This window comes from Cupriavidus numazuensis (assembly GCF_905397435.1).
GTDB classification, from domain to species: domain Bacteria; phylum Pseudomonadota; class Gammaproteobacteria; order Burkholderiales; family Burkholderiaceae; genus Cupriavidus; species Cupriavidus numazuensis.
The window spans coordinates 1-48,818 of record NZ_CAJPVI010000062.1 but is presented as its reverse complement, the minus strand read 5'-3'; the positions used below and the strand labels follow the sequence as shown (position 1 = coordinate 48,818).

Annotated in this window: 43 protein-coding genes and 1 pseudogene; 16 read left to right on the top strand and 28 right to left on the bottom strand. The window is 64.9% G+C overall.

Features of this window, described 5'->3' with window-relative positions; all coding sequences use genetic code 11:
• Positions 1–125 precede the first annotated feature (125 nt).
• From KHO41_RS34185 to otsB, 4 genes are read right to left on the bottom strand one after another with little or no spacing between them, the layout of a single operon-like run.
• The gene (locus tag KHO41_RS34185; protein ID WP_211957650.1) at positions 126–479 is read right to left on the bottom strand and encodes a 4a-hydroxytetrahydrobiopterin dehydratase; all 354 of its coding nucleotides are present in this window, start codon (positions 477–479) and stop codon (positions 126–128) included.
• A gap of 41 nt (positions 480–520) precedes the next feature.
• Entirely contained in the window at positions 521–1,912 is a 1,392-nt protein-coding gene (gene otsA, locus KHO41_RS34180; protein WP_211957649.1) for an alpha,alpha-trehalose-phosphate synthase (UDP-forming), read from the bottom strand.
• 40 nt (positions 1,913–1,952) lie between these two features.
• Complete coding sequence (locus KHO41_RS34175; protein ID WP_211957656.1) at positions 1,953–3,767, bottom strand: glycoside hydrolase family 15 protein; 1,815 nt, start codon at positions 3,765–3,767, stop codon at positions 1,953–1,955.
• Between the two features lie 56 nt (positions 3,768–3,823).
• The gene (gene otsB / locus KHO41_RS34170) at positions 3,824–4,621 is read right to left on the bottom strand and encodes a trehalose-phosphatase (RefSeq protein WP_211957648.1); all 798 of its coding nucleotides are present in this window, start codon (positions 4,619–4,621) and stop codon (positions 3,824–3,826) included.
• A 270-nt stretch (positions 4,622–4,891) separates the two neighbouring features.
• Between otsB and ilvA the strand changes: the two genes are divergently transcribed.
• Together ilvA and queF are read left to right on the top strand one after the other, a co-directional pair.
• On the top strand, positions 4,892–6,451 hold the full coding sequence (ilvA, locus tag KHO41_RS34165; RefSeq protein WP_211957647.1) for a threonine ammonia-lyase, biosynthetic: 1,560 nt from the start codon (positions 4,892–4,894) through the stop codon (positions 6,449–6,451).
• Complete coding sequence (queF, locus tag KHO41_RS34160; protein WP_211957646.1) at positions 6,448–7,281, top strand: NADPH-dependent 7-cyano-7-deazaguanine reductase QueF; 834 nt, start codon at positions 6,448–6,450, stop codon at positions 7,279–7,281. The genes ilvA and queF overlap by 4 nt, the downstream gene beginning before the upstream one ends.
• An 897-nt stretch (positions 7,282–8,178) precedes the next feature.
• Here the strand turns inward: queF and KHO41_RS34155 are convergent.
• The gene (locus tag KHO41_RS34155; protein ID WP_244874161.1) at positions 8,179–9,555 is read right to left on the bottom strand and encodes a carbohydrate porin; all 1,377 of its coding nucleotides are present in this window, start codon (positions 9,553–9,555) and stop codon (positions 8,179–8,181) included.
• 226 nt (positions 9,556–9,781) lie between these two features.
• On the opposite strand from KHO41_RS34155, the gene KHO41_RS34150 reads away from it, so the two are divergent.
• Genes KHO41_RS34150 through KHO41_RS34130 form a run of 5 tightly spaced genes read left to right on the top strand, consistent with a single transcriptional unit; the run spans position 9,782 to position 15,176 of the window.
• Entirely contained in the window at positions 9,782–10,486 is a 705-nt protein-coding gene (locus KHO41_RS34150) for a TetR/AcrR family transcriptional regulator (protein ID WP_211957645.1), read from the top strand.
• Positions 10,487–10,516: 30 nt separating this feature from the next.
• Positions 10,517–11,518, top strand: coding sequence for an HlyD family secretion protein (locus KHO41_RS34145; RefSeq protein ID WP_244874160.1), 1,002 nt, complete (start codon positions 10,517–10,519; stop codon positions 11,516–11,518).
• Positions 11,515–12,516 (top strand): ABC transporter ATP-binding protein, encoded by a 1,002-nt coding sequence (locus KHO41_RS34140; protein ID WP_211957644.1) that lies wholly within the window; start codon positions 11,515–11,517, stop codon positions 12,514–12,516. The genes KHO41_RS34145 and KHO41_RS34140 overlap by 4 nt, the downstream gene beginning before the upstream one ends.
• Complete coding sequence (locus KHO41_RS34135) at positions 12,513–13,661, top strand: ABC transporter permease (RefSeq protein WP_211957643.1); 1,149 nt, start codon at positions 12,513–12,515, stop codon at positions 13,659–13,661. The genes KHO41_RS34140 and KHO41_RS34135 overlap by 4 nt, the downstream gene beginning before the upstream one ends.
• A gap of 12 nt (positions 13,662–13,673) precedes the next feature.
• Positions 13,674–15,176, top strand: coding sequence for an efflux transporter outer membrane subunit (locus KHO41_RS34130; RefSeq protein ID WP_211957642.1), 1,503 nt, complete (start codon positions 13,674–13,676; stop codon positions 15,174–15,176).
• A 12-nt stretch (positions 15,177–15,188) separates the two neighbouring features.
• Here KHO41_RS34130 and KHO41_RS34125 read toward each other — a convergent pair whose 3' ends face one another.
• The 8 genes from KHO41_RS34125 to KHO41_RS34090 all read right to left on the bottom strand — a co-directional run bounded on the left by KHO41_RS34125 (position 15,189) and on the right by KHO41_RS34090 (position 24,924).
• Positions 15,189–16,400, bottom strand: coding sequence for a pyridoxal phosphate-dependent aminotransferase (locus KHO41_RS34125; protein WP_211957641.1), 1,212 nt, complete (start codon positions 16,398–16,400; stop codon positions 15,189–15,191).
• Positions 16,401–16,835: 435 nt separating this feature from the next.
• Positions 16,836–20,123 carry a pilus assembly protein gene (locus KHO41_RS34120; protein WP_211957640.1) on the bottom strand — a complete coding sequence of 1,096 codons (3,288 nt, stop codon included), beginning with the start codon at positions 20,121–20,123 and terminating at the stop codon, positions 16,836–16,838.
• 80 nt (positions 20,124–20,203) lie between these two features.
• Complete coding sequence (locus tag KHO41_RS34115; protein ID WP_211957639.1) at positions 20,204–20,749, bottom strand: pilus assembly PilX N-terminal domain-containing protein; 546 nt, start codon at positions 20,747–20,749, stop codon at positions 20,204–20,206.
• Between the two features lie 3 nt (positions 20,750–20,752).
• Positions 20,753–21,790, bottom strand: a complete 1,038-nt coding sequence (locus KHO41_RS34110) for a PilW family protein (protein WP_376989911.1) — start codon at positions 21,788–21,790, stop codon at positions 20,753–20,755.
• Positions 21,790–22,392 (bottom strand): type IV pilus modification protein PilV, encoded by a 603-nt coding sequence (gene pilV / locus KHO41_RS34105; RefSeq protein WP_211957637.1) that lies wholly within the window; start codon positions 22,390–22,392, stop codon positions 21,790–21,792. Before pilV ends, KHO41_RS34110 begins: the two co-directional genes overlap by 1 nt.
• Positions 22,389–22,865 (bottom strand): GspH/FimT family pseudopilin, encoded by a 477-nt coding sequence (locus KHO41_RS34100; RefSeq protein WP_211957636.1) that lies wholly within the window; start codon positions 22,863–22,865, stop codon positions 22,389–22,391. The genes pilV and KHO41_RS34100 overlap by 4 nt, the downstream gene beginning before the upstream one ends.
• 2 nt (positions 22,866–22,867) lie before the next feature.
• Positions 22,868–23,392 (bottom strand): type IV pilin protein, encoded by a 525-nt coding sequence (locus KHO41_RS34095; protein ID WP_280519726.1) that lies wholly within the window; start codon positions 23,390–23,392, stop codon positions 22,868–22,870.
• 206 nt (positions 23,393–23,598) lie between these two features.
• A complete protein-coding gene (locus KHO41_RS34090) occupies positions 23,599–24,924 on the bottom strand; it encodes an aspartate aminotransferase family protein (protein WP_211957635.1) in 1,326 nt (441 codons plus the stop codon).
• 303 nt (positions 24,925–25,227) lie between these two features.
• On the opposite strand from KHO41_RS34090, the gene KHO41_RS34085 reads away from it, so the two are divergent.
• Positions 25,228–26,121, top strand: a complete 894-nt coding sequence (locus KHO41_RS34085; RefSeq protein WP_211957634.1) for a MurR/RpiR family transcriptional regulator — start codon at positions 25,228–25,230, stop codon at positions 26,119–26,121.
• A 25-nt stretch (positions 26,122–26,146) separates the two neighbouring features.
• Here the strand turns inward: KHO41_RS34085 and KHO41_RS34080 are convergent, their stop codons facing one another.
• From KHO41_RS34080 to KHO41_RS34070, 3 genes are all read right to left on the bottom strand, one after another.
• Positions 26,147–27,055: a glutamate/aspartate ABC transporter substrate-binding protein gene (locus tag KHO41_RS34080; RefSeq protein ID WP_211957633.1), complete on the bottom strand. Its 909-nt coding sequence runs from the start codon at positions 27,053–27,055 to the stop codon at positions 26,147–26,149.
• Between the two features lie 1,050 nt (positions 27,056–28,105).
• Positions 28,106–28,450: a hypothetical protein gene (locus tag KHO41_RS34075; RefSeq protein WP_211957632.1), complete on the bottom strand. Its 345-nt coding sequence runs from the start codon at positions 28,448–28,450 to the stop codon at positions 28,106–28,108.
• 93 nt (positions 28,451–28,543) lie between these two features.
• Positions 28,544–29,020 (bottom strand): ion channel, encoded by a 477-nt coding sequence (locus tag KHO41_RS34070; RefSeq protein ID WP_211957631.1) that lies wholly within the window; start codon positions 29,018–29,020, stop codon positions 28,544–28,546.
• Positions 29,021–29,177: 157 nt separating this feature from the next.
• On the opposite strand from KHO41_RS34070, the gene KHO41_RS34065 reads away from it, so the two are divergent.
• Complete coding sequence (locus KHO41_RS34065; RefSeq protein ID WP_211957630.1) at positions 29,178–29,426, top strand: hypothetical protein; 249 nt, start codon at positions 29,178–29,180, stop codon at positions 29,424–29,426.
• 71 nt (positions 29,427–29,497) lie between these two features.
• Here the strand turns inward: KHO41_RS34065 and KHO41_RS34060 are convergent, their stop codons facing one another.
• The 6 genes from KHO41_RS34060 to KHO41_RS34035 form a co-directional block, all read right to left on the bottom strand.
• Complete coding sequence (locus tag KHO41_RS34060) at positions 29,498–29,824, bottom strand: RcnB family protein (protein ID WP_211957629.1); 327 nt, start codon at positions 29,822–29,824, stop codon at positions 29,498–29,500.
• Positions 29,825–29,979: 155 nt separating this feature from the next.
• Positions 29,980–30,744 carry a DUF4410 domain-containing protein gene (locus KHO41_RS34055; RefSeq protein ID WP_211957628.1) on the bottom strand — a complete coding sequence of 255 codons (765 nt, stop codon included), beginning with the start codon at positions 30,742–30,744 and terminating at the stop codon, positions 29,980–29,982.
• 177 nt (positions 30,745–30,921) lie between these two features.
• Complete coding sequence (locus KHO41_RS34050; protein WP_211957652.1) at positions 30,922–32,259, bottom strand: ATP-binding protein; 1,338 nt, start codon at positions 32,257–32,259, stop codon at positions 30,922–30,924.
• Positions 32,259–32,972 (bottom strand): response regulator, encoded by a 714-nt coding sequence (locus KHO41_RS34045; protein WP_211957627.1) that lies wholly within the window; start codon positions 32,970–32,972, stop codon positions 32,259–32,261. The genes KHO41_RS34050 and KHO41_RS34045 overlap by 1 nt, the downstream gene beginning before the upstream one ends.
• Positions 32,973–33,003: 31 nt before the next feature.
• Positions 33,004–33,306, bottom strand: coding sequence for an EF-hand domain-containing protein (locus KHO41_RS34040; RefSeq protein WP_211957626.1), 303 nt, complete (start codon positions 33,304–33,306; stop codon positions 33,004–33,006).
• Positions 33,307–33,373: 67 nt separating this feature from the next.
• On the bottom strand, positions 33,374–34,354 hold the full coding sequence (locus KHO41_RS34035) for a hypothetical protein (RefSeq protein ID WP_211957625.1): 981 nt from the start codon (positions 34,352–34,354) through the stop codon (positions 33,374–33,376).
• Positions 34,355–34,668: 314 nt separating this feature from the next.
• Here KHO41_RS34035 and KHO41_RS34030 point away from each other — a divergent pair, with 314 nt between their 5' ends.
• Positions 34,669–35,565: a sterol desaturase family protein gene (locus KHO41_RS34030; protein ID WP_211957624.1), complete on the top strand. Its 897-nt coding sequence runs from the start codon at positions 34,669–34,671 to the stop codon at positions 35,563–35,565.
• A 365-nt stretch (positions 35,566–35,930) separates the two neighbouring features.
• Here the strand turns inward: KHO41_RS34030 and KHO41_RS41815 are convergent, their stop codons facing one another.
• The 3 genes and pseudogenes from KHO41_RS41815 to KHO41_RS34020 form a co-directional block, all read right to left on the bottom strand.
• Positions 35,931–36,170, bottom strand: coding sequence for a DUF3734 domain-containing protein (locus tag KHO41_RS41815; RefSeq protein WP_342344493.1), 240 nt, complete (start codon positions 36,168–36,170; stop codon positions 35,931–35,933).
• A pseudogene (locus KHO41_RS34025) lies at positions 36,158–36,658 on the bottom strand (patatin-like phospholipase family protein); the annotation flags it as partial. The gene KHO41_RS41815 and the pseudogene KHO41_RS34025, both read right to left, overlap by 13 nt.
• A 33-nt stretch (positions 36,659–36,691) precedes the next feature.
• Entirely contained in the window at positions 36,692–38,071 is a 1,380-nt protein-coding gene (locus KHO41_RS34020) for an FAD-containing oxidoreductase (RefSeq protein ID WP_211957623.1), read from the bottom strand.
• Between the two features lie 572 nt (positions 38,072–38,643).
• On the opposite strand from KHO41_RS34020, the gene KHO41_RS34015 reads away from it, so the two are divergent.
• The 5 genes from KHO41_RS34015 to KHO41_RS33995 all read left to right on the top strand — a co-directional run bounded on the left by KHO41_RS34015 (position 38,644) and on the right by KHO41_RS33995 (position 43,554).
• Positions 38,644–40,230 carry an isocitrate lyase gene (locus KHO41_RS34015; RefSeq protein WP_211957622.1) on the top strand — a complete coding sequence of 529 codons (1,587 nt, stop codon included), beginning with the start codon at positions 38,644–38,646 and terminating at the stop codon, positions 40,228–40,230.
• A gap of 527 nt (positions 40,231–40,757) precedes the next feature.
• On the top strand, positions 40,758–41,288 hold the full coding sequence (locus KHO41_RS34010) for a GbsR/MarR family transcriptional regulator (RefSeq protein ID WP_211957621.1): 531 nt from the start codon (positions 40,758–40,760) through the stop codon (positions 41,286–41,288).
• Between the two features lie 154 nt (positions 41,289–41,442).
• Positions 41,443–41,925, top strand: a complete 483-nt coding sequence (locus KHO41_RS34005) for a DUF2269 family protein (protein ID WP_211957620.1) — start codon at positions 41,443–41,445, stop codon at positions 41,923–41,925.
• Between the two features lie 61 nt (positions 41,926–41,986).
• Positions 41,987–43,075: a saccharopine dehydrogenase family protein gene (locus KHO41_RS34000; protein ID WP_211957619.1), complete on the top strand. Its 1,089-nt coding sequence runs from the start codon at positions 41,987–41,989 to the stop codon at positions 43,073–43,075.
• A 2-nt stretch (positions 43,076–43,077) separates the two neighbouring features.
• Positions 43,078–43,554, top strand: a complete 477-nt coding sequence (locus tag KHO41_RS33995; RefSeq protein ID WP_211957618.1) for an SRPBCC family protein — start codon at positions 43,078–43,080, stop codon at positions 43,552–43,554.
• A gap of 193 nt (positions 43,555–43,747) precedes the next feature.
• Here the strand turns inward: KHO41_RS33995 and KHO41_RS33990 are convergent, their stop codons facing one another.
• The 3 genes from KHO41_RS33990 to KHO41_RS33980 all read right to left on the bottom strand — a co-directional run bounded on the left by KHO41_RS33990 (position 43,748) and on the right by KHO41_RS33980 (position 47,546).
• On the bottom strand, positions 43,748–45,055 hold the full coding sequence (locus tag KHO41_RS33990) for an MFS transporter (RefSeq protein ID WP_211957617.1): 1,308 nt from the start codon (positions 45,053–45,055) through the stop codon (positions 43,748–43,750).
• A gap of 135 nt (positions 45,056–45,190) precedes the next feature.
• Positions 45,191–46,615 (bottom strand): aldehyde dehydrogenase family protein, encoded by a 1,425-nt coding sequence (locus tag KHO41_RS33985; RefSeq protein WP_211957616.1) that lies wholly within the window; start codon positions 46,613–46,615, stop codon positions 45,191–45,193.
• A 49-nt stretch (positions 46,616–46,664) separates the two neighbouring features.
• A complete protein-coding gene (locus KHO41_RS33980) occupies positions 46,665–47,546 on the bottom strand; it encodes a TauD/TfdA dioxygenase family protein (RefSeq protein WP_211957651.1) in 882 nt (293 codons plus the stop codon).
• Between the two features lie 195 nt (positions 47,547–47,741).
• On the opposite strand from KHO41_RS33980, the gene KHO41_RS33975 reads away from it, so the two are divergent.
• Positions 47,742–48,683 carry a LysR family transcriptional regulator gene (locus tag KHO41_RS33975; protein WP_211957615.1) on the top strand — a complete coding sequence of 314 codons (942 nt, stop codon included), beginning with the start codon at positions 47,742–47,744 and terminating at the stop codon, positions 48,681–48,683.
• The last annotated feature ends 135 nt before the right edge of the window (positions 48,684–48,818 follow it).

Here is a 48,818-nt window from a genome sequence, read left to right as displayed (position 1 = left end):
CCTTTGGGGCAACCAAAACGCGTTTTTGGTTACTTTTGTCGCTCGGACAAAAGTGACTCGCCGGCTACGCCGGCGAAACAGCAGCGCCTGCCAAGAGCGATAACCCAGCCCGAACGACAAGCCCCTCACCCTTGATCCCCGATCCCCTCCGCCACCCTATCCGTCTTAGCCGCCATAACAAAGTCATTCCTATGCAAGCCTTTAATCTTCTTGGTCCGCCAGGACACCGTAGCATGCCCCCATCCAAAACTGATTTCCGGATGATGCCCCTGCTCTTCAGCCAGCCGCCCGACACCATTAACAAACTCCAGCGCCTGCGCAAAGTTGCGGAACGTGAAGCTCCGTTCAAGCCGACCGCCGTCATCAGCAAGCGTCCATCCTGGCGTCTCGACCAATAGCACCTCGGCCTCTGCCCGTTCCAGCGGAGGAATACCCCCACGGCACGGCGTGCATGTCTGCAATTCCAGCTTCTCGCTCATGGCAACACTCCTTCAGCAGCCGCAGGCAAAACCCAAAGCCCTCAGCCGCCGTCTGTTTCCGTCAGCGCCCGCAGAAACTCCTGGCTCCACCAGTGCACATCCTGCGCACGAATGCGCTCCAGCAGCTTCTCATGCCGCGCCTGCCGCTCGGCCAGCGGCATGTGCAATGCCTGCTGGATCGCCTGCGCGGTGGCCTGCGTGTCGTAGGGGTTCACCAGCAGCGCTTCCTTGAGCTGCTCGGCCGCGCCGGCAAAGCGCGACAGCACGAGCACGCCAGGGTCTTCAGGATCCTGCGCAGCGATGAATTCCTTCGCAACGAGATTCATGCCATCGCGCAGCGGCGTCACGAGCGCTACGCGGCTCGCGCGGCACAAGCCCGGCAACCGCTTGCGTGCGGTGGTGCGATGGATATAGCGCACCGGCATCCAGTCCAACTCGCCGAATTCACCATTGATGGCACCGGTCAGCCGCTCCATCTCGCTGCGCAGGTCGGCATAGGCATCGACCGATTCACGCGACGGCGCCGCGATCTGTACCAGTGTCGCGCTCATGCGGTTTTCCGGATACTCGGCCAGCAGCCGGTAGAACGCCTTGAGCCGCTGCGGCAGGCCCTTGGAGTAGTCGAGCCGATCGATGCCGAGCAGCAACCGGCGGCTCGCGTACTGGCCGCACATCATGTCGAAGGTCTCCTGCGCTTCGGCGCCCCGACCGAGTTCCCGAAACTCCTCCACATCGATGCCAATCGGGAAAGCCTCAGCACGCACGGTGCGATGGAACGCGCGGTAGCGGTGTTCGCCCATCGGCTCGGCGAACGCTTCGTTCTGCACGTAGCGCGAGAAATGCTCCAGGTCGGTGTGACTCTGGAAACCGATCAGGTCGTACGCGAACAGCGCGCGCATGAGCCAGTCGTGCTGCGGGATCGCGGCCAGGATCAGCGGCGGCGGCAGCGGGATATGCAGGAAGAAGCCGATGCGCTGTCCGCAACCGATGGCGCGCAGCTCCGCCGCCAGCGGGATCAGGTGGTAGTCGTGGATCCAGATGATGTCATCGGGCTTGAGCAGCGGCGCCAGCTTACGCGCGAACAATTGATTCACGCGACGGTAGCCGTTGAGGTAGTTCGAGTCGAAGTCGGCCAGGTCCAGCCGGTAGTGGAACGCGGGCCACAGGACGCCGTTGCTGTAGCCGAGGTAATAGGCGTCATGGTCTTCGCGGCACATGTCCACGGTGGCCAGCGTGACATTGCCCGCCTGCTGCAAGTGCAGCTCCCCTTCGCCAGGCGTGCCGCCATGGCTCGCTTCCAGCGCCTTGCCGCTCCAGCCGAACCACATTCCGCCAGTCTGGCGCAGCGCTTCGGACAAAGCCACGGCGAGGCCGCCCGCGGCAACGTTGCGCGGATCGGCAACCCGGTTAGATACCGCTACTAGTCTTGGCATAGATGGTTGATCGTGTTTGTCATGCCCCGTCCCGTTCCGCTCAGATCACGCTGTCCCACGGCGCCGACAGGCGTGTGGCGCCGTTGATCAGCCCGACCATCGAATAGGTCTGCGGGAAATTGCCCCACATCTCGCCCGTGATGGGGTGGGTGTCTTCGGACAGCAGGCCCAGCGGGTTGCGCGCGGCGAGCATGGACTCGAAGATCTCGCGCGCTTCATCGCGCCGGCCGATGCGCGCGAGCGCGTCGATGCGCCAGAAGGTGCAGATGTTGAACGCGGTCTCGGGCTTGCCGAAGTCGTCGGGGGCCTCGTAGCGGCGCATGTAGGGGCCGTCGCAAAGCGTGTCTTCGAGCGCCTTGATCGTGGAGATGAAGCGCGGGTCGCGCGGTTCGATGAAGTTCACCTCGGCCATCAGCAGCACGCTCGCATCGAGCTCGCGGCCGCCGAAGCTTTCGGCGAACGCCTGGCGCGACTCGTTCCAGGACTCGGCGAGGATGCGGTCCTTCATGCGTTGTGCATGGCCCTGCCAGTACTCGGCGCGCGACTGCAGCGCGAGCTTCTCGGCGACCTTGGCGAGGCGGTCGCAAGCGGCCCAGCTCATCAGCGCCGACGAGGTATGCACGCGGGCACGCGTGCGCAGTTCCCACATGCCCGCATCGGGGGTGCCGAACACCCTCACAGCCTGCTCGCCCACCTCTTCGAGCCGGCGGAATTCGGCCGGGCCGCCGCGATGCAGCAGCCGGTGGTCATGGAACGCCTGTGCGGCGCCCAGCACGATATTGCCGTAGACGTCGTGCTGGAAGTGCTCCTGCGCCTGGTTGCCGACGCGCACCGGACCCATGCCGCGATAGCCGGGCAGGTGGTCGAAGATGCTTTCGGGCAATTCGCGCTCGAGCCCGATGCCGTACAGCGGCTGGATATGTCCGTCCTGCGATTGCATGACCACATTCGACAGCCAGCGCAGGTAGTCTTCCATGGTGCCGACTTCGGACAGGCTATTGAGCGCGCGCACCACAAAAAACGCATCGCGCAGCCAGCAGTAGCGGTAGTCCCAGTTGCGCCCGCTGCCGGGTGCTTCGGGGATGCTCGTGGTCATGGCGGCGACGATCGCACCGGTTTCCTCGTACAGCGACATCTTGAGCGTGATGGCCGCGCGGATCACCGCGTCCTGCCATTCGGGCGGCACTGCCAGCCGGCGGCTCCACAGCCGCCAGTAGGACGTGGTCTCCTGCTCGAAGTCGCGTGCGGTTTCTTCGACGCCGTGGTTGAGCGTCTCGTCGGGGCCGAGGATGAAATTGTGGTTGCGTGTGACCAGGAACGGGGTATGCGACAGCACGTACGCAAGCGGCGCATCGGTGGTCATGCGCAGCGTCATGTTGTCGCCGATGAAGCGCACATGGCTGCTGCCGCGCGTGAGCTCCGGCACCTTGCGCCCCCAGTCGAAACGCGGCGCGACCACCACGCGCACGCGCGGCGCGCCGCGCACCGGACGGATGCGGCGCACCAGCGTAATCGGTCGGAAATAGCGGCCGAGCCGGAAGAAGCGCGGCGCGAAGTCGGTGATCTCGAGACAATTGCCGTGGATGTCCGTCACGCGCGTGCGCAGCACGGCGGTATTGGGCTCGTACCACTGGCTCGAAGACTGGAAGTCCTCGATCTCGATCGAGAAATGGCCTGCGTTTTCGCTCGGGTCGAGCAGCGCATTGAAGACCGGATCGCCGTCAAAGCGCGGCATGCACGACCACACGATGCGGCCGCGGCTGTCTACCAGCGCCGAGAACGCGCAGTTGCCGATCATGCCGAGTGACAGCGATGGCGTGGCATGAATCGCGCCGCCGTCGACCGTCTTGTGCACGCCTTCCGACGGCTGCCCGCCCAGTTCCGACGGGCTGCTTGGGTTGCTTGTGGTTGTCACAGCGAATCCCCCTCAAGATCTCGTTGTGGATCGGACACCGCCGGCCGCTCGTCCGGGGCCGGTGTGCCATCGAATGCGCGCGCGGAGCGGTGTAGCCAGCAGCGCAGTGCGGCCGGCCCGGTGACGCTGACCGTAGCCATGGTCTCGCGCTGGCCTACCAGCACGCCAACGCCGCCGAGCTTGCGCACGACCGCGAAGCCTGCTTCATCCGTCACATCGTCGCCGGCAAAGACCGGGCCGCGCCCGGCAAACGGCGGCATGTTCATGAACGCTGCGATCGCATCGCCCTTGTTGATGCCGGCGGGCTTGATCTCCACCACCATCTTGCCGGGCATGCCCTCCAGCCCGATCGCATGGCGCAGCACGTCGGTGACTGCCGCGCGCACCAGGCCTTCGAGTTCAGGCGCTTCGCGATAGTGGATGGCAACCGCCACGGACTTGCGCTCGAGGCGCAGGCCCGGATGCCGGCGCACCAGTGCTTCAAGGGGCGGAATCAACGGCTCGAGGCCAGGGGCCGGCTTCATCTCGATCTGCGCGCCGGCAGTGCGGAGTTCCGCACCGTGCACGCCGGCGGCCGGCAGCAACAGTGGCTGCAGGAAATGGTCGAGTTCAATGATCGGCCGGCCGGACACGATGGCGAGCGCGCCATCCAGGCGGTCGTACAGCCTGTGCAGCGTCCCGACCAGTTCGGGCTCCACCTGCACAAGCTCGGGCCGCGGGGCGAGATCGGCCAGCGTACCGTCGAAGTCGAGAAACAGCGCGGTATTGGGTTCGATAAGCGGTAACGGGGGCATCGCGTAAAACCGTACATGTGATTCCGGCGAGCGCCTACCGGGCGCTGTCCTACACGGCACAGGTGGTCACATTGGTGTGATCCCCCGTGCGCGGCAGTGCTCGCGGCGCCACCCCGGCCGGGGCACCGGTCGTCGTTCCAGACCTTGTGCGGCGTTCCGATCCTTTATCATTGGCGGTTTCCGCCAAAATTTCCGGCCTTTTTTGCGCCCTTTTGCCCTTCCCCGCGCCGTTCTGCGTCGCGCCGCCAGGGCCCATCGCCAACCGCAGACATGAACCGCAAGCCCGCCTCCTCCAAACCCGACTATCTCCGGAAGATCCTGACCGCCAAGGTCTATGACGTGGCGCAGGAGACCGAGCTGACCTTCGCGCACAACCTGTCGGCGCGCACCGGCAACTCGGTGTGGTTCAAGCGCGAGGACACGCAGCCGGTGTTCTCGTTCAAGCTGCGCGGCGCGTACAACAAGATGGCGTCGCTGACGCAGGACGAACTCAGGCGCGGCGTGATTGCGGCCTCGGCCGGCAACCACGCGCAGGGCGTGGCGCTGTCGGCGGCGCGCCTGCAGTGCCGCGCGATCATCGCCATGCCGGTGACCACGCCGCAGGTAAAGATCGACGCGGTGCGCGAGCGCGGCGGCAAGTGGGTGGAGATCGTGCTGCACGGCGATTCATACAGCGACGCCTACAACCACGCGGCGATCCTTGAGAAGAAGCACAAGCTGACCTTCATCCATCCGTTCGACGATCCGGAAGTCATTGCCGGCCAGGGCACCATCGCGATGGAAATCCTGCGCCAGCATCCGGGCCCGATCCATGCGATCTTCGTCGCGATCGGCGGCGGTGGCCTGATCTCCGGCATCGCGTCCTACATCAAGGCCGTGCGCCCCGAGATCAAGGTGATCGGCGTGCAAACGGTGGACTCCGATGCGATGAAGCGCTCGGTCGAAGCGGGCAAGCGCATCGAACTCAAGGACGTGGGCCTGTTCTCCGACGGCACCGCGGTCAAGCTGGTCGGCAAGGAAACGTTCCGCATCACGCGCGAGCTCGTCGACGAGATCGTGCTGGTGGACACCGACGCGATCTGCGCGGGGGTGAAGGATGTGTTCCAGGACACGCGCAGCATCCTGGAACCGGCCGGCGCGCTGGCCGTCGCCGGCCTCAAGCTGTACGCCGAGCGGGAGAAGCTCAAGGGCGAGCACCTCGTCGCGATCGCCTGCGGCGCCAATATGAACTTCGACCGCCTGCGCTTCGTCGCCGAACGCGCCGAAGTGGGCGAGGCGCGCGAAGGCGTGTTTGCCGTCACCATCCCCGAAGAGCGCGGCAGCTTCAAGCGCTTCTGCGAACTGGTAGGCACGCGCAGCGTCACCGAGTTCAACTACCGCATCGCCGACAAGAACATTGCGCACATCTTCGTCGGTGTGCAAATTGCGAGCCGCGCCGAAAACGACAAGATCGCCGCGGGCTTCCGCCGCCACGGCTTCGACACGCTGGACCTGTCCAACGACGAACTCGCCAAGCAGCACATCCGCTACATGGTGGGCGGCGTCTCGCCGCTCGCGCATGACGAACTGCTCTATCGATTCGAGTTCCCCGAGCGCCCGGGCGCGCTGATGAAGTTCCTGTCGAGCATGAGCCCGAACTGGAACATCAGCCTGTTCCACTACCGCAACCAAGGTGGCGACACGTCCAACATCCTGGTCGGCATCCAGGTGCCGAAGAACGAAAAGCGCGCGTTCCGCGCCTTCCTTTCGACGCTGGGTTACGTACACTGGGACGAGACGGAGAACCCGGTCTACAAGCTGTTCCTCTCCGACCGTGGGAATCAAGCATGAGCCTTCCTGAACACTCGCCGCTGGGCAAGCCCTCGGCCTACAAGACGGAATACGACGCGACGCTGCTGTTCCCGATCGCGCGCCAGCCCAAGCGCACGGAAATCGGCCTGCCCGCAGGCAAGCCGGTGCCGTTCTTCGGCGTGGATATCTGGAATGCGTATGAAGTGTCGTGGCTGAACATGCGCGGCAAGCCGCAGGTCGCGCTGGCCACGTTCATCATCCCGTCCGATACGCCGAACATCATCGAATCGAAGTCGTTCAAGCTGTATCTGAACTCGTTCAACCAGACCAAGATCGCCTCGCCTGAAGCGCTGCAGCAACTGCTGCACCATGATCTGTCGGAAGCGACCGGCGGCACCGTGCAGGTGCGGTTGGTGACGGAAGCCGATCTGGGCAAGCAGAAGATGGGGGAGCTCGATGGCTTGCTGCTCGATCGGCTGGACATCGAAGTCGATCGCTACGAGCCGGCGCCTGAATTGCTGAAGGCTGACCAGCAGGAATCACCGGTGGAGGAAACGCTGGTGTCGCATCTGCTGAAGTCCAATTGCCTGGTGACCGGGCAGCCTGACTGGGGCAGTGTGCAGATTCGGTATGTCGGGGCGCCGATCAATCAGGAAGGGCTGCTCAAATATCTGATCTCTTTCCGCAACCACAACGAGTTTCATGAGCAGTGTGTGGAGCGGATCTTTATGGACGTGATGAGGGAGTGTAAGCCGGTGAAGCTTGCTGTTTATGCTCGCTACACGCGGCGTGGGGGATTGGATATTAATCCGTTCCGGACTAATTTTAATACGGCTTGGCCGGATAATCTTCGCAATGCTAGGCAGTAAGGGTGGGGGTTTTGTGGTTGGGATTGGGGTGTCGTTCTTGGCAGGCGCCGCTGTTTCGCCGGCGTAGCCGGCGGGTTTTGGTTGAGACCGGGTTATCGTTCTTGGCAGGCGCCGCTGTTTCGCCGGCGTAGCCGGCGACCTACTCTTTTGTCCGAGCGACAAAAGAGTAGGCAGAAAAGCGCGTCGTTGCCGCTGGCCATCAATTCCACGGTGGCAGTGGTTCAAACGGCTTTGGACGCCTGCGATGGTGGTCAGTGGTTCGACCCTGCTACGCCATGTGAGTCAGAACCTGTGCCTGACGCGGCACGACTTTTGGACGATCCCCAAGACGGACTCGGGTACAGCGTTTCAATCAGGTCAGTGGTGGGACGCCTTCGGCTGCGCTGCGCGCGCATCCTAGTCGGGGCGCAAGCTCACCAACGTCGCTGACGCCCGAGGTCTGTATTTCTTCTCCCTCTCTCCACTTGGCGCATGCAATGCGCGGGCCTCGTTACCGAGGCGTGGTTTGCCCTGGGCCTGTGTGCTCAGACTTGAGCTCTGCGCGTAGCGCAGCCGAAGGCGATCACACGATATCGCTCGCAGCAGGGGCCACGAACGCTTGCAGGGCTCGTTCAATCATCGCCGTATTCCCACTCACGGTGGTGCCCCACGCGGCAGGCAGCGTAACTGACTCTGAAGCCCATACCCGTACAACACCCCCAGCACACTACGATAAAAATTCGCCCCTTTGGGGCAACCAAAACGCGTTTTTGGTTACTTTTGTCGCTCGGACAAAAGTGACTCGCCGGCTACGCCGGCGAAACAGCTGCGCCTGCCAAGAGCGATAACCCGCCCCCAACGAGAAGCCCCGTAGGCTACGCCAGCGAAACAGCCGCGCATGCCAAGCACCCACACCTCTCAAAACTCCGCATGAAACCGAATCCCATAAAACTTCGCCGGCCCGCGGTCAGCGTTATAACCAGGATTACGCACATACTGAAAATCCGGACTGATGCTCAGGTACTTGAACGGCTGGAAGCTGTAATAGATCTCGAACACCTGCTCCGGCGCATAGTTGAGCGCTCCATCTCCCAGGAATGCCCCCAGCCCGCCCGCGGCGAGATAGGACCGATGATTCGGCCCAAGCATGTTCACGGCAAACGCCACGCCCACCCCATCGCGCGCACGGCCCCATGAATTGCCGCTCAATACGCCCCCGAACGAAACCTGCCTCCCGATCTCGGTGAAGGCATAGGTCTCGGTCTTGTCGTCCGACATGCTGGCCCGGAAGAACACCCCCAGCGAATCATTGACCTGCTGCAACAGCGTCAGCCCCATGCCGACCTTGGCGTGTTCCTGCCGCACGTCCGCGACATCGGGCGTGACGTTGTTGGCCTGCCCGAACTGGATCGCGTCGTTGAACGCGCCCATGCGCGCCTTGTTGCGGAAGAACAGCAGGCGAGCCGTGCCGGGCCGTCCGTACACGTTGTAGCGTTTTTCGAGTTCGAGCACGTCGCCATAGTGTTCGAACATCCGCGTGTCGAGTTCGAGCCCGTTGGACTCCAGCGGCTGCAGGAAGCGACCGATGCGCGCGGACCAGTCGTCGCCGATGTATTCGAGCGCCACGCCCCACGTGTAACCGCGCGAATCCGCCGCGTAGTCCCAGGCGCCGTGGGTCAGGAACGACCAGTTCATGAACTGCGTGCGCGGGTCGGATCCGTAGTCGTTCACGTCGAAGACGTCGAGCACGCCGAAGTTGCCGGCCGTCAGCACCACGCGGCGCTTGTCCACCGTGCGGGCGAACTGGTTGAAATCGTCGTCGAGCTTTTCCGTTTCACCACCAAGGCCCCAGGGCTGGCGGACGAACGCACGTGCACGATAGAAGATGGGGTTCGTGCTCGCGCCCTTGGCTAGTTCGCCATTGCTCAGGCCAGCCATGCCGTGCAGCAGCGAGAACGGGACGCCCTGGGCAACTTCAGGGTTGAAGTGGAACTCCGCGCCATCCCACAGCCGCAAGCCGAGATCCAGCGTACTCGTGAAGGAGTAGCTCTTGGCGCGGTCCGTGCCGAGGCTGTTGGGCCCCGAATAGGCAGCGTTGAACGCGGGCTTGCGCTGCCAGACATAAGTGGCCTGACCGTGGAAACCGAACGGGCTTTCGGCTTCCGCCACGTCCGTCCCGACCGCAGGCGCCGCGTCCTGCGCCAACGCCGGCGCGCATGCTCCCAGCGACAGCATCGCAGCGAAACAGCGGGCAAGGATCTGGCGCGGCATCGGGGCCGGGAATCGGAAGCGCATGAGTGGGAAAGTCGGCTAGGCCGGCCGGAACGCCGGGCCGTGGGCGGTCGAAGCATAGCCAAGGCGATATGACATGTCTACCGCTGATTGTTGCGACGCAACAATCAGCGGTAGCGCAATGATGTGCAGCCAATTCAACGTTGTAACAGTCCTTTGAATTAATTAACTCGAAAATTAATATCAACTGACAGCCGCCTTCTGCGGCCCGAGATCCTGATTCGCTCCCATGCCATCTGACCGCCCCGCTTCTCGCAAGACCGCCAAGCCGCGCGCCGAACGTCGGGGCCCCGGGCGCCCTTCTGCTGGCAATCCCGGCCAGCGCGACCAATTGCTCGATGCCGCCACCGAACTGTTCGCGCGCCATGGCGTGGCGGCGACATCGATCCGTGCGATTGCCGAGCACGCCGGCGTGACGCCGGCGCTGGTGCACTACTACTTCCGCGACCGCGATCAATTGCTCGACGCCATCGTTGAAGAACGCCTGCAGCAACTGGTCGACGCGATCTTCGCGCCGTCCGCCACGCCTGAAGACCCGGTGGCGATGCTGGTAGGCATGGCCAGCCGCCTGATCCGCGTGGCCGCCGCGACGCCATGGTTTCCGGGCCTCTGGATCCGCGAGGTCGCGGGCGTCGATGGCCTGCTGCGCGAACGCGTGCTGAACCGCTTTGCGTTGCAGCGGGCCGGCGCGCTGAGCGCGCCGCTGGCCGCCGCGATTGCCGGCGGCAAGCTCAACCCCGGCCTGGAGCCGACGCTGGTGATGCCGTCGCTGGTGGGGCTGACGCTGCTGCCACTGGCCACCACACATATCTGGCAACGGCTGCCCGGTGCCGAGCATATCGATACCGAGGCGCTGGTCCGCCACGTCAGCACGCTGTTGACGCAAGGCCTGGCCCCCACCGCCCCTGCGCCGCGCGACGGCGCCCCCGACTGACCCAGCCTTCACGTCTTGCCCGGAATCACCATGCACGCTCGAAACTTTCTGCCCGATACCCATCCCTTCGCAGCTGCGCAACGCACCCGGCTTGTGCTGGCCCTGCTGCTTCCGCTGGCCACGCTGTCCGGCTGCGGCCAAAACACGTCCGCGGCATGGCAGGGCTACGTGGAGGGCGAATTCGTCAGCGTGGCGTCGCCGTTCGCAGGACGGCTGGACAGCCTGTCAGTGCAGCGCGGGCAGCAGGTGGGCAAGGGCACGGCGCTGTTCGTGCTCGAGTCCGACGACGAGCGCGCGGCGCGCCAGCAGGCGGCCGAGCAAGTCCGCGTCGCGGAAGCACAGCTGGCCGACATGAAGACCGGCAAGCGCCCGGTCGAAGTCGATGTCAGCCGCGCGCAACTGTCGCAGGCACAGGCCGCCGCGCAACGCAGCGCCGCGCAGTTCCGGCGCGACCGGCAACAGTACGACATCGGCGGCATCTCGCAGGCGCAGCTCGACGAGTCGCGCGCCACGGCCGACAGCGACGCGGCCCGCGTGCGCGAACTGCAGCGCGATATCGACGTGGCACGCCTACCCGGCCGCGACGCCCAGCAGGCAGCGCAGGCCGCGCAGATAGAAGCCGCGCGCGCCGCGCTGGCGCAGGCGGAATGGAAGCTCTCGCGCAAGGCGGTCGCGGCCACGCAGGCCGGGCTGGTGTACGACACGCCCTACCGCCTCGGCGAATGGGTGCCGGCCGGCAGCCCCGTCGTGCGCATGCTGCCGCCCGGCAACGTCAAGGTGCGCTTCTACGTTTCAGAAACCGTGGTCGGGTCGCTGCGCAACGGACAGTCGGTGCAAGTGCATTGCGACGGCTGCCCGGCGCCGGTGGCGGCCAAGATCACCTATGTCTCGAACGAAGCCGAATACACGCCGCCGGTGATCTACAGCAACGAGACGCGCCGCAAGCTCGTGTTCCTGATCGAGGCGCGCCCGACCGAAGCCGATGCGCCCAAGCTGCGCCCCGGCCAGCCCGTGGAAGTGAGCCAGTCATGAGCGGCACGCCTGAGCACAGCACACCTCCACACAAGAGCGGAGACCTTGCCATCGACGTGCGCGGCCTCAACAAGCGCTATGGCGACAAGCACGTGGTCAACGACCTGACCATGCAGGTGGCGCGCGGCGAAATCTTCGGCTTCCTGGGCCCGAACGGCAGCGGCAAGACCACGTCGATCCGCATGATGTGCGGCCTGCTGACGCCCGATTCCGGAGCAGGCACCTGCCTGGGCTTCGACATCCTGCGCGAGTCTGACGAGATCAAGCGCCGCGTCGGCTACATGACGCAGAAGTTCTCATACTGGGATGACCTGTCGATCCGCGAGAACCTGGACTTTGTCGCCCGCGTCTACGGCATGCCGAACCGGCGCGAAGCGGTCGACCGCGCGCTCGAAGACCTGGGGCTGGCCACGCGCTCGTCGCAGCTTGCCGGCTCGCTGTCGGGCGGCTGGAAGCAGCGGCTGGCGCTCGCGGCCTGCCTGCTGCACGAACCCCAGTTGCTGCTGCTCGACGAACCGACTGCCGGCGTCGACCCCAAGGCACGGCGCGACTTCTGGGAGCAGCTTCACCTGCTGGCCGCGCGCGGCATTTCGGTGCTGGTCAGCACGCACTATATGGACGAAGCCGAGCGCTGCCACAAGCTCGCGTATATCGCCTACGGCAAGCTGCTCGCACAGGGCACCGCCGATGAGGTGGTGGAAAGCCAGCACCTGACCACGTGGAGCGTGGAAGGCGACGACCTCACCACGCTGTCGGAGCAATTGCACGGTGCGCCCGGCGTCGAGCAGACCGTCGTGTTCGGCACCGCGCTGCACGTGACCGGGCGCGATGCCACGCTGCTCGGCGAGACACTGCGGCGACTGGCCGGCCCCGACCGGCGCGTGGAGCCAACCCAGACCAGCCTCGAAGACGTCTTCATCCACATGATGAGCCGCGCGGAGGACAACATGAGCGCGGGCGCCGGTGCCGACCGCAAGCCGCGGAAGGAGAAGCCATGAAACGCAACGGACGATTCACCTTCTCCTTCGACCGGTGGTGGGGCATCGTGCTCAAGGAGTTCCTGCAGCTGCGGCGCGACCGTGTCACGTTCGGCATGATCGTGGGCCTGCCGATCATGCAGTTGCTGTTGTTCGGCTTTGCCATCAATACCGATCCGCGCCACCTGCCGACCGCCGTGATCGCCGCGGACCAGAGCGAGTTCACGCGCTCGTTCCTGGCCAGCATGGAGAACTCGACCTACTTCAAGTTGGTCGGCACGCTGCCGAACGAAGATGCCGGGCGCGAGGCGCTGATGAAAGGCACCGTGCAGTTCGTGGTCAGCATCCCGCCCGATTTCACGCGCAAGCTGTTGCGCGGCGAACGGCCCGCGCTGCTGGTGGAAGCGGACGCGACAGATCCATCCGCGACGGGTGCCGCCATTGCCGCGCTCGCGCAGTTGCCGTTCACCGTGGCGCGCGTCGACATGAAGGGATCGCTCGCCCCGCTGGCCGGCGGCAAGGCGCCGTTCGACGTGCAGGTGCAGCGCCTTTACAACCCTGAGGGCATCACGCAGTACAACATCATTCCGGGACTGATGGGCGTGATCCTGACCATGACCATGGTCATGATGACGGGCCTGGCCATGACGCGGGAACGCGAGCGCGGCACCATGGAGAACCTGCTCGCCACGCCGGTGAAGCCGATCGAGGTCATGACCGGCAAGATCATCCCGTACATCTTCATCGGCCTGATCCAGTCCACCATCGTACTGATCGCCGCGCGCTGGGTATTCCAGGTGCCGTTCTTCGGCTCTGTCGTGATCTTGTACATGGCGGCGCTGCTGTTCATCGCGGCCAACCTGACCGTCGGCATCACGCTGTCATCGCTGGCGCAGAACCAGCTGCAGGCCATGCAGCTGACCTTCTTCTACTTCCTGCCCAATATCCTGCTGTCCGGTTTCATGTTCCCGTTCGCGGGCATGCCGGGCTGGGCGCAGGCCATTGGCAACATCCTGCCGATGACGTACTTCCACCGCATCATCCGGGGCATCCTGCTCAAGGGCAATGGGTGGACAGAGCTGTGGCCCAATGTGTGGCCGATGGCGCTGTTCATCGTGGTGGTGATGGCGGTCGCGGTGCGCTTCTACCGCCGCACGCTGGACTGAAGGAGCCAGGCCATGCATTCCCGTCTTCCATTACTAGCCTGCCTGCTGCTTTCCGCGTGCGCGGTCGGCCCCGATTTCCGCGCGCCGGCATCACCCGATGATCCCGGTTACGTCGCCGGCCCGCAGCCGCAATCCACGGTCGCGGCCGAGATGCCCGGCAATCTGCCGCACGGCCAGGCGCAAACCTTCGCCAGCGGTGCCGATGTACCCGCGCAATGGTGGGCGCTGTTCCGCAGCCCCGCGCTCGACGCGACCATCCGCGCTGCGCTCGATGGCAGCCCCACGCTCGCGCAGGCGCAGGCGAAGCTGCGCGAGGCGCAGGAAAACCTGGCCGCGCGCACCGGCGCGACACGCTGGCCGACCGTGGATGCAAATCTCAACACGACGCGCCAGCAGGTCAACTTCCAGTCGCTCGGTATCACCGCCATTCCGAGTCCCGGCCCGTTCACGCTGTATGGCGCGACCGTGCAGGTCTCGTACGTGCTCGATCTCTTCGGCGGACAGCGGCGCGAACTGGAAGGCCTGCAGGCCGCAGTCGACTACCAGCGCTACGAATTCGAGGCCGCACGCCTCGCACTCGCTGCCAATGTCGCCACGGCGGCGATCCGTGAAGCGGGACTGCGCGCGCAACTGGCCGATACCGTCGCCATTGCCGAGGCCCAGCAACGCGAACTCGGCATTGCCGAGGAACGGCTACGCACCGGCGGCATCGCGCGCGTCGACGTGCAGCGCCAGCGCTCCGAACTGGCGCAAACGCAGGCGCTGATTCCGGGACTCGCACAGCAAATCGAGACCACGCGCCACCAGCTCGCGGTCTATACGGGACAGCCGCCGGCGGCGGCGCAATTGCAGGAGTTCAGACTCGAAGACCTGCAATTGCCGGAGACCCTGCCGGTCAGCCTGCCGTCCACGCTTGCCCGCCGCCGTCCGGACATCCGCGCGGCCGAAGCGATGCTGCATCAGGCGTCGGCCAACATCGGCGTGGCCACGGCCAACCTCTATCCGCAGATCACGCTCAGCGCGAGCGGCGGCTGGCAATCCAATACCGCGCGAAACCTGTTCGACAGCTTCAATGTCTGGAGCCTCGCTGCCGGTCTCGTGCAGCCCGTCTTCCATGGCGGCGAGCTGCTCGCGCGCAAGCGCGCGGCGGAGGCGGCCTATGAGCAGTCGCTGGCGGCCTACCGCCAGGCCGTGCTGCAGGGCCTGCAGAACGTGGCCGACACGCTGCGCGCGCTGGAGGCCGACGCCGCGACGCTGCGCGCACGCGCCGACAATGCACGGCAGGCCCGTGCGACGCTGGATATCGTCTCGCAGCAGTACCGGCTCGGCGGTGTCAGCCAGCTCACGCTGCTCGATGCGGAGCGCCAGTCGCGGCAGGCATCGCTGGACCTGGCACAGGCAACCGCGAACCGGCTCGCCGATTCGGCGGCGCTGCTGCAGGCGCTCGGCGGCGGATGGTGGGAGGAGGAGGCGCAGGCCAGCGCAGGGAGTCCCGCTACGCCGGCCGTGCAGTGACAGCCTGCAGGCTCAGCGCCCGATGAATCCGCGCAGGCGCCGCACGCCTTCATCGAGACGCGCCGTGTCGCACGCATAGCACCAGCGCACGAAGCCCTCCCCTTCGTCGCCGAATGCGCTGCCCGGCGCCAGCCCCAGGCCCGCTTCACGCACGAGCTGCTTGCACAGGGCCAGGCTGTCCGTGGCGCCGGACAGGCGGAAGAACACATACATCGCGCCATCCGGCGCATGCGCATCCACGCCGGGCAAGGCGGACAGCGCGCCCACGAGGTGGTCGCGCGCCGTGCGCAGCCGCTGCACGAGGTCGCGCGTGAACGCTTCACCCTCGCGCACTGCCGCCACGCCGGCCTCCTGCACGAACGAAGGCGCGCACGAGGTGTTGTATTCGATCAGCTTGCCGAGATCGTCGGTCATCGACGAAGGCAGCACCATCCACCCGAGCCGCCAGCCCGTCATCAGCCACGCCTTGGAAAACGAGTTGACGCAGATGACGCGCTCCTCGCGCGACGCGATGTCCAGGAACGACGGCGCGGTGTGGCTGTCGCCACCGCCGGCTTCATCGCCGTAGTAGAGCCGCTCATACACTTCATCGGCGATGATCCAGATGCCATGCCGGCGGCAGTGATCCAGCACGGTCCGCTGCGCGGCGCGCGACATTACCCAACCGGTGGGGTTGTTCGGCGAATTGACCATCAGCGCACGCGTGCCTGGCGTCAGCGCCGCAAGCAGCTTGTCGACGTCGAGCGTCCAGCCGTGCGGGCCATAGTCGAGCGAGACCGTTTCGACCGAGGCGCCGAGGATCTTCGGGATTTCCACCAGGTTCGGCCACAGTGGCGTGACCGCCACCACGCGATCGCCGGGCCCGGCGATCAGTTGGGCGGCCAGCATCAGGCCGTTGACGCCGGCACTCGTGACCGCGACGTTCTCAATGCGCGTGGCGCCATGCAGCGCGCCGACATAGTCGGCCAGCGCACTGCGCAGCGGCGCGATGCCGAGGTTGTGCGTGTAGAACGTTGCGCCACCGGCCAGCGCTCGCGCCGCGGCGTCGCGGACGAAGTCCGGCGTGACCTGGTCCGATTCGCCGAACCAGAACGGCAGCACGTCGGGCAGGCCGATGCCGGCGTTGGCGACTTCGCGGATGCGCGACGCGCGCAGGTGGCGGACGGTGTCCCGGGCGAGAGGAATCTGCGGATCAGGCGTGTGGCGGCTTGGGCTGTCTGGCATGAGCGTTCCTGCGGTAGGGAGCGAGATGCCAAGCGTAGCGCAAAGCGCCCGGGGATGTTGCTATCTTGCCGGGCCGTAAAGCCCGGGCGATCGCGTGCCGTCGTCCTGGCCCGGGCCCGAGGGCCTGAGCTTGAGGCCAAAGCTGCTGCTTTGCCCGCGGTCGTCGTGACTGGGGCGCAAGGAGTACAGGTCCGAGCGAGCCGGTCGCGCCGCCTGAGCGGCAGATGCCGCCGCGGGCGCGCTCGCGGGCTGGCCGCCGGCGGCACGGGCCGGGGGCATCAGAGCCAGCAACACCAGGAACGGAACGACGGATCTTTGCAACACGGGAAGCGCCTGCCGGATAGCGATAACAAAGGGCGACGACGAAAGCGACGACGAAGCCGTTATTGTGGCAGGCGGCCGAAGCCGCCGCCAGCCGTGCGTTCGGTCAGGACCTCACTTGTCGATCTGCGAGTACCAGTAAAGGCGCTTTCGCTTGCCAACACCAAGCGGCACGACCTTCTGGCCCCCCAGCGGCGATGTATTGTTGCCGCCGCCCGGCCCGGTCTGGTTGCCGCCGCCGATCAGCACGCCGACGTTGCCGGTCACACCGGAGGCATTCGTGACCGACACGATGCCAAACACCGGAGACGGCGGCAGGCCGCCACCGTCAAACGTGATGAAGCGATTGGTATTCTGCCCAAGCCCGGTCAGGAACGAAACGGAGTAGCCGCGGGCCACGCCAAGGTCCGGGTAGCAGGCGCCCGGCGTCGGCACGGAAGGCGTATTGGTGCCGAAGTAGGTGTAGCCCGAGACCGTCAGCGGTGCGTTGACGATCTTCTCGCCCTTGGCGAGCGTGATGTAGAAGCCCTTGCGGCTGGTCGAGTCCACGTACTGGGTAGCCGTCGCATCGAACAGGTTCGCGTCGGTCAGCGGCGTCCAGGTCGATGGCAGCCCGCCCGACAGGGTTGTGTCCTTGATCACATAGAACCGGTTGACCACGTTGTAGGCCGTGCCCGCCGTCGTCGATGCAGAGTAAAGCGGATGTTCGCGGTCGCCCGTGCCCATCGCGATGGCGTCGTAGGTGCCGGTGGAAACCACATCTGGCGCATACAGGAACTTGCGCGCGTCGTTGGTGTTCGCCGCGCCGCCAAGCGCCGCGAGCTTGCCCATGGTCCACGCCGACGGGGCGGTGCCTGCGCTGGTCTCGAAATCGACACGCCAGACATTGCCGCCGACGTCGCCCACATAGGCCTTGTCGATATAGCCATCGCCGTTGCGGTCGACCGCCGCCACATCGGACGGGATCGCCCGTGACAGCCCTGTCGGGCTCGCGCAGATTGTGCTGACCAGGCCGGTGCAATCCGCCAGCCACGCGCGCACCACGCCGCCTGTCAGCGCGTCCAGCACGATCACGCCGCGCCCGCTGGTGTTCGTGCCCGGGGCCGGGTCGCTGTCCTCGGCAGTGTCGTAGCCTGCGCCCATGACGAGCACCGGGTTGGTGCTCCCCTTCACCAGCACTACACGCGGCTGCGACCACGTCTGGCCCAGTTCGGGAATCTGCGTATTCGTCGTCGACCAGAGGTACTTCGGATTGACCGGGTCGGTCACATCCATGGCATAGAGCAATGCGCCGCCGCGACGGGCGGTGATGTACAGGATCACGCGCGGATTCTTGGGGTCGCGCAGATCCTGGTAAAGCGTGGTGGTGCCATCAAAGAAGTAGTCGCGCGCCGTGCCATAAGTGGATCCGGGCAGCTTGATAGTCGGCGTATTGCTGTAGATGCGGCCCAGCTTGCCGTAGAACTCGGGCGGCACGAAGCCCCACAGCTCGCCGCCCGGCCGCACGCCGCCGATGCCGCTCGACTGGTTGCCGTTGATCGCGTGGAAGACGCCGTCGTTCGCGCCGTAGAAGACCACGATGCCGGTCGTTCCTCCATAGTTCACGACGACCGGGCGTGAATGCAGCACATCGCCATGAATGGAGGGGCGCACGGTCACCGCACCGCCCGGCCCGGCTTCGGCCTCCGCGCCCACCGCGCTGGTCGAGGTGCCGGAACCGGAACCGCTGGAACCCTTGCCATTCCCGTTGCCGGACGATCCGGACGCCGCCGCAAGCGCGGCATAGACGTCCGCACCGCGCACCCAGTTGACCATGTTGCTGACATCCGCGGCCGTGGTCTTGAGCGCGGCCTGACCGGCAGTGCCCACCAGCCACGTATTGCCGGTGTCGAATGATGCCAACGCCGTGTTCGCCGCGCACGCGCCACTGGCGCAGGTCAGCAGCCGGCGGCTGGTCTGGGCGGTCAGGTACTGCGCGCGCAGCATCTCGCCCGCACCACCCTTTTCGACGACTTCCCCATCGGCGAGATCGAGCGCTCCGGAAGAACCGGACGGGCTGTTGGCCCAGAAGCCGGTCGACGGCCAACTTGTCACACTACCCGTGCCATAGCCGCTGCTGCTGAAACTGAGTGGCGGCTCAGCGCTCCAGTAGCTCTTCGCGTTCGGCGAGATGAAGCCTGTGCCCGCATTGCTGATGGCGCTTTGCTGGCTCGGGCCCGTGGCCGTCGAATCCAGCATCACGATCTGGTTGTTGCTGTCATAGCCAAGCTTGTACTGCTTGAGGTTGCCGATCCAGCGCGGTGCCGCGGTGGCGTCCGGACGGAACATGCCGATGTAGACCTGGTTCAGGTAGGTACCCTGGCTGTTCACGCTGACCGGCAGGCTGACCGATGCAAACACGTTGTTGACCGCCTGCATTTCGCTGAAGATCTCCAGCAGCGCGTTGGTCATGGCAGTGATGTCACCCATCTTGACGACATAGGACTTGCCGCCGCCGTTGGTCGCCATGCTCTGGGTGAAGGCAACGTAGTCGGGATTGCTGCCATCGGTCACGGCAATCGTGTACGTGATGACATTCTGGTTGTTCACCAGGCTGCCATTCACGTCGGTCTGGTACATGAACCGCGCCCATTCGTCACCCCAGTTGCTCTGGTACTGGGTGTAGGAGCCCGGAATGGTGATCTGCTTCTGTTGCGCCGCACTCGCGCCCGCGTCAGCGAGGTCGGAAGCCCCCAGTTGACCACCATCCTGAGGCTTGCCATTGTTCATCGCGTTGGCGATGTAAATGATGAAGTTCCGCTGGCAGGGGTTGGTAATGGGTGACTGGCCTGCGTAACTGGTGCCGGAAATGCCCTTCTTGCCGGCAAAGAATGCCCATGCTTCCTGCATGGCACCACCAACCTGAGAGCCGTTGCCTTTGTCGTTATTACGATCGATGGTCTTGAGGTAGGCCATGAAGTTCGCCGTGCCGGTCGCATCCATCAACGGCAGGGCCGGCGCTGGAGGCGGGCTTGGCGGTGTTGCAGCCTGGAACTTGAATTGGCCGCCGTAATTACCCTTGGTGCCGAACATCATCAAACCCATGTTCATGTTGCCGGCCATGGCGGGGTTTTGCGCCAGCGTCGCCACCGCTGCGTGCAACGCACACTGTTCCGCGCCCACGTTGCTCGTGCTGTTTCCCGAGGAAACATAGCCCGGCGACGTGCAATTGACGGTAACGTTCGCGTCCCAGGCTGCGGCATTGTCCAGCAGGATCAGCACATTCGGCTTGGCGTTCGCATTGTTCTGCAAGCCGGTGAACAGGTCGATGTCCTCGGCCCATGCGCTGCCCGCGCCGGCGAGGGCCAGCAGCGTGAGCGCGCACGCGGCATGGCGACGAAGGCTGCGGCCCGGATTTGGCATGCGGCTTCCTGAAGGATGAGTTGTGGGACTGGCGATTGCCGTCGAGCAATGCCGTCGGGCAAGTCGATGCATCGCGTTTGTCACGGACATACGGCAGGCGCCGGGACCCGCACGCCGATGCCCTGGTGCACCGTCACGGCGGCATTGGTCACGGCCGCGTCGGTCACGGTCGAGGCAACGTCCCACTGCGTGGATTCGCACAGTGAACTGCCGGCACCGCTGGTCGACCCCGTGAGGATGCCGGTGTTCTGGCTGCCGCTGCCGACGAAGCACGAGACATCGTTGGCATCGTTGAGGTCCAGCTGCGTGTTCTTGATCGGCAGGGCCGACGTGCATGCCGGCGCCGCGACCTGGGCCGTGTAGTCCGCCTTGCCATCCGCGTTCAGGTCCACCGGCAGCGCCACCGCGGCGGACGCCGGCGCCGAAGTGAAGTCCTGGCTGATCACCTTTTCGACGGCCTGCTGGGCGGCATCGCGTGCTTCCACCGTGTGCTGCTGGTTGGCGGCCACCTTGACGTTGACCAGCCCCGAATTGACGATCGTCAGCGCCATCAGCATGAACATGGCCAGGAAGATCAGCGTGACGATCAGCGTCACCCCCGACTGGCCGTGGCGAGTTCGTTCCACTTGTTACTCCCGAGTGCCGGCCACATTGACCAGCCGCGCAACCGTCGAATAGACGTGGCGCTTGTAGCCGTCATTGAAGGGACCGCTGGCCGTGGCGCGGCCCAGGTCATACGTGCGGTTGTCAACCTGGCCCATGGACCGCTGCAGCGTTCGCGCCAGCACGCTCACGCGCATCGTCGTGACGTTCGACCAGTTGGTCAGCGGCACGCTCCAGTCGTAGCCCGGGACACTGGTGCAGGCCGCCGCATTGTTGGCGCCCGGATCGTCCACATAGCAGTCCGCGGAGCCATTGTTGTCGAGGTCCACGCCGTAGACCACGTGCATGTCCTGGATGCCCTGCGCCAGCGACTGGCTCTGGAAGGCACTGTTCACGAGCTCCGCCATCTTGAGCGTCGGAATGCCGTCGCCGCCATTGCTGCACAGGTCGCACGCCGACAGGTAGAAGATGCGCACGACTGCTTGCCGCAGGGGCGCGAGTACGGTCGGATCGCACGCCTTGGTCCGCATGTTGAACGCCGGGGCGCTCGCGTCGAAGACAAAGGACACGCCATCGTCGGGGCAGGACGACACCTGCAGGTACGGCACGCCCGCGGCAGGCGCGGCCGAGGGCACCGTGGCAACGCGGCGCATCACGACGATCTCCGATCCGGCAGCGACATCCGTCAGGCAAGGCACGACCGTTCCCGGCGCGAACCCTGTCACAGCCAGCGGCAACGTGACGGATGGCGATGTGGAAAAGCCGAGCGACGCCGGCGACGTCGCGCATGGCACCGGTTGGGGATTCGTGGGCGTGGCGCCCTTCGCAATGCCGCCCGCGCCAAAGAAGCCGGCAAGCTCGGCGTCGCGCCGGATCAGTTCCAGTGCATAGCGTCCGTTTTCGATCTGCTCGCTCGACTTGGTCAGCTCGGACCGGGACATGGTGTTGGCGTAGTAGAGGCTCGCCAGCGCGGTCAGCAGCAACAGCCCCAGCGTGATGCCGATCATCAGCTCGACCAGCGAGACGCCACGCTGGCGGCGCAGGATGCTACTTTGCCCTGCCATCATGACAGCACCCCGATCCGGACTTGCGTGCTGATGGCGCGCCGGTAGGCGTCATTGCCGTACTGGTTCTGCCCGCAAGGCAGTGACGGCGCGACCGTCTGGGTGAGTCCCTGCCAAGTCACCGTGACCCGATAGATCTGGTTGATGACGTCGACGTTCTCGATGCAGCCGCGCGCGCCGATCATGGCACCCACCGCCTGCGCGCCACTCGCGTCCTGCCGGACTTCCCCACTGCCGAGCAGCGCGGCATTCCAGGCCTGAAGATCGGCCGTCGCCATCGCCTGCTGTGCCGCGGAGCCCTGCGTGCATGCCGCAGGCGCTGCTGCGCCGGTGCCCAGGCTCATTCCCGTGGCGCCGTTCGAATAGCAGTTGGCAATCTGCCGGTTCGCATTGAGCCGTGTGGTCATGTCCTGCAGCAGCGCAATGGCCTGCACCCGCTGGTAGGACTCCATTTCAGACTGGCTGGAACGCGCGATCAGCCCGGCCGTGCCCATCAGGGCCACCAGCAGGATGACGACCGCCACCAGCACCTCGATCAGCAGAAAGCCCTTCTGGGCGACGACCGTGCGACCCGCGCACGCCCTTGACTGATGACGCCTCATGAGCAGACTCCGGTCGAGGATGCGACGCGGCCGGTCGGACTGATCTGGACACACACGGTCGAGGCATTGGTCGCGCCGCTCGAAGGCGCGACCTGGAAGGTCAGCGTGCCGCCGGCGAGGCGGCCGTCGTTGCCGACGCTCAGTGCATTGCCGCCGCTCGCGGCAATGGCCAGCCCCTGGTAAGGCCCGAAGCTGCGGACCGTTTCAGCGCCTACCGAGACGGACCAGCCCCCTGTCCACGCGGCGCCGGTAGTGGACATGCTGACGTTTGCATTGCGCTTGACCGCCTCGCTGCGTGCCAGCAGCAGCGATGAGCTGATGTCCAGCGCCGCGCCGCGGACGCGCTGCATGGCGATCATGGACGAGAACGAAGGCGCTGCCGCGAACGTGATGATCGCCAGGATCGTCACGACAGCAATCATCTCGACAAGCGTGAATCCGCCGCGAGATACGGGAGACGAGCCGCCAGTCATGTTCAGTTCCAGCAGTTGGAACCGCTGCCCGACGCTGACTTGACGCCGGCACTGGTCAGGGTCAGCGTGCCGCAGGACGTATCGCCGCTGAGCTGCGAGCCGATTGGCGTTGCGACAATGTTGTAGGCGGGGGGCGGACCCGCAACGATGGCGGTGGTGACGGTGTAGTTCGTCGCGACGCTCGACGGCACGGTGGTGTAGCCGAGCGCAGCCATGCTGGACGCGTAGGCGCGGTTGTCGAGCAGGTATCGCTCTTGCGCGCCGGAGACCTCGAGCATGAAGGCCTCGGCGGCTGCCCGGTTCGAGCGCAACACGTACCGCGTATAGGACGGAATGGCGATGGCCGCCAGGATGCCGATGATGGCCACGGTGATCATCACCTCGATCAGCGTGAATCCGCGCGCAGGCTTGGCGCCGCACGAGCGCGCGCACCGGCATGGCATGCCGGCAGACCCCATTTCCCCAATGACCCGAAACGGCAGCTTGACCCTGCTGTCGTGTCGCACTGCAGGGCTTCTATGTCCCATGCTCGCGCTCCGAAGCTTAGTTATGTACCGGACAACCTATTTCCGGCGACTATGGCGCGAAGTGTAAGACACGACTTTGTATGGGTCAAAGAAATTGCTATGCGGAATCTGCGGCGTTGCGGCTACAAGACAGGGCCCCGCATGTATCCCGATGATGACAACCATGACAAACAAAAGTACGCCGCACCGGAGTGCGGCCAGGGCAATCAGGCGGGCAACACCGCGGCGACCGCAGTCGTGAAGCGCTCCACGATATTGTCGATGTCCTGCGCCGTGCAGATGAACGGCGGTGCGAACAGCACGTGATCGCCATGCACGCCGTCCATGGTGCCGCCCATCGGGTAGACCAGCAGGCCGTGCTGCATGGCGGTGCTCTTCAGCCTGGCGTGAGTTTTCAGCTTCGGGTCCAGCGTCGCCTTGCTGTCGCGGTCGGCGACGAACTCGACGCCGACAAACAGGCCGCGGCCGCGGATATCGCCAAGGTTCGGATGGTTGCCCAGCGCTTCGCGCAAACGCGCGCGCAACTGCTCGCCGCGCTCTCGCACATTGGCCAGCAGGTTGTCTTCGGCGATCGTGCGCTGGACGGCCAGCGCGGCAGCGCATGCCGTGGCGTGGCCGATATAGGTGTGGCCATGCTGGAAAAAGCCGCTGCCCGCGACGATGGTGTCGTAGATCCGGCGCGTGGAGATCATCGCGCCGATCGGCTGGTAGCCGCCGCCAAGGCCCTTGGCAATGGTGACGATATCGGGCACCACGCCATCTTCTTCGCAGGCATAGAGGTAGCCGGTGCGGCCCATGCCGGACATGACCTCGTCCAGGATCAGCAGCACGCCGTACTTGTCGCAGACGGCGCGAATGCGCTTCAGGTAGTCGCCCACCGGCGGCACGGCGCCGGCAGTGGCGCCGACCACGGTCTCCGCGACGAATGCCGCCACGTTCTCGGCGCCGAGTTCCAGGATCTTGGCCTCGAGCTCGTCAGCAAGCCGTTGCGCGTATTGCGCGTCGGTCTCGCCGGCCGCCTGGTCGCGGTAGGCATAGCACGGCGACACATGGTGTGCCGGCACCAGCAGCGGCAGGAACGGTTCGCGTCGCCACGCGTTGCCGCCGATGGCCAGCGCGCCGAGCGTGTTGCCGTGGTAGCTCTGCCGGCGCGCGATGAAATGGCGGCGGCTGCCCTGTCCCAACTCGACGAAATACTGGCGCGCGAGCTTGAGCGCGGCCTCGACCGCCTCGGACCCGCCCGAGACGAAATAGACATGTTCGAGATCGCCGGGCGCGGCCTGCGCCAGCGTTTGCGCGAGCGTTTCGGAGACCTCGGTGGTGAAGAACGAGGTATGCGCATACGCGATGGTGTCGAGCTGCGCCTTGATCGCCGCGATCACGCGCGGATGGCCATGTCCCAGCGACGACACCGCCGCGCCGCCCGAAGCGTCGAGGTAGCGGCGGCCCTCGCTGTCGACAAGCTCGACGCCGCTGCCGGCGACCGCGACGGGCAAGGTTTGGCGCGGATTGCGATGAAAGACATGGGTCATGGCGATCGGTCCTGCGAAATGGAGAGTCAAGAATTCGAAGCGTCGAAGCGGAGCCGGGCGGCGTGCAATGGACTTACAGGTTCTGGTCCCGGCAGTCGATATACAGCGAGCGCCGCAGCACGGTTAGGCAAGTATAAGGAGAAGGCAACCCGATTTGCAACATATGTTTCATTTATTACCACGCAGGAATCGAATGCTTCATTTTCCCGCTGCCCGCCGCAGCACGTGGCAGGCAACACGGCCCGGTAATGCCGGGGCGCTGCAGCTGTGCAACAATCGTTACAACCCCAATCCGGAGCCCCAATGTCGCCCGACAGCATCACCCCGCCCGAAGACCTGGATGCCTTGCAGGCCCGGCTGCGCGCGAGCTTCCCGACGCTGAGCCTGCAGTTCCAGAGCGGCGCGCGTTACCTGCTGGACCATCCGCAGGACGTGCCGGTGCTGTCCATGCGCAAGATCGCGGCCAGTGCCGGGGTGCAGCCGGCCACGCTGGTGCGGCTTTCGCAGCACCTGGGCTTCGAAGGCTGGCAGGGCCTGCGCGAGTTGTTCGTCGACGCGCTGCGCGGCAGTTCGCAGCCGTATGCGCGCCGTGCGCGCAAGGTGGTGCGCGACGGCGGCACGAGCCGCATGCTTGGCGAGATGCTGGAAGCGCAGCACAACAACCTCGACCAGATCGGCGCGGGCAACGAGAAAGCGTTGCAGGCCGCCGCCGAACTGATGTCCGGCGCGGCCTGCGTGCACGTGGCGGGGTTCCGCTCGTGCTTCCCGATCGCCTTTACCTTCCACTATGTCTACCGGCTGTTCCGCAGCACCGTGCAGCTCGTGCGTGGCGATGCCGGCACGCTCGAGATGGAACTGCGTGCGTTCACCCCGCGCGATGTCGTGATGGTGATCAGCTTCGCGCCGTACTCGCAGGAGATCATCCGCGTGGCCAGTGCCGCGCGCGAAGCCGGCTGCAAGGTCGTGGCGCTGACCGACAGCTCGGTCGCGCCGATCGCGCTGGCTGCCGACTGCACGCTGCTGTTCTCGGTGGAGAGCCCGTCGTTCTTCCCGTCGATCACGGCCGGCATCGCCACGGTCGAAGCACTGGTCGAGCAACTACTGGCGCGCAAGGGCAAGGGCGCGATCCGCGCGCTGGAACAGGCCGAAGGCGAACTTGTCCGCGCCGGCGCCTACGTGCCGGCGAACCGCAGTTGATTTCCAGCGCAGCGAGTTTCCAGGCTTATTCGAACGCCTCGTCGTTCGGGTTGGCGTAGGCCTTCTTCACAGGCTCGCTCATCGGGAACTCGAAGTTGATGTTCTTGGGCGGCACTGGCTTGAGGAACCACTTGTCATAGAGCGTGTTGATCTCACCGCTCTTCATCACGCCGGTCAGGACGCCGTCCACAAGCTGCTTGAAGCCGGGATCGTCCTTGCGCAGCATGAAGCCGTAGGCCTCGAACGACTGCGGCGTGCCGACCACCATCCACTCGGCCGGGTTCGGTGCCAGCGTGCGCGCGCCGGACAGCAGCACGTCATCCATCATGAACGCCGCCACGCGGCCCGACTGCAGGATCAGGAATGATTCGCCGTAGTCCTTGGCGCTCTGGATCGTAATGTTGGCCTTCTTCTCGTCGTTGAGGCGCCGCAGGATGCGCTCGGATGTCGTACCGGCATTGGTGACCGCCGCCTTGCCGGACAGATCGGAGAAGTCGTGCACCGGGCTGCCCTTCTTCACCAGCAGCCGCGTGCCGGCCACGAAAAACGTGGTGGAAAACGCCACCTGTTGCTGACGCGACTTCAGGTTCGTGGTGACGCCGCACTCGAGGTCGACCGTACCGTTCTGCACCAGGGAAATGCGGTTCTGCGAGGTGACCGGCACCATGCGGACCTGCAGGTTGGGTTGCTTGGTCTGCTTCTTCACCTCGTCCACCACACGGTCGCAGAGATCCTGCGAAAAGCCGATTACCTTCTGGTTGCTGTCGTAGTACGAGAAGGGGATAGACGATGTACGGTGGCCGATGGAGATCGTGCCGGAGGATTTGATCTTGCTGAGGGTGGGGCTGGTGGTTACGTCGACGGCATGGGCCAGGCCGGCGGGCAGGCTGGCCGCCAGGGCCAGGCACAGGAAGGTGGCTTTCACGGCGTTCATGGTGGCTCCTTGGGATTGACGAATCCACGGGGTTCGCCATTGTGGTGAGGGAATGCTAGGGGGTTGGAAACATTTGTTCCATTATGGATAACCATGAAACGGTTGTTTTGTTGATGGGGGTGTTGTGCTTAGCCGGCGGGGGTTTTGTGGTTGGGGTTGGGGTGTCGTGCTTGGCATGCGCCGCTGTTTCGCCGGCGTAGCCGGCGGGGGTTCTGTGGTTGGGGGTGAGGTGTCGCTCTTGGCAGGCGCCGCTGTTTCGCCGGCGTAGCCGGCGAGTCACTTTTTGTCCGAGCGACAAAAAGTAACCAAAAAGCGCGTCGTTGCCGCTGGCCATCAATTCCACGGCGACAGTGGCTCAAACGGCTTTGGACGCCTGCGATGGTGGTCAGTGGTTCGACCCTGCTACGCCATGTGAGTCAGAACCCGTGCCTGACGCGGCACGGCTTTTGGACGATCCCCAAGACGGACTCGGGTACAGCGTTTCAATAGCGGCAGTGGTCGAACGCCTTCGGCTGCGCTGCGCGCACGGCGTCGTCTGGGGGCAAACTCATCAACGTCGCTGACGTCCGAGGTTCGTTTTTTTGCGTTCGTTTTTTTGCTCTACGCGCATGCACGCGCGGGCGTCTTCACCGAGGCGTGGTTTGCCCTGGGCCCACGCGCTCAGACTTGAGCTCTGCGCGTAGCGCAGCCGAAGGCGATCACACGATATCGCCGGCAGCAGGGGCCACGAACGCTTGCAGGGCTCGTTCAATCAGCGCTGTATTCCCACTCACGGTGGTGCCCCACGCGGCAGGCAGCGTGACTGACTCTGAAGCCCATACCCGTACAACACCCCCAGCACACTACGATAAAAATTCGCCCCTTTGGGGCAACCAAAACGCGTTTTTGGTTACTTTTGTCGCTCGGACAAAAGTGACTCGCCGGCTACGCCGGCGAAACAGCCGCGCTAGCGAAGAGCGACCACCCAGCCCGAACGACAAGCCCCCGCCGCTTACGCCAAACAGAAACAGCAGCGCATGCCAAGAGCGACAACCTCACCCCCCAACCCCCTCACTCCGTACACTTAACCCTATAAGCCTCCTGCAACTCCCTCTTAGGCCTCTCCCTCTCGATCTCCGGCACCATCCTCCCCTGTGCGGTCTCGATCGATTGCCCGCTGGTCTGATACTCCCGCTTGGGCGCGCCGCCAATCTGCGCCGCCAGCTCGCGGCATTCGTCAGCCAGCGACTGCGCACGCGATTCCGGCCGGTACGGCGTAGACCCTTCCTGGACAGCGTTCTCGATCGCCGCCGCCGCGGCATCCTTGCCATCCTGCCGCTGCGCGTGCGCACTGTATGCGGCACCAAGTGCCACGATCACTGCAATGCGGAACACCCTTTTCATCTGGCTTTGCATGACTTGTTCTCCTTGTTATGAATGGCTCGCAGCACGCGAGTCTCTCCGATCGTCAACCGCCTGCTGGCGCTAAGCGCGCCAGCGATGCCACTACTATTTGCCCGATCGCTTTTCCGCCTCCTGCACATCATCGATCTGCCAGTCGCGCCGCATCATCACGTAGGTGAACGAGGTCGACCAGCCGATCAGGATCAGGCCGACCAGCGGCTCGATGCTGGCGATCAGCCGGCTGGCTCCGACGGGGTAGATGTCGCCAAGGCTCTGGGTGGTGTAGGTTTCCAGCGCGAAGTAGACGTAGACCACCGGCGTTATCTCGCGGCTGCCAGTGAGTCCGCCCAGGCCGAGGCCGTGGTCGCACAGCCAGAAGCCCAGCGCGAACACCATGGCTTCCAGGCAGTGGACCAGGATGATGCAGACGATCAGCACGCCGAGATTCATGCGGCCGCTCCAGCGCTTGGGGTGCAACGCCCACAACAGCCGCAGCGCTTCGTAGTGGATGGCAACCGCCGTCACCGTCAGGATGGCGACACACAGCAAGGCCAGGGAGTAGTGCTCGGCAGAGGATTCCATGCGAGATCAGATCGGTCGGGACAAGGACGGCCAGCGGCCTCCAACATAACACCGGATGGCTGCCGAGGCACCCGCCGACGCCGCGCCGCACTGCGGCAGGCGCCGGCACTGCGCATGGACTATGCTGGATTCCCCAACCTCAAAAACGGGAGGGAATGTGCGCAAGACTCTATCGATCCTCGCGGCCGTGCTGCTGACCAGTATCAGCGGCCTGGCACTGGCCCATAATTGCCCCAACGAGATGAAGGCCATCGACGCCAAGCTGTCGACCAAGCCGGCGCTGTCGGCGGACGACGCCGCACGCGTGCAGAAACTGCGCGCCGAAGGCGAGGCGTACCACAAGGCCGGCAAGCATGACGAGTCCATGAAGTCGCTCCAGGAGGCGAAGAAGATCCTCGGCATCTGAACGCCGGTAGCAAAAAGCCGCCCGCGGGCGGCTTTTTTGTTGCAGGAGGATGAAGTTTGCGGCTATCGGTGTCAGGTTCCGGCACCCACCTGCTGGATCACACCGTTCGGCGCCACCAGGTAATACTCCGCCCCCACACCGACCCAGTGCGTGCCCTTGCGCGGCGCCGGCAGGCTGTATTGCTTCCAGTTGTCGATCACATACTGCCGGTCGCGGAATTCGGTGGGCAGGCGATCGCCCTTCTTCCATTCCTGGACCTGCATGTAGGGCGACGAGGCAGGAGCCGGAGCCGCAGGCGCGGCCTCCTTCGACTTGCCCTTGCCCTGGGCAAAGCTGGCGGAAGCTGTCAGGACGCCAGCGATCAGCAACAGCGCGGGTAGCGCTTTTTTTGTCTTCATGGTGATCTCCTTGCGTACGGAAAACGGAACTGCCGGAGCAAACAAGCAGTAACTACCAGCTTAGTTCACAAATCGCCGCATATGCTTTGGGCCAGTCATAAGTGCGGCAACATGCATGTAGCAGGACAGCGCTGCGGCGAGCACCGCGACCACGCTCAGATCGCGGCCGGTGCCGACAACCATCCCTCTTCCGTGCTCGCCGCCATCACCTGCATGGCGATCGAATCGGCAAGCCGCGTGGCATCGGCATACAAGCTGTCGCGCTTCGCTTCGGACAACCCATGCACGCCCGTGCCGGCAGCAGCGGCCATTGCAATGTGGCCCGCGGCGGCGCCTACGCCTGCGGTTTCGGCAACGCCGGGAATATGGCCGCTGTCGGCCGTGGCGACAAAGTTCTGCAGCGGCACCGCTGCGCCGTTGGCGGGCTTGTACGAAATCCGCACCGAGGCACCGACTTCGCTCTTGCCGGGCCCGAGGCCGATCAGCAGGCGCCGGCGGCTGGAGCCTTCATCGATCTTGCTGAAGTCGCCATCGACCACCAGTGCGCTGGCACCCGCGGGCACCGGACCATCGGCACGCACCGCGCGCAGCCCCCTGGCCTGCAACTGGCGCACGATTTCGTCAGCGACCTGCGTGCGCGCTTCGGCGGCGGCGCCGGACTGCGCACTGGCGGCCGAGCCACCGGAGGCCAGCGTCTTCAGCTGATGCGCGAAGCCGCTGTCGAGCTTCACCTGTCCAGCCTCGGCATCGAATGCGCGCACATAGATGACGTCCGCGTGCACGGGCTGCATCAGGCCGGTCTGCTGGATGCCAGTGACAGACGCGCTGGCACAGCCGGCGCTCAGCATGGCCGCAGTGGCCACAGCGGCAACGGCGAGGCGCTTGGTGTTGAGGGCGATGGCTTGGAAGGTGGTTTGCATGTCGAATCCTTTAATCGGCGGCAATGGCCATTCAGTGATCGGAAACGCTGTCACTACGTAGGGTTGCGGTGAGTGGCGTCGCGGTGACCAAAGTATGGGAAATGCCCGCCCGAATCGCCATGCATCAAATATTTCGCGCGATGTCACGGCGCGATGCGTTGGCGTGTGCCCGGATGCTCAGGGGCGCTGCACGCCTTGCGCGTGCAGCGGCAGCGATACCACTGCCTCCAGCCCGCCGCCTTCGCGTGCGCGGAACTGCAGCGTGCCGCCATGCAGGCGCGCGATGCGCTCGACGATCGCCAGACCCAGGCCCGTGCCGCCCGAGTGGGTGCGCGCATTGGCGCCGCGGCTGAACGGCGCCTTGAGCTGTTCGAGCTCGGCCGCCGCAATGCCCGTGCCGCGATCGCCCACGGCAATGCATGCGGACCCGCCATCGCGCCACGTGCGCACGGCCAGGCCCGTCTTGCCGTAGACGACGGCGTTCTGCATCAGGTTCATCAGCAGGCGCAGCAAGCTGACAGGACGGAACGGAACCGGAGGCAGATCGCCGAGCGACAACTCAAACTCGTGGCCAAGCCCCGCGAAATCCGAGGCAAGCTGGCTGACGAGCGCATTGATGTCGCCGGGCTGCGGCTGCTCTTTCTCGCCGCTGCCTGCATAGTCCATGAACTGCTGCAGGATGGTCTCGATATGATCGAGATAGCCTTCGGCGGACGCCACGAACGCATCGTCGGCGCCGCGCGGGATCGACATGGCCATTGCCAGGCGCAGCTTGGTCAACGGCGTGCGGATGTCGTGCGAGACGCCTGCGAGCATCAGCGCGCGCGTCTGCTCGGCTTGCTGCAGCGCCTGCGTCATCTGGTTGAAGGCGCTGCTGACCTGGGCGATCTCCGTCGGCCCGTTGGTTGGCAGCGGCGGCGGCGAATCGCCCGCGCAGATCTGGCGCGCGGCGTCTGCGAGATCCTGCAGCGGACGGTTCAGGTGGAGCTGGATCAGGTAGCCGGTCAGCGCGGCCAGCAAGGCGAGTGCTGTCGAGAGGATCAACGCCGTGGTGATGCCGCTCGCACGCGCATCCTCGGTCATCGGCATGGCGACCCAGCGCGCGGTATCGGCGACGTGAAGGCGGATCCACAGCCGCTCTTCGTCGCCGGACTGCCATCGCACCGGCATGTCGGATGGCAGGTGGCGCTGCAGGGCTTCGAGGAACACGTCGCGCTGGTAAGTGCGGAAGAGCTGCAGCGGGTTGGGGTCGGCCTGCGGCGTGGCGTGCGCGGGGTCCTGCCACTGCGCGCCGAGCCGCTGCGCCACGGCACCGCTCGTATCGGCAGGCATGGCACCAAGCACGCCATCGAGCATCTTCACGTAGTCCGCGAAGATGATGGCCGCTCGCTCGATGCGCGGGCGCTGCACGTAATGCAGCAGCACGGTCAGCGAGCACGCCTGCGTGAGCGCCACGAGCGCAACCAGCAGCGCGATATTGCGCGCCAGCAGCGAGCGCGGCAGCCCGATCCGCATCACGATTCGACGCCGGCCACCAGCATGTAGCCGACGCCCCACACGGTCTTGATGAAGCGCGGCTTGGAGGGATCGTCCTCGACGATCTGGCGCAGTCGCAGGATCTGCACGTCGATGCTGCGGTCGAGCGCGTCATGGTCGCGACCGCGTGCGCGCGCGAGCAGGTTGTCGCGGCTTACCGCACGGTTGGGCGAGGAGCCCAGCGCATGCAGCAGCAGCATCTGCGCGGAATGGACTTCCACGGGCTCGCCGCCGCGCGTGAGCGACTGCTTGCCGACATCGAACGTGAAATCACCAAAGCGCAGCGTCTGCGTAGTCACCGTGGGATCGCCCGCGGCCATCTTCTGGCGCCGCAGCAGCGCGCGGATGCGCGCCACCAGTTCGTCCGGGACAAAGGGCTTGGCCAGGTAGTCGTCGGCGCCGGTTTCCAGGCCCGCGACGCGGTCCATCGGGTCGCCCTTCGCGGTCAGCATCAGGATCGGCAGCGTGTGCCCTTCGGCGCGCAGGCGGCGGCAGATGGTGAGGCCGTCTTCGGGCTCCATCATCAGGTCCAGCACCAGCAGGTCATGGGGCTCGCGCTGCAGGTAGCGGTCGAGTTGCTTGCCATCGGCCACTGCGCGCACGCGGAAGCCATGGCCCGTCAGGAACCGTTGCAGCATATTGCGCAGCTCGGCTTCGTCGTCGAGCACGATAATCCTGTTCTCCTGCTCCATCGCGGGCCTCCGGCATCGTCATACGCCAACCTCAACCGCCTCTGCGCGACATCATTTCCTGCCTCATGAACGCCTCGATCTGCGGCAGCGTGATGTAGCCGTTGCGCTGCGCGTCGATCTCGTCGAAATGCTTCGCCACCATCGGCATGCCGGCCGCGGCCTGTTCGCGGGTCAGCTTGCCGTCATGCGTGGTGTTGGCGCTGGCGAAACGCGCCTGCAGTTGCTGCACCGCACGCTCGACGCGTGGGCCGCCCGCTGCGGGCATCTCCGCACTTTGCGCCGAGGCGCCTGCTGAAACAATACACAAGGCGAGCACTGCAATCATCTTCTTCATGATGTTCTCCGTGGGTAGCCGGCACGCGCCGGCAAGGCATTGAGATTGGGATTCGAACGGGTTGGACTCATACGAGGTGCGCAGGCACCCATACACCGGCGGCCCAGTGGCCCGGCACCATCACCGCCGCACGCGGCGGGCGCGCCACGTAGACCACTCGCGGCGCAACGTAGACGGCACGCGGCACCGGTGCGGGCCTGACCACCACCATTGGCAGCGGCGCCGTCGCGACGACGACTCTTGGCGGCGGCGGGGGAACCGCAACCACGACCTTCGCGGGCGGGGGCGTGGTCACCACCACTTTGGGGGGCGGGACATAGACCGTGGCCGGCGGCGGGGGCGGCGGCGTGACAACCACCGGCGGCGTGGACACCGCCACGACCGCACCGCCAGTCGTCACGGTTCCCGTGGTCACCGTGCCGGTGGTAACGACCGTGCTGCCATGGACGACGGAGCTGCCGCCCCCCGTGGTCACGACGCCCGGCGCCACACGGGTGGCGCTCCCCGAATGCGTGACGGTGCCGCCATCCGTGCCGGTGACAGTGCCCGAGCGCGCGCAGGTCGCACCGGCGCAGCTGGTCGAGGCGGCATGGCTCACGGTGTTGCCGTTCGCACCGGTCACTGTGCCGGACGAGGAATACTGGCCGGCGCCCTCACGCGTCACGCTGCCTGAAGTGCTGGCAGTCTGCCCGTCCGGCCCGGCCAGGTTGCCGGTGTGCGAGCAAGTGCCGCCGGCGCAGCTCGTATTGCCGCCGTGCTGCACCGAGCGGCCGTTCGGGCCAGTCGCCGTGCCGCTGTTCGAAAACTGTCCGGGAGCGTTACGGGTCACGGTGCCGGTGTTGGTAGCCAGGCCGCCGTAAGGGCCGGCTACACCGCCGGCATGCGAACAGCTGCCGCCGCCGCAGAAGCCGTAGTGCGCACCGTTGTAGGTGCCATGCGGCGTGTAGGCCGTGCCGTGGCCGCCCCAGGCCGCCAAGGCCGGGGTGCTGGCCAGCACGATCAGCGCGCCGGTAGCGGCGCCAAGCAGACGGGGAAAGCGTGAGTGCATGTCAGGTCCTTCAGGTTCAGTTCGGTTCGGGCCGCACAGTGCGTCGCGGCAACGGACCGAACTATAGGAGGACGACCGGCGCTTTTCGCGGTGGAAAACATGTCACGGTGTTACACGACGCGCAGCGCTCATTCACCGGCGCCGTGCCGCGATGCACCGCCATTTCCATGCGCAGTGACGCCCCGCCAGCCATGACACATGGCGACATATTTCCTGCATGGCGTCCGGCGCGCCCGGCCACTACATTTGCCTCACCGACGCGACGGCGGCCCGCTCCGCAAACAAGGCGTCCCACTCACTGCACTGGAACGATCATGCACAACCTTCACAAGATCACTCTCTTCGCCACGGTCTTCGTCTTGGCGGCCTCGATGGTGGAAGCCTTCTTCCTGGCCCGCAAGGCTCGCCAGCAAGGCAAGACCTACCCCTGGCACGAAATGGGGCTGTCGCTGGCCGACATGGTCGGCCGCAAGCTGATGGCGCTGCTGCCGCTGTCGCTGGCCACGCCGATCTTCGCGTTCGCCTGGGACCACCGCATCAACACGATCCAGATCCACAGCGTGCTGATGGTGCTGCTGCTCTTCATCGGCCAGGAATTCTGCTACTACTGGTACCACCGCGCGTCGCACCGCATCCGCTTCTTCTGGGCCACGCATGCGGTGCACCACTCGCCGAACGAGCTGACGCTCGGCACCGCCTACCGCCTCGGCCTGACCGGCAAGCTCACCGGCACCGCGATGTTCTTCGCCCCGCTGGTCTGGCTTGGCGTACGCCCCGAAGCCGTGCTGGCCGCGCTGAGCCTCAACCTGCTCTACCAGTTCTGGCTGCACACCACGTGGATCCCCAAGCTCGGCTGGTTCGAGTACGTGTTCAACACCCCGTCGGCACACCGCGTGCACCATGCTTCGAATGTCGATTACCTCGATGCCAACTACGGCGGCGTGCTGATCATCTTCGACCGCCTGTTCGGCACCTATGTGGAAGAGCGTGAAGACGAACCGTGCCGCTTCGGCCTGGTCCACCCGACCACCACGCACAACCCGATCGTCAACCAGTTCGAACACTGGGTCAGCCTGGGCAAGGACATGATGAAGTCGGGCAACGTGCTCAATGCAATCGGGTATCTGGTGATGCCTCCGGGCTGGAGCCACGACGGCAATGGGGAAACCACGGAAACGCTGCGCAGGCAGGCGGCGGTGAGTGTGAGGTAATCAGCGAGGGGACGGGAGCCTGGCAGAAGACCGGGCGGGAACACGGAGAACACCCGGCGCGGCTTTGCGGCGCTGAGGTTGCGGACAAAGTCGAGAGCAGCGACTGTTGTCCCCCCTCTCCCATTTATGGGAGAGGGGCGGGGGAGAGGGCAGGAGTTGCCACGAAGTGAGGCGTCACGGTGCTTGTCATGCGCCTGCCCTCTCCCCCAACCCCTCTCCCGCAAGCGGGAGAGGGGAGCAAACAAGCTGGTGCACCAGCTTTGTCAGCAATCTGGGCGCGGCTTTGCCGCGCTTTTTCGTTGTGTCGACAACACGCCATGATCTGTACCGGGCAGGCGCCCTACCACCCCGGCCTAGTGGCAGCATCAGGCAACCGATGATGTTGCGCCGAACAGCCGATGCACGGCAATCCCCTCGATCGGGTCCAGTGGATCGCGCCATGGGGCACGCTCCAGCACGCGTCGCGTGTCCTGGTAGCCGGCCATCCAGCGGCGCTCGATCCCGCAGGTAGAGAAGTCGATATCGCGGTGCATGTCGTTGCCGTCGAGTTGCGGCGCATCGAGTTCGACCACGTGCATGGTGGTCCCGCATCCCCAGCCGAGCAATTCCTGTACGTCGGCCTGCTCGCGTTCCCCTTCAGCGTCGCGCGCAGCGGCGACGTGGAGTAGAACGCCGCCCTGGCGAGGCCGACCGATGCGTGCACGCCCGGCCACCACGCATCGGGGCTTGGCGTGAAGAACGACGGAATGCCCCGCGTCGTGATATTCACCACCCGCAGCCAGTCTTCGAGTTGCCGAAAGCCGCTGCTCCCCAGCGCGGCGGCGCGATAGGCAACGCTGTCCCAGAATTGCCTGAGCCGGGAGAGCCGCTGCTCTGGCGGATTGCCGGCGATGATGGCGCCGTTGATCGCCCCGATCGAGGTGCCGATCACCCATTCCGGCTCGAGGCCCGCCTCATGCAAGGCCTGGTAGACACCCACCTGGTAGGCGCCAAGCGCGCCACCACCCTGCAGTACCAGCACGACCTTGCCCGGTAGCTCCGCGAGCGGCGCTTCCGCTTGCGCGGGGCCGGTGCCTGGCGTCTTCTCGTTCATGGCCCTTCCCCCATCGTTGCGCACGGGTGCCAGCTAGTCCGGTACCCGCAACTCCTGCAGCAGCGTCGGTATCAGCTCGGACACCGTGGGATGGATGTGCATCGCGCGGCTGATGATCGTATAGGGGGCGCCGGCATACATGACGTCGAGGATCGAGTGAATCACCTCGTCGCCGGTCAGGCCCAGGATCGCCGCACCAAGGATCATCCGGGTGTCCGCGTCGACCACGACCTTCATGAAGCCGAGACTCTCGCCTCGCTCCACGGCGCGCCCGACACGGCTCATCGGCCGCGTGCCGACCAGTATCTTGCGGCCGGATTGCCGGGCTTCCGCCTCCGTCATGCCGGCGCGGCCGAGCGGAGGGTCGATGAACATGGCATACGCAGCGATGCGGTCCGACACCTTGCGCGGGTCATTGTCGAGGAGATTGGCAGCGACGATCTCATGGTCGTTGTATGACGTATGCGTGAAGGCGCCACGGCCGTTGCAATCGCCAAGCGCCCAGATGCCGGGGACACTGGTGCGCAACTGTTCGTCGACCTTGATATAGCCGCGGGCGTCGGTCTCCACCCCCGCCTTGTCGAGCCCGAGATCGTCCGTGTTGGGCACGCGCCCGACCGCCATCAGCAGATGCGTACCGTGCACTTCGGGCGCACCGGACGCGCAATCCAGCCCGACGGCAAGATGGGCGCCATCCCTGCGCGCGCTGAGGCAGTTGGCATTGAGCCGGATGTCGATGCCTTCGGCTTCCAGTATCTCCCGCACTGCCTGGGAGACATCCTCGTCCTCACGCTGGATCAGGCGCGGGCCTTTTTCGACGACGGTCACCCTGGCGCCAAATCGCCGGTACATCTGGCCAAACTCGAGGCCGATGTAGCTGCCGCCAATGACGATCAGGTGCTCCGGCAGGAAATCCACATCCATCATCCCCGTGTTGGTGAGGAACGGCACCTGATCCAGCCCCGGCATGGGCGGAACCAGGGCCCGGCCGCCAACGTTCACAAATATCTGCCTGGCTTCCAGCAGTTCACCGTTGACCCGTACGCTGTGCGCGCTCTCGAAACGGGCGTGCCCCTGATAGACCGTGGTATTGGCCAAGCCGCGCACCCACTGCTCCACACCGTTGCTGGAGCGGCCCGAGATCTCATCCTTGCGTGCCTTCACGCGTTTCATGTCGACGGCGACCGGCCCACCGATGGTCACGCCGTACTCCGCAGCCCGACGCGCCAGCTGGGCTGCATACGCGCTCGCAATAAGGGTCTTGGTGGGAATGCAGCCGGTGTTCACGCAGGTGCCGCCAAAACGTGCGCGTTCGATGACGGCCAGCTTCATGCCCGCGCCGGACAGCCGCTCGGCAAGTGCGGGGCCAGCCTGTCCGGTTCCGATGATGATCGCGTCGAATCCCTGAGCCATCACGACTCTCCTTGCCGTACCGTGCTCGTCGCAGTACGCACCACAAGAACTGCTGTCGATCGCCGCGACCGACCACCGGGGCGTGATGCCGGCGGCACCAAGCCTGCTTCTCCCGGACGTTTGCCCCCGGACATGCCAAGGAGGCTGCCGCGCGCCTGAGCAGCCTCGGCCTGCGACAAGACCGGCTACCGCCGGGACGCACAAAGCCACTAGCCAACTTTAGGCGAAATGCACGGCGAAACGATCGCGTGCTGATTCCCTGGGCTTGGGGCCCGTGGTTCGAGCCACCGGCTTGTCCTGCCTCCGGCACGCGAAAGCGCGTTTCACATTGTGGAATCCGCCGAAATTTTCCACGCCCCTCGATTTTCGCCCCGCGAAAACATGTTTCACATCGTAAAAATCACATCGTATCTCATTGAAAAATAAGAATAATTAAAGTCTTATGTCTTATATAAGACTGACGCTGCAACGCATCAAATGGCGCTACTATTTACCCATGCAGTTCGCTGCGACATACGCAGCGGCAAGCTCCGATCCCCTACTCAAACGCGCTTTGCTCCCAGGAGAGACAAATGGCTCAGTATCAAGACGACATCAAGGCAGTTGCTGGTTTGAAGGAGAAACACGGCAGCGCGTGGGACGCCATCAATCCCGAGTACGCCGCTCGCATGCGGGCCCAGAACCGCTTCAAGACCGGCCTGGACATCGCCAAGTACACTGCCAAGATCATGCGCGCCGACATGGCAGCCTATGATGCCGATCCGTCGAAGTACACCCAGTCGCTCGGCTGCTGGCACGGCTTCATCGGCCAGCAGAAGATGATCTCCATCAAGAAGCACTTCAACAACAACACCGACCGCCGCTACCTGTATCTGTCGGGCTGGATGGTCGCCGCGCTGCGTTCGGAGTTCGGCCCGCTGCCGGACCAGTCGATGCACGAGAAGACTTCGGTCAGCGCGCTGATCCGCGAGCTGTACACCTTCCTGCGCCAGGCCGACGCCCGTGAACTGGGCGGCCTGTTCCGCGAACTGGACGCTGCCAAGGACGCTGCCGCCAAGGCCGCCATCCAGGCAAAGATCGACAACCACGTGACCCACGTGGTGCCCATCATCGCCGACATCGACGCGGGCTTCGGCAACGCCGAGGCGACCTACCTGCTGGCCAAGCAGTTCATCGAAGCCGGCGCCTGCTGCATCCAGATCGAAAACCAGGTGTCCGACGAGAAGCAGTGCGGCCACCAGGACGGCAAGGTCACTGTGCCGCATGAAGACTTCCTGGCCAAGGTCCGTGCTGTCCGCTACGCGTTCCTGGAACTGGGCGTGGACGACGGCATCATCGTGACCCGCACCGACTCGCTGGGTGCCGGCCTGACCAAGCAGATCGCCGTGACCCACACGCCGGGCGACCTGGGCGACCAGTACAACTCGTTCCTCGACTGCGACGAAGTCTCGGCCGACACGCTGGGCAACGGTGACGTCGTCATCAAGCAGAACGGCAAGCTGATGCGTCCGAAGCGCCTGCCGAGCAACCTGTTCCAGTTCCGCGCCGGCACGGGTGAAGCACGCTGCGTGCTGGATTGCATCACCTCGCTGCAGAACGGTGCCGACCTGCTGTGGATCGAAACCGAAAAGCCGCATATCGCCCAGATCGCCGGCATGGTCAACGAGATCCGCAAGGTCATCCCGAACGCCAAGCTGGTGTACAACAACAGCCCGTCGTTCAACTGGACGCTGAACTTCCGCCAGCAAGCGTATGACGCCATGAAGGCTGCAGGCAAGGACGTGTCGGCCTACGAGCGTGCCCAGCTGATGAGCGTGGAATACGACGACACCGAACTGGCCAAGAACGCCGACGAGAAGATCCGCACCTTCCAGGCCGACGCAGCGCGTGAAGCCGGTATCTTCCACCACCTGATCACGCTGCCGACGTACCACACCGCCGCGCTGTCGACCGACAACCTGGCCAAGGAATACTTCGGCGACCAGGGCATGCTGGGTTACGTGGCTGGCGTGCAGCGCAAGGAAATCCGTCAGGGCATCGCCTGCGTCAAGCACCAGAACATGTCGGGCTCGGACATCGGCGACGACCACAAGGAATACTTCAGCGGCGATGCTGCCCTGAAGGCAGCGGGCAAAGACAACACGATGAACCAGTTCTGATATCGGTTCATAGCCCAAAGCAAAACGCCAACCCGGAAGGGTTGGCGTTTTTTTTCGTCCGGCGAGACGCTGGCCTGCCTCAAAACAGACTGTGCGCAATGACCGACCGGAAGGGGTGCAACGCGTTCGAACGATGCCGATATAAAGGGATCCCGAAGCAGAGCCGATGGGCAAGCGTGCCGCTATCCGCGCGGAGGCGGAGCGACAGCAAGCCAAGAAGCGTGCCCGACCCCGGTCTCTCGTCGGGCGGCACCGAAGCCGGGAATCACGGAGCTCTGGGATTCCGTCGTTACCTTGGAATTCGACCGCGAAGACCCCGCGGGAAGGTATGTATTTGTTGCCACTGTCACAGGTCGCATTGCCCATAAGACTATCGAAGTCACAGCGCAGGTGACGGCCAAGGACAAATCGATTTAGTGAGTAGTCCGGTGGCGCTGGCCGTTAAGGCCAGAGACAACCCACTATGCTGTTTATTTTCAGTTATTTCTGTCTTGACAGAAATAACTGAAAATCCTAGGCTTTAAGCCATGGAACTCACACCTGTCTCTGAACGCTTCATCCTCCACTGGGGAGAAATGGGTACCCGTTGGGGCGTGAACCGGACCGTCGCACAAATCCATGCCTTGCTCTACTTGCTTGGCCGCCCGGTGACCGCGGATGAGATTGCCGAGACGCTCGGCGTTGCGCGCTCGAACGTCAGCAACAGCCTGAAGGAACTTCAGGCCTGGAAGCTGGCGCGCGTTGTCCACATCATGGGCGACCGCCGCGACCACTTTGAAACGTCCACCGATATCTGGGAACTCTTCCGCCTGGTCGTGGAAGGCCGCCGCCAGCGCGAGCTCGACCCCACACTGGTCATGCTGCGGGACAGCCTTGCAAGCCCGGAGCTCAGCGAAGAAGATCCGGAAGCGCAACAGCGCATCCGCAACACCCTTGCGTTCCTTGAAACGCTAACCACCTGGTCCGACGAGATGCTGCGCATGAAGCCCGATACGCTGATGAAGACATTGGGTCTTGGAGCGAAGCTAAGCCGAACGGTGAGGCGCCTCAAACAGTAGCCTGCAGGGACGATTCATGCACGGGTGAAATGCTGGCTGGGCCGTGATTTCTGTGTAGGTGGAAACCACGGAATGAAAAGAACCGGATGATGCCATGCGCTCAACAGCAGTCAGTCCGGATCCTCGGTCTCATTGACAGGAAAGCAACGGCGTCATGAACGCCTATCTGGCCATCAAGGCTCTTCATATCATCTCCTCCGTTGTGCTGACTGGCACTGGATTCGGAACCGCATTCTATTTCTTCTTCGCGAACCGGACGCGATCCGTCCCAGTGATTGCCGCGGTTTCCCGGCTTGTTGTGCGTGCCGATTTCTGGTTCACCGCACCGGCCGCAGTCTTTCAACCGTTGTCCGGGCTCTGGCTTGCGCATGCGGCCGGATGGGGGTGGAAAACACCGTGGCTGATCGGATCAGTGGCTCTGTTCTTCCTTGCAGGCGCCTGCTGGCTGCCGGTCGTAAAGCTTCAGCTTGATATGGCCGATATGGCTGCCCGAGCCCAGGCCGCCGGCCAGACGACATTGCCTCAGCACTACTGGCGTTGCGCGCGGCGGTGGGTATGGCTTGGATATCCGGCCTTCGGCTCGATGATTGCCGTGTACTTCCTGATGGTGACCAAGCCCGCATTGGCGTGGCCATGAACAGCGCCGACAAGAACATTCCGGCTGCTTACGGCGGATCTGGCAGATAGGGGAAGCAGAAATGAGGATCGTGGTAGTCGGCGGCACAGGCAATTTCGGGTCGCGAATCTGCAGGAGCCTTGCGGCGGATGCTCTACATGAGATCGTCGCCACCGGACGCAGCGCTCGCTCATGGGACACGCCGTGCGTGCGCACCGCCACGCTGGATATCCTCTCGCCCAATTTCCGGAGGGACTTGGCTAAGCTGCAACCAGAGTTGGTTGTCCATTGCGCCGGGCCATTCCAGGGTCAGGACTACCGCGTGGCTGAGGCCGCGTGTGCGCTGGGTGCGCACTACGTAGACCTTTCCGATGGCCGCGACTTCGTTGCCGGCTTCGCGAACCATCTGGACATCCGGGCACGCTACGCCGGAATCTGCGCCGTCAGCGGGGCAAGCAGCGTTCCCGCACTATCCAGCGCCGTCGTGGACAAGCTTTCCGCAGGCTTCTCCCGGGTGGATTGCATCAGCGTGGCGATTGCGCCGGGTCAGCAAGCGCCCAGGGGCGTGGCCACGCTCAAGGCTGTACTTGGCTACGCCGGCGCCCCCATCCCGAGGTGGGAGGACGGCTCATGGCGAGTGGCATATGGCTGGCAGGATCTGCGCACCATGATGTTCCCCGGTCTGGGTCCGCGCCTGGCCGCCGCTTGCGATGTCCCTGACCTCGCGCTGTTTCCACAGCGCTACCCTTCCGTACGGACCGTAGAATTTCATGCGGCGCTCGAACTGCGGATCCAGCATGCGGTGCTATGGCTTGCCGGCGCACTGCGCCGGCATGGCGTGGCCGTGCCCCTTGCGCGCGGCGCGCGACTGCTCGACCGCATGTCAACGAAGCTGCTGGATCGGTTCGGCAGCGAAAACGGGGGCATGCGGGTCTGTGTAAGCGGCGCGCGTCCGGATGGGACATCGGGCCAGTCGATATGGCACCTGACCGCACCACACAAGAACGGGCCCGAGGTGCCTTGCATGGCGGCAATACTGGTCACGCGCAAGATGCTTGATGGGCCGCCGCCCTTTCGCGGCGCTCGCGCCTGCATGGGGTTGCTCGACCTGGCAGAATTCGAGCCGCTGTTCCGGCTATGGGGTATCAGCACATCCGTCGAGGAGCAATAGCGATGGCCAGACGACGCCTGATTCTGACCATGCCCGGCTCAGCCGCCGACGTCTTTGAGGCATTCCACAACCACGAGAAGCGCCTCCTCTGGGATACCCTGCTCTCATCCACCCATGTTGAGGGAGGTGGAACACACCCTTATGTCGGAGCGATTACCGCCAACACCGGTCGCGGCTGGATGCGCAGCCTCAGGATGCGCACGCAGTTCGTGAGCTACCGCCCACCGGAAATTGCCGCGGCGGCAAGTGTCCGCCCCTCCGGTCTGATTGGGTTCTGGGCGGCATCGATGCGCCACCGGGATATCAAGGCAGGCCAGTCAGAGCTGATCTATACATTCAGCATCAGATTGCGGCCGTCCCTGCGCATCTTTGACCCGTTGGCGGCATGGGTCTTCGAGCGTGAATCCCAACGGCGATTTGCGGCAATGGCGGACTATCTTCGCCGGATAGTCCATCAAGCGGCAGACATTTCTGCGTGAACGAATGGCAGTTGGATTTTAAGAACGGACGTTGACGTCGCGGAGACCCGGACGACGGCAAGGAGTCGGGCCGGGACAATCGCTGCCTCTCCGGAAGTAGTCCCAGTCCGGCCAGTCCCGGTCGTTGATTCTCAACCAAGGATGGCCATTGACATTGGTTGCCCCCCCGACCATCCGAGCGATCGCGTTGGCTTCACCGTCCGGCAAGCGATGAAGGCATCTGACCCGCCACATCCTGCGTACGCATCGCATGCGCCCGCACCCGCGCTGCCGCCTTTTCCGGATCGATAGCCAGGGCACCCACCAGCGCGCCGGCGATCATCAGCACACCGCATAGCGCGAAGCCCGCTTCATAGCCTGCTGCGCCTGCCATGCCTTGCACGAGGAAGCCCGTGAGCAGCGGCGCCAGCGCACCGGCAACCGAGGCGATGGAATTGTCGATGGCGAGGATGGCCCCGCGCTGCGAGCCCGGCGTGACCTCGGCCAGGATGGCCGGCGCCACCGAGTATGTAATCTGCGACACGCCCAGCGTGAAGCCGATCAGGATGACCCGGACCAGCGGCGGCAGGTCGAGCAGCCACAGTGATGCGTACGCCGAACCGCCCAGCGCAACCGCCGCCGCGCACATGCGTCCGCGGGCATTGCGCGACGAAAAACCGCGCGCCAGCATCTGCCGAACCAGCCAGGAGCCGATCAGGCTCAATGGCATGCTCAAAGCAATCGACGCGGCGTACAGGCGGCCCGCCTCAACGGCACCGAAGCCGAGGCCGCGCTGCAGGTACACCGGCATCCATGTCAGCGTCAGCGCCAGGCCCCAGTAGGAGAAGAACTTCATGGCCATGCAGGCGGCCACGGTCGGCTCGGCCAGCAGCCTGCCGTAGGGCACCCGCAGGTGCGATGGCACTGCAGTGTCGCCGGATTCCATACCCTTGCCTTCCCGGCCGAATGCAGTCCACAGCAATGCCCAGATCAGGCCGAGTACGGCGAGACCATAGAAGTTCGCGCGCCAGCCCCATTTGGCAGTGACCAGCGGCATGACCACGCCGGCCAGCAGCAGGCCGATGGCGCCGCCCTGGGCCAGGCAGACGACGGGCAGTTCCCGCTTCGTGTTGGGAAACCACTTGTAGCAGGCATGCACGGCCACGGGCCACGCCGGTCCTTCCGCGACGCCCAGCAGCACACGTGCGACCACCAGTACGAGAATGCTTGACGACAGCGCCATCGGGATCTGCAGCACCGACCACGCAAGCGCCATCGCCAGCAGCATGCCGGTGGCCGGCCGGCGGTTGGCCATGAAGCCGCCGGCGACGCCGGCCACCGCGAACAGCCAGAAGAAGCTGCTGCCGATCAGGCCGAAGTCGGTCGGCGACAGCTTGAGTTCGGTCATCATCGGCACTGCCAGCAAGCCGACGGCGATCTTGTCGGCAAAGTTGATGACCATGTAGACGACCAGCAGCAACGCTGTCCGCCATGCCTTGAGGGGTTGGTAGGGAGTGTCCATGCGGCCTCCTTCAGGGTGATTCAGGGTGAGCGCCGCCCCGGGCGCGGGCGCGGTGGCCGGCAGCCAGGGGCGTTGATGTGCGGGAACGGCGACCGGAGCAAACCCCGGGCGCGCAGAGGATGCGGCAGGCCCGGGTCAGGGAGCCGACACGGTCTTGGTTTCGAGGAATTCGGCCAGGCCTTCGGGGCCGAACTCGCGCCCGTTGCCCGAGGTCTTGTAGCCGCCGAAGGGCGCTGCGATGTCGAGCATGGCGCCATTGACGAACACTGCCCCGGCACGCAGACGTGCGGCGATGCGGCGCGTGCGCTCCGGATCGTTGCAGGCGATGTAGGCCGCCAGTCCGTATTCCGTATCGTTGGCGAGGGCAATGGCCTCGTCCTCGCTGTCGTAGGGAATCATGACGAGCACCGGACCGAAGATCTCCTCGCGGGCGATCGTCATGTCGTTGCGCACGTCGGCAAAAACGGTGGGCCTGACGTAGTAGCCGCGTTCCAGACCGTCGGGCCGGCCAGGGCCGCCGGCTGCCAGCCGCGCGCCTTCTTCGAGGCCGATCCCGATCATGCGCTGCACCTTGTCGTACTGCCCCCGGCTGGAAACCGGTCCCATGCTGGTGGCCGGATCGGCCGGGTCGCCGACCTGGATGGCATTCGCCGCCGCCGCTGCGATGGTGACAGCATCCTCATAGCGGGCACGCGGTACGAGCATGCGCGTGGGCGCGATGCAGGTCTGGCCCGAGTTCATCATGAGCTGCGTCACGCCCGTCACAACCGCGGTCTGCAGGTCGGCATCGTCGAGAATGAGCAGCGGCGACTTGCCGCCGAGTTCCTGCGCCACGCGCTTGACGGTCGGCGCGGCGCTGATCGCCACCTCCACGCCTGCGCGCGTCGAACCGGTAATGGAGACCATGTCCACGCCCGGATGCGAAGACAGCGCCCGGCCCACCACCGTGCCCTCGCCGAAGATCATGTTGAACACGCCTGCCGGAACGCCGGCCTCGTGCATGACCTCGGCAAAGAGCATCGCGTCCAGCGGTGCAATTTCCGATGGCTTGAGCACGACGGTGCAACCGGCCGCAAGCGCGGGCGCGACCTTGGCCGCGATCTGGTTGAGCGGCCAGTTCCATGGCGTAATCAGCGCTACCACGCCGATGGCTTCCCGGCACACGTAGCTGCGTCCGCGCGCGGACTCGAACTCGAACTGGCGCAGCGCTTCCACCGTGGCCTGGATCTGCCCGAGGCCGATCGGCGCCTGCAGCGTTTCGCACAGCGTGGCCGGCGCACCGATCTCCAGGCGCACCGCCTCGGCCAGCGCACCCAGGCGAGCCTGGTAGCAGGCCATCACGCGTTCGAGCACGGCGATGCGCGTCTCGCGCGAGGTGGCCGACCAGGCCGGGAACGCTGCCTGCGCCGCATGGACGGCGCGATCGGCATCGTCAGCGGTACCCATCGCCAGCCTGCCCGTCAGGGCTTCCGTAGCGGGGTCGACGATGTCGGTAAAGGTGGCGCCAGTGGAGGGGGCAATCCATTGGCCATTGATGTAGAACTTGTCCAGGGTCTTCATGTTGTCTCCGCTTCCTGTTGGTCTTCTACTGCCGCGATCGGTGAACGGCTCAGGCCGGACGGTCGCCGATGATCGTGGCGCGGTTCATGTGACGCGGGGCCGGGAAGTAGTCCTGAACGGCGTAGTGGTGGGTAGCGCGGTTGTCCCACAGCGCGATGGTGTTGGGCTCCCAGCGCAGCCGGACCTGATATTCCGGCGCGGCGGCTTGCCTGTAGAGGTACTGCAGCAGGTCCATCTCGGCGAGGCGGAAGTCCGAACCGATCCGGTAAGGCTGCTCGCGCGCGTAGTTGGCAAGGTGGGTGGTGAAGGCCTCGTTGACGAAGAGGATCTTCTCGCCGGTTTCGGGATGCACGCGCACGACCGGATGCACGACGGGAGGGAACTGCTCGCGCATGCGATCGCACGACTCTTCGGTCAGTTCGGCACTGAACAGCGGCAGTGCGTCATGCACGGCCTTCAGGTTGGCGATGCGCGCCTTGACCTCTTCCGGCAGGTTGGCATAGGCAGCGGCCATGTTGACCCAGATGGTGTCGCCGCCCACTTCCGGGCAGGACACGCAACGCAGCATCGACCCCATCGAAGGCACCGCGCGCCATGAGACGTCCGAGTGATAGATGTTCTCGGTGCCTCGGCGCCCGCCATCGCGTCCGAACACCACCAGTTCGGGATGATCAGGGTGATGGGGGAACACGGGGTGGACTTCGAGTTCGCCAAAGCGCCTCGCCACGGCGACGTGCTGTGCGGGGGTGATGTCCTGGCGACGGAAGAACAGGACCTTGAACTTCAGGAGCGCGCGACGGAGCGCACTGTAAGTCTCATCCGAAAGATCGTCTTTCAGGTCGACCCCGGAAATCTCGGCGCCAATGACCGGCGTGCATCGCCGCACGGCAAAGGGCCAGGTCTCGCCGTCGCTGACGTGCGTGTCGGCCATGGCCTGGCTAGGCACGGCCTTCAGGGTCGTGGTCGAAAGTTGCATGGGTTGTCTCCGGGATATTTGATTGGTCTTTGTCATATCGGTGCCACCGTCGGGGATGGCACTGGTGGCGTTGACTCTAGGCTTGCCTACGCAATTCGTCTAATGCATACTCAACATAACTTCAATGCGCTGAACACATAGGTTGCCGTGATGGATCTCCGCCGCCTTAGCCATGTCGTGGTACTCGCCGAAGAGCTGCATTTCGTGCGGGCCGCCGAGCGCGTCCACCTGAGCCAACCCGCATTCAGCCGCAGCATCCAGACCATCGAGGCAGAACTGGGACTGCGACTATTCGAGCGCGGGGAGCGTGGCGTCTCGGACGTCCGGCCGACGCCGGCCGGTCTCTTTGTCATCGAGGGCGCCCGCAAGCTGCTGTTCGACGCGCGTTGCCTGCGGCGCAATATCGACCTGTATCGTGATGTCGAACTCGGCGACGCGTCCTTCGGCACCGGTCCCTTCCCGGCGGTAATGCTGATGCCTCGCGTATTGGCGGAACTGCGGCGCGAGCATCCAAAGGTCGGCCTGCGGGTGGAGGAAAGCAACTGGAAGCAATTGCTGGAGCGGCTGCGTGCGGAAGCGATCGAGTTCTTCGTCTCCGACACGACCGAATTGCCGCGTGACGCGTCGCTGACCGTGCGCATGCTGGCACCGCATCCGGTCGACTTCTTCGCGCGCGCGGGCCATCCGCTCGTCGGGCGGCCATGCACATTCGAAGAAGTCTGGGACTATGGCCTGGCGTCGGCCACGCCGCCTGAGGTCATGAAGAATCAGCTGACGGCGTTGCTCGGCACGCAAGTCAGCGACTCGTCGTTTCTCGCGCTCGAGTGCGACAACTTCGCCATTCCACGGGCGGTCGCGCTTACCACGGATACCGTGCTGGCAGCCACCCGGGCACTGGTGAGCGCAGACACTGCGTCGGGCGCGCTCGCACTGCTGGATATCCTGGATCGGCCATCGCTAATCGTGCAGCCCGGCATTGTGAGCCTGACGGGACGCGCGCCTTCGCCCATGGCGCAGAAGGCGATGGAGTGCGTGGAGCGGGTGGCGCGGGAGTTGGCGGGAGTGGCGGGCGCGGCTGTTTCGCAGGCTTAGCCGGCGGGGGCTTGTCGTTCGGGCTGGGTTATCGCTCTTCGCTGGCGCGGCTGTTTCGCCGGCGTAGCCGGCGAGTCACTTTTGTCCGAGCGACAAAAGTAACCAAAAACGCGTTTTGGTTGCCCCAAAGGGGCG

What these genes read in the sequence shown, in the direction of transcription:
- KHO41_RS34140 (WP_211957644.1), top strand. Translation starts at nt 11,515, where the DNA reads ATGAGCGGCACGCCTGAGCACAGCACACCTCCACACAAGAGCGGAGAC.
- KHO41_RS33975 (WP_211957615.1), top strand. Translation starts at nt 47,742, where the DNA reads ATGGATCTCCGCCGCCTTAGCCATGTCGTGGTACTCGCCGAAGAGCTG.
- ilvA (WP_211957647.1), top strand. Translation starts at nt 4,892, where the DNA reads ATGAACCGCAAGCCCGCCTCCTCCAAACCCGACTATCTCCGGAAGATC.
- KHO41_RS34075 (WP_211957632.1), bottom strand. Translation starts at nt 28,450, where the DNA reads ATGCAAAGCCAGATGAAAAGGGTGTTCCGCATTGCAGTGATCGTGGCA.
- KHO41_RS33980 (WP_211957651.1), bottom strand. Translation starts at nt 47,546, where the DNA reads ATGGCCGACACGCACGTCAGCGACGGCGAGACCTGGCCCTTTGCCGTG.
- queF (WP_211957646.1), top strand. Translation starts at nt 6,448, where the DNA reads ATGAGCCTTCCTGAACACTCGCCGCTGGGCAAGCCCTCGGCCTACAAG.
- KHO41_RS33990 (WP_211957617.1), bottom strand. Translation starts at nt 45,055, where the DNA reads ATGGACACTCCCTACCAACCCCTCAAGGCATGGCGGACAGCGTTGCTG.
- KHO41_RS34080 (WP_211957633.1), bottom strand. Translation starts at nt 27,055, where the DNA reads ATGAACGCCGTGAAAGCCACCTTCCTGTGCCTGGCCCTGGCGGCCAGC.
- KHO41_RS34130 (WP_211957642.1), top strand. Translation starts at nt 13,674, where the DNA reads ATGCATTCCCGTCTTCCATTACTAGCCTGCCTGCTGCTTTCCGCGTGC.
- KHO41_RS33985 (WP_211957616.1), bottom strand. Translation starts at nt 46,615, where the DNA reads ATGAAGACCCTGGACAAGTTCTACATCAATGGCCAATGGATTGCCCCC.
- KHO41_RS34040 (WP_211957626.1), bottom strand. Translation starts at nt 33,306, where the DNA reads ATGAAGAAGATGATTGCAGTGCTCGCCTTGTGTATTGTTTCAGCAGGC.
- KHO41_RS34035 (WP_211957625.1), bottom strand. Translation starts at nt 34,354, where the DNA reads ATGCACTCACGCTTTCCCCGTCTGCTTGGCGCCGCTACCGGCGCGCTG.
- KHO41_RS34015 (WP_211957622.1), top strand. Translation starts at nt 38,644, where the DNA reads ATGGCTCAGTATCAAGACGACATCAAGGCAGTTGCTGGTTTGAAGGAG.
- KHO41_RS34085 (WP_211957634.1), top strand. Translation starts at nt 25,228, where the DNA reads ATGTCGCCCGACAGCATCACCCCGCCCGAAGACCTGGATGCCTTGCAG.
- KHO41_RS34030 (WP_211957624.1), top strand. Translation starts at nt 34,669, where the DNA reads ATGCACAACCTTCACAAGATCACTCTCTTCGCCACGGTCTTCGTCTTG.
- KHO41_RS34095 (WP_280519726.1), bottom strand. Translation starts at nt 23,392, where the DNA reads ATGGGACATAGAAGCCCTGCAGTGCGACACGACAGCAGGGTCAAGCTG.
- KHO41_RS34135 (WP_211957643.1), top strand. Translation starts at nt 12,513, where the DNA reads ATGAAACGCAACGGACGATTCACCTTCTCCTTCGACCGGTGGTGGGGC.
- KHO41_RS34100 (WP_211957636.1), bottom strand. Translation starts at nt 22,865, where the DNA reads ATGACTGGCGGCTCGTCTCCCGTATCTCGCGGCGGATTCACGCTTGTC.
- KHO41_RS34005 (WP_211957620.1), top strand. Translation starts at nt 41,443, where the DNA reads ATGAACGCCTATCTGGCCATCAAGGCTCTTCATATCATCTCCTCCGTT.
- KHO41_RS33995 (WP_211957618.1), top strand. Translation starts at nt 43,078, where the DNA reads ATGGCCAGACGACGCCTGATTCTGACCATGCCCGGCTCAGCCGCCGAC.
- KHO41_RS34055 (WP_211957628.1), bottom strand. Translation starts at nt 30,744, where the DNA reads ATGCAAACCACCTTCCAAGCCATCGCCCTCAACACCAAGCGCCTCGCC.
- KHO41_RS34070 (WP_211957631.1), bottom strand. Translation starts at nt 29,020, where the DNA reads ATGGAATCCTCTGCCGAGCACTACTCCCTGGCCTTGCTGTGTGTCGCC.
- KHO41_RS34155 (WP_244874161.1), bottom strand. Translation starts at nt 9,555, where the DNA reads ATGCGCTTCCGATTCCCGGCCCCGATGCCGCGCCAGATCCTTGCCCGC.
- KHO41_RS34125 (WP_211957641.1), bottom strand. Translation starts at nt 16,400, where the DNA reads ATGCCAGACAGCCCAAGCCGCCACACGCCTGATCCGCAGATTCCTCTC.
- KHO41_RS34000 (WP_211957619.1), top strand. Translation starts at nt 41,987, where the DNA reads ATGAGGATCGTGGTAGTCGGCGGCACAGGCAATTTCGGGTCGCGAATC.
- pilV (WP_211957637.1), bottom strand. Translation starts at nt 22,392, where the DNA reads ATGAGGCGTCATCAGTCAAGGGCGTGCGCGGGTCGCACGGTCGTCGCC.
- KHO41_RS34150 (WP_211957645.1), top strand. Translation starts at nt 9,782, where the DNA reads ATGCCATCTGACCGCCCCGCTTCTCGCAAGACCGCCAAGCCGCGCGCC.
- KHO41_RS34185 (WP_211957650.1), bottom strand. Translation starts at nt 479, where the DNA reads ATGAGCGAGAAGCTGGAATTGCAGACATGCACGCCGTGCCGTGGGGGT.
- KHO41_RS34110 (WP_376989911.1), bottom strand. Translation starts at nt 21,790, where the DNA reads ATGGCAGGGCAAAGTAGCATCCTGCGCCGCCAGCGTGGCGTCTCGCTG.
- KHO41_RS34120 (WP_211957640.1), bottom strand. Translation starts at nt 20,123, where the DNA reads ATGCCAAATCCGGGCCGCAGCCTTCGTCGCCATGCCGCGTGCGCGCTC.
- KHO41_RS34020 (WP_211957623.1), bottom strand. Translation starts at nt 38,071, where the DNA reads ATGGCTCAGGGATTCGACGCGATCATCATCGGAACCGGACAGGCTGGC.
- KHO41_RS34050 (WP_211957652.1), bottom strand. Translation starts at nt 32,259, where the DNA reads ATGCGGATCGGGCTGCCGCGCTCGCTGCTGGCGCGCAATATCGCGCTG.
- KHO41_RS34010 (WP_211957621.1), top strand. Translation starts at nt 40,758, where the DNA reads ATGGAACTCACACCTGTCTCTGAACGCTTCATCCTCCACTGGGGAGAA.
- KHO41_RS34145 (WP_244874160.1), top strand. Translation starts at nt 10,517, where the DNA reads ATGCACGCTCGAAACTTTCTGCCCGATACCCATCCCTTCGCAGCTGCG.
- KHO41_RS34090 (WP_211957635.1), bottom strand. Translation starts at nt 24,924, where the DNA reads ATGACCCATGTCTTTCATCGCAATCCGCGCCAAACCTTGCCCGTCGCG.
- otsB (WP_211957648.1), bottom strand. Translation starts at nt 4,621, where the DNA reads ATGCCCCCGTTACCGCTTATCGAACCCAATACCGCGCTGTTTCTCGAC.
- KHO41_RS34045 (WP_211957627.1), bottom strand. Translation starts at nt 32,972, where the DNA reads ATGGAGCAGGAGAACAGGATTATCGTGCTCGACGACGAAGCCGAGCTG.
- otsA (WP_211957649.1), bottom strand. Translation starts at nt 1,912, where the DNA reads ATGCCAAGACTAGTAGCGGTATCTAACCGGGTTGCCGATCCGCGCAAC.
- KHO41_RS34060 (WP_211957629.1), bottom strand. Translation starts at nt 29,824, where the DNA reads ATGAAGACAAAAAAAGCGCTACCCGCGCTGTTGCTGATCGCTGGCGTC.